This window comes from Lutimaribacter pacificus (assembly GCF_900142185.1).
Taxonomy (GTDB): domain Bacteria; phylum Pseudomonadota; class Alphaproteobacteria; order Rhodobacterales; family Rhodobacteraceae; genus Lutimaribacter; species Lutimaribacter pacificus.
On sequence record NZ_FQZZ01000001.1, the window covers coordinates 1,171,570 to 1,227,219 of the forward strand.

The following is a 55,650-nucleotide window of genomic DNA, read 5'->3' on the forward strand; positions in this document are numbered from 1 at the left end:
GAACCGCACCAGTGGCGCGGCTACCTGGCGCTGCCGCGCACCGACCTGTTCCTGCTGCTGATCACCATGGTGCTGACCGTGCTGGCCGACCTGGCGGTGGCGATCGCGGTCGGGGTGGTGCTGGGGCTGCTGCTGCGGGGCGCGCGGCGGGTCCGGTCGCGGCGCATCCGCGAACGCTGATCCCGCGGGCGATTTCGGGGTTGCGCGCGCGGCGCATGGCCTGTATACGCGCGCCACTCAATCCCGCAGGCGGGGTCGGGCCCTTGGGGGAGACATCCCCAAACGGTCCACCGGTTGGCGCATCCGCGCTATCACCCCCGCCAAGGCGCAAACCGGAAAGGAAAAACACATGGCTCTTCCCGAGTTCTCCATGCGTCAGCTGTTGGAAGCTGGCGTTCACTTCGGCCACCAGACGCAGCGTTGGAACCCCAAGATGGGCGAGTTCATCTATGGCGCGCGCAACGGCATCCACATCGTCGACCTGACGCAGACCGTCCCGATGCTGGACGCGGCGCTGAACGCGATCCGCGAAACCGTGGCCAAGGGCGGCCGCGTGCTGTTCGTCGGCACCAAGCGCCAGGCCGCGCAGCCGGTCGCCGATGCGGCCGAGAAATGCGCCCAGTATTACATGAACCACCGTTGGCTGGGCGGCACGCTGACCAACTGGCAGACCGTGTCGCAGTCGATCGGCCGCCTGAAGCAGATCGACGAGCAGATGGAAGCCGGCGCCGAGGGCCTGACCAAGAAAGAGCGCCTGAACATGGAGCGCGACCAGCAGAAGCTGCAGGCATCGCTGGGCGGTATCCGCGAAATGGGCGGCGTGCCGGACATGCTGTTCGTCATCGACGTCAAGAAAGAGGCCCTTGCCGTGGCCGAGGCCAACAAGCTGGGCATTCCCGTGGTGGCCGTGGTCGATACCAACTGCAGCCCGGCGGGCGTCGATTACATCATCCCCGGCAACGACGATGCGGCGCGCGCCATCTCGCTCTACTGCGACCTGGTTGCCCGCGCGGCGCTGGACGGGATGCAGGCACAGCTGGGCGCCGCCGGCGTCGACCTGGGCGAGCTTGAGGCCGCGCCGGTCGAAGAGGCCGTGGCCGAGGCCTGATTTTCGCAAGGGACGCGCCCCGGCGCGTCACGCAACCGACATGGAACGCGCGGCATAAGGCACGCGCGTTCCGAAACCTCAGACATATTGGGAGATCCAGAGATGGCGATCACGGCTGCACTGGTGAAAGAGCTGCGCGACAAGACGGGCGCAGGCATGATGGATGCCAAGAAGGCGCTGACCGAAACCGATGGCGACATGGAAGCCGCGGTTGACTGGCTGCGCACCAAGGGCCTGGCGAAGGCCGCCAAGAAATCGGGCCGCACCGCGGCCGAAGGGCTGGTCGCCGTCAAGGTCGAGGGCGGCACGGGCGTCGCCGTCGAGGTGAATGCCGAAACCGACTTCGTCGCCAAGAACGCCGAGTTCCAGGGCATGGTCGCCCGCATCGCGGACGCCGCCATGGGCGTGGGCGATGTCGAGGCGCTGAAGGCGGCCGATATCGGCGGCAAGACGGTTGCCGACACCATCACCGACAAGATCGCCACCATCGGCGAAAACATGTCGCTGCGCCGCATGGCCCGGATCGAAGGCGAAACCGTGGTGTCCTATATCCACAACGCCGCCGGTGACGGCATGGGCAAGATCGGCGTGCTGGTTGCGATGACCGGCGGTGACGAGGCGTTCGGCAAGCAGGTGGCGATGCATATCGCGGCGGTGAACCCGGCCTCGCTGTCGTCCGACGATCTCGATCCTTCCGTGGTCGAGAAAGAGCGCCAGGTGCAGATGGATATCGCCCGCGAATCCGGCAAGCCCGAGCAGGTCATCGAGAAGATGATCGAAGGCCGCATGAAGAAATTCCTGAGCGAGGTCACGCTGCTGGGCCAGAACTTCGTGGTGAATCCCGACCTGACGGTCGAGGCCGCCGCGAAAGAGGCCGGTGCGACGATCACCGGTTTCGTGCGCCTGGAAGTGGGCGAGGGGATCGAGGTGGAGAAAGAGGATTTCGCCGCCGAGGTTGCCAAGGCCGCGCAGGGCTGATTCGGCCCTACCCGCTGAAACGAGAAAACGGCGTCGCCCTTGCGGGCGGCGCCGTTTTCCATACCAAGACGGCCCGAAGGCCGCCACACTGGCACCATACAAGTAAACACCGGCGCTGTGACCGGAACCTTGGGACCAAACATTAACGAAAGACTTGCAACAATCAGCGGCGCCAGAACCTGTGGCCGCACCTTGAAAACCCCGACACGGTGCCATCCCCATCAGGGAATGGCACCGGCCGAAACACCGCCAGACCCCGAGACATTGGGGATGAGAGGGCCCGGCGTTACCGGACGACACACCGAACATAGGCGTGCCCCCCGGAGGTTCGGGCCGGAGAGCCTTGTAATCGCAAGGATCCGACCCGAGAGTTCCAATGGCATAAAAAGCCACCACTCACGGAACAGGGACAGAGTGCCGCCTTACGCCGCGTCAGTGAAGTAGGGGATTCCCTACCCATGCCGGGTTTCACAGTTTTTTCACGGGCAATCAGGGTTCCAGCACGAACATCTGGTTCTGGAACGCCGCTTTCAGAACGGCCTGCGCGGTGGTTTCCACGCTCAGCGCCTCACGCGCGAGGCGCAGGTGCTTTTCGATCGTGGCGGGCGTCAGCCCCAGCAACATGGCGATATCCTGCGTGGTCTTGCCGTCGCCGACCCATTCCAGGACCTCGCGCTGGCGCCGCGTCAGCCCGCGCGAGGCGCCGTGATAGGGCAGGGTCATGATCTTGAGATGCACGATGTTGTTCATCACCGTGATGTCGGTGCCGTGCTCGGCCCAGATGGCATCGACGTCGTCCTGCACCATGTCCGCGCGCGCGGTCAGCGCGATCGCCCCCTTGGAGCGCGGCGACAGCGAGCGGAAGCTGATCGAATACCCGGCATGGACCTTGTGCGACAGGTTGAAGATGACGACCTGCTTTTCCTCTTCGCTCAGCGTGTTGCTGGCGATTTTCTCGGCCATGATCCGCCAGCTGCAACTGCCTTCGTGGTCCAGCGCCCACCGGGTCATCGGCGCGTGCTTGTAAAGACCGCGACCGATGAAGCCGTCGGTATAGCTGTCGGGGTGGTTGGTGAGGATCACGAAATCGTCGGGATCGCCCAGCGAACTGCCCGAGCGATAGCGCGTGAACCCGTAAAGCAGCCGGTCGAATCCGTAACCGGCCATGCGCTGCGTGTGCATGTCCCACAGCTCTTCGATCGAGGCGGCTGTCGTCAGGGCATCGAGATACCGGCTGCTGATCATCCGTGTTCCGTAAGTCCGAGTGGTTCCTGGCGCAAAATGGCGCGAGGCAGAGGTTACAGCCTATACGGGCGCTTTGTCGAGAATACTGCGCCGGGGCTCAGGGTTGGATGGTATTGATTTAACATAATCCTCATTATGCGACTAATGGATCAACCCGTCACACACCGGCGATGATCGCGCCTATCGCATCCGGGTCCGCCCCGTTTTCGATTATCCGCCAGGCACTTGCCGCCAAATCGTCACCCAGAAGGCTTGCCGCCTTGGCGCGCAGGCGCCGGTCGCGCTCGGCCAGCGCAATCGGTGCGTCCAGATCGTGCGATGCCTCGCGGATCGTGCCGTTCAGCGCCACGCGCAGATGCGCCTCGGTTTCCGTCAGCCCGTCATCCGCGATCACGGTCACCTTGGCGCGCAGACCGCGCAGCGCGGGATCGGCGCAGACCTCGGCGCTGTAGCTGTCCAGCCGCGCGGTATCGTGGCCCAGGATCTGCATCGGCAGCACGGTGGCATAGCTGAACTTGGCGCCCAGCCCGGTCGTCGGTTCGGGCTGGTTGCACACGCTCATCCAGCGCGAATGGGTGTGCACTGTGATCGAGTCGATCGCCGCCGGGTCCAGCGGCAGCAGCGTGGATTGCGCCTCCAACGCGGCGTGCAGGCCGTGGCAGCAGGCGTGGAACTTGTGACTGATACCGTCGAAAACCCACTCTTTGCCAATGTCTTGCATGGCATTGCTGATGTCCTCCCCGGCATGGGTTGCGGCAAAGCCCTGTGCGCATTCCAGCGCATCGGGGTTCGCCACGAAGCCGCGGGCCACGAGTTGCGCTGCCTCAACCCCGTTCGATGCCGCCAGCCCGGCATTGAAGGGTTTGCCCATGGTGCCGAACTGGGATTTCAGCCCGCTGGCCCGCGTGGCGAGCAGGCCCAGAACCATGGCCGTATCCCCTGCCCCGAATCCCATCAGCCGCGCCGCCGCCAGCCCCGCGCCGAAGGCGCCGGCGGTGGCTGTCTGGTGGAACCCGGTCTGGTAATGGCTGCGCCCCAGCCATGTGCCGATACGGATCGACGCCTCGATTCCCAGCAGCGCGGCGTGGCGGAAGGCGTCGCCGCTGGCGCCCTGCGCCTGCGCCACCGCCAGCGCGGCGGGAAACACCGCGACCGACGGGTGGCCGATATGGGCAAAATGCGTGTCGTCGTAATCGAGCGCGTGGCTGGTCGTGCCGTTCGACAGCGCCGCCGCGCGTGCGGGCAGCCGCGTGCCGGTGCCGAACAGGCTGGCCTGCGGGGCGCCCGCCTCGTCCAGAACCATGTTGCGGGTGATGCGCGCCACCGGCTCTTCCGCGCCGGCGATGCCGACCGCCATCCAGTCGAGCAGCGACAGGCGCAGCATGTGCGCGGTGTCCGGCGGGATATCACCGGGATTGGTTTTCGTCACGAAATCAGCGATTTGAAGCGTTATGCTCATGTCATGCCCTTCCCATGCAGATCCCGTGCGCGGGCCTCGAACGCGCGCACGATGCGTTGCATCGCCTCGTGAAAGAACATGCCGGCCGCGCCTTGCAGGATTCGGTTCCGAAACTCGAAATCGACGAAGAACGATACATCAACTCCGCCCTCCACATCTTTGAATTCCCAATTGGATTTCATGTATTTGAAGGGGCCGTCCAGGTATTCGGTGTCGATCCGCTTCGACGCGGGCCAGAGCGTCACGCGGCTGCCGAACCGTTCGCGGAACACCTTGAACGAGATCACCAGGTCGGCCTCCATCACCTCGCTGCCATCGGGTTTTGGCGTCACGCTGCGCACCCGCGCGGCGGCGCACCAGGGCAGGAACTGGGGATAGGCCGCCACGTCGGCGACAAGGTCGTACATCTGCTGCGCGGTATAGGGCAGCCTGCGTGTCTCGGCGTGGGTGGGCATGTCGCCTCTTTTTGTCGTGACAGTGGGGCCTCATTTCGTATCCTGCGCGGGAAAAAGCAAGGGGGGCAGATGCCTACGCGTCCTTATGTCATCGACGAAATGATCTCGGCCAAGCAGATCGCGGCCCGGATCGAGGAACTGTCGCGCGAGATCGCGGAGGAGTTTGCCGACACCGACAAGCTGGTGGTGGTCGGGCTGCTGCGCGGGTCCTTCGTATTCATCGCCGACCTGGTGCGCGAGCTGGACCTGGCGGTCGAGGTCGATTTCCTTGAGGCGTCGAGCTATGGCAACACGATGGAATCCAGCCGCGAGGTCAAGATCCTCAAGGATCTGCGCGGCGCGATCGAGGGGCGCGACGTTCTGGTGGTCGAGGATATCGTCGATACCGGGCACACGCTGTTCCACGTCATCGGCCTGCTCAAGGCGCGCAAGCCGCGCAGGCTGCGCAGCATCGCCCTGCTCGACAAGCCGTCGCGCCGCGAGGCGCCGGTCAGGGCCGACTGGACCGGGTTCGAGATCCCGGACGAGTTCGTGGTGGGCTACGGCATCGACTTTGCCCAACGCAACCGCAACCTGCCCTTCATCGGCAAGGTCCGGTTCACCGACGAGGGTTAGAAGGTCGCCGCCAGCCGCGCGCCCTCGGCGCGTTGGTCGTCGGTCAGGTCGCCGGCCAGCGCAGCGCATTGCGTTTCGTACTGCGCCGCCAGGTCGGGCGGCGCGTTGCGGCTGCCCCACAGGCAATAGGCATGGGCCAGCGCCGGGTCGGTCCAGTAGCCGTCGGTCTGCTGCATGAACAGCGCAAGGTTCACCGCCGCGCTGGCATCGCCGAGGTTCACCGCCTCCTGGTAAAGCGCGAAGGCCGCCGCCGGATCGGCCGGCCCGCCCTGCCCCAGTTCGTACATCACGGCAAGCTGCGCCATCGCCGGCCCGTGGCCCAGCCGCGCGGTGCGGGCAAGCGTTGCGCGGGCGCGGGCCGCGTCCTGCGGCACGCCCCGGCCCGTCGCGTAGAGATCGGCCAGCACCATGCCCGCCTGCGGCGTGCCAAGCTCCAGTGCGGTGATCAGCAGCGCCGCCGCCGCAGCGGGGTTGGCGGGCCCGCCCACACCGTCCAGCATCATCTGCGCGCGCGTCAGGAATGCCCGCGGCTCGCCCTGCGCCATCGCCTGTTCCAGCCAGCCGAGCGCGGCTTGCGGGTCGGGCGGCATGTCGGGCCGCCCCTCGATCGCCATGATCGCCAGCGCCAGTTGCGCGGCGGCCGCGCCCTGCCCCGCCGCGCGGGTGAACCAGTCGCGGGCAAGCTGCGCGCTGGTGCCCTTGCCCCGGCCGGTGTCATAGGCGGTGCCCAGGATCACCTGCGCCTGCGGGTCGCCCGCCCGCGCGGCGGGTTCGATCACCGTCAGCGCGGCCTCGTGCCGGCCTTGCGCAAATGCCTCGGCGGCGCGGGCAACCGCGTCGTCCCGGGCCGTGGCGGGGGCTGCAAGGGACAGGAAAAGACAGCTCAGAAGCGTGCGCATTCTTGATCTCACCGATACTCGTGCCCGACACTACAACAATCGCCCGCCCCGGCAAGAAGGAGCCCCCGATGATCCGGCATATCCTGCGCATGACCATGTGGGCCCGCCGCCCGCCCAGCCGGGCGCGCGTGCGGCTGGTGCTGGGGGTTCTGTTGCTCTGTGCCGTGCTGGTCGCGGTCGAGCGGCTGTTCGGCTGGCCCGGGGCGCTGACGCTGGAACCGCTGGGCCGGGGCCCGCTGCGTTAACGCCCGGCCAGCGCCGCGCGATGCGCCCGCAGCTGCCGGACAAGGTGGCGCGAGACCAGCCTGATGCGCGGGCTGTCGGCCAGGTCGGCATGGCACGCCACCCAGAGCGGCACGTCCATCGCGGGAAACCGCCCGTAGCGCCGCCTCAGCCGGGGATCGGCATCGCCCAGCAGGCAGGGCAGGATGGCGTGGCCCATCCCCTCGGCCGCCATGTCGCGCAGGGTGACGAAACTGTTGGCCGCGGCAGCGGTTTCGCCCTGGCCCACATTGCCGGCCATCCAGTCCGCCGGGCCCGCGCGCGACAAAAGGCCCGAAAGCCCCAGCCACAGCTCGGGGGCGCCGGCGGCCGCGTAATGGCCGAACGTCATCCGGGCGGCGATGGTGCCGGACATCCCGTCGCTCAGATGCGGCGTGGGGCGCAGCGCGATATCGGCCTGCATCCGGGCGAAATCCTCGTGCGCGTTGGCGTTGCGGATCTCGATGCGCAGCCCCTCGGCCCGCGCCATGATGCGCGCGGCAATGGCGGGCAGGATCGTGGTGCACAGCGTATCGGTGGCCGAAATCCGCACGGTGCCCAGAACCGGCGTGCGCGCGCCCGCCATCAGCCGGGCCACGTTGTCCATCGCGCTGGCCGCGTCGCGCGCCGCATCTATCACCCGCGCCCGTTCCGGCAGCACCGCGTAACCCTGCGGCGTGCGGGTGAAGACGGGGCCGCCATGGGCGATCTCGAAGGCCTGGACATGGCGCAGCACGGTGGCGTGGTTGACGCCCAGCCGCCGTGCCGCCGCCGACAGCGACCCGGTTTCCGCCACCGCCAGCACATAGCGCAGATCGTCCCAGTCGGCATTGTGCAAGAATCGGCACCCCCTTTGCAGTATTGTCATATTCTTTTGAAAAATCTCACAGGTATACTAGTGTCAGATTACAACCTGACGGGGAGAACGACGATGAAGCAGAGTTTTACGATCCTTGCCGGCGCCGTGGTCGCGGTGGCCATGGCCGGAACGGTGATCGCGCAATCCGACGGCGACAAGGCGGCCGAGGCCGCGCAGGACGCGCGCGAGGCGCAGATGGATCTTTACGCCTTCAACCTGGGCCTTCTGGGCGACATGGCGAAGGGCGCGGTGCCCTATGACGCCGCCGCCGCGCAGGCCGCCGCCGAAAACCTGGCCGCGCTGAGCGCGCTGGACCAGTCGCGCCTGTGGCCCGAGGGGTCGGGCGAGATGAGCATCGAGACCCGCGCCAAGGTCGATATCTGGGACGACATGGACGATTTCACGGCCAAGGCCGACGACCTGATGAAGGCAGCGGCCGCGATGGCCGAGGTCGCGGGCACCGGGCTCGAGGCCGTGCAGGGCCAGATGGGGGCCCTTGGCGGCGCCTGCGGGGCCTGCCACAAGGCGTATCGGGCCCCCGAAAGCTGATCGCGGGCCGGGGCGATGCGGATACTGCGCTGGATCGTCGGGCTGGCCGTTCTTGCCGCGCTGGCGGGCTGGGGGCTGAGCGCCCCCCGCCCCCTGCCGGACGACGCGCTGGCCGGGCTTGACGGGGACGTCACCCGCGGCAAGGCGGTGTTCGACGCGGGCGGCTGCGCCTCGTGCCATTCGGCCGAAGGGGCCGAGGGCGCGGCGCGGCTGGTGCTGTCGGGCGGGCGGGCCTTCGCCTCGCCCTTCGGCACGTTCTACGCGCCCAACATCTCGTCCGATCCCGAACGGGGCATCGGCGGCTGGGGCGCGCAGGATCTGGCCAACGCCATGATGCGCGGGGTGTCGCCCGACGGGGCGCATTACTATCCGGCCTTCCCCTATACCTCGTATATCCGCGCCAACCTGCAGGACGTGGTGGACCTGCACGCCTATCTCGCCACCCTGCCCGCCGACGCCACGCCCAGCCTGGCGCATGACGTGGGCTTTCCGTTCAATATCCGCCGGTCGCTGGGGGTCTGGAAATGGCTCTACCTGCGGGACGACTGGATCGTTGCCGCCGAGCTGACCGGGGAAGAGGCGCGCGGCCGCTACCTGGCCGAGGCGCTGGGGCATTGCGGCGAATGCCACAGCCCGCGCGGCGCCCTGGGCGGGCTGGTCAAGGCGCGCTGGCTGGCGGGGGCGCCGAACCCCTCGGGGCGCGGCACGATCCCCAACATCACCCCCGGCGCGCTGGACTGGTCGGTGGCGGATATCGCCGCCTATCTCGAAACCGGGTTCACGCCGGACTATGACAGCGCCGGCGGCCACATGGCCGAGGTGGTGGCGAATTTCGCGCAGCTCACCGATGCCGACCGGCAGGCGGTGGCGGCCTATCTCAAGCGCGTGGCTCCGGTCGAATAGCGATCATGCCGCAAGGCCGCGCACCGCGCCGCGGCTGTCGGTCAGCGGGCGGCGGGTGACCAGCAGGCGCCGCGCCTCTCCGGCCTTGCCCTGCCGGATCAGCGCGTGCAGCAGCGTGTAATCCAGCAGGTCGCGCTGTGCGCGGCTGCCGCCCAGCCGCGCGTGATCGGCCATCACCGGCAGCAGCGCCGCCTCGGCCCCCGCCCAGTCCTGCGCGGCGATGGCCCGAAAGGCCGTGGCACAGGGCGCGACCTGATCCGCCGCCGGGCCCTTTGCACCCTCGATGATTTTCATCAGCGGCTCATCCTGCCCGGCCATGGCATGTGCCAGCGCCGCATGGATATCGGCAAACCCCAGCGCGGGCGCGGGAAAGGCGCGCGCGGCATACTCCGACAGCCGCGCCCAGCGGGCAGGCGAAACCGCCTGCCCCGCCATTTCCGCCCGCCAGTAGAGCGACGCAAGATCGGTCAGGATGTTCAGCGGCGGCCCCTGCGAGGTATCGGGCGCAAGATCGCGGTCGGCGATCTGCCACATCCGCGCGGTATCGCCCATCGCCAGCGACCACAGCGCGACATGCCACGAATTATGGCAATGCATCATGCCCGCCCGGTCGTAGCCCGCCAGCCAGTCCGACAGGTAATCCCGGCCCTCGGCCGTTTCACCCATTTCGTAGAACAGATGCGCCCGGATATGCGCGCCATGGCCCGAGCGCGGCCGTTGTGCCAGTGCCGCCCCGATCGCGCGTTCGGCCGGGGCCAGTTGCCCGGCTTCCATCTGCGCAAAGGCCAACTGCGCCAGGAACCAGCCGTCCTGCCCGTAGGCGGGGGCCAGCGTTTCGGCAAAGGCGAGGTGCTCGGCCTCGCGCCCCGGCTGCCCGGAAAAGCCGATCAGGGAAAACACGCCAAGGCAGGTCTGCGCCACCAGCGCGTCGCGTGGATGATCCCGCAGATGCGCGCGCACCGCCTCATACCCTTCGCGCGGGCGGCCGTTGACCAGATGGTCGAAAACGGCGATCTGCCCACGGGCCTGCCCGGTCAGGTCGCGGCCCTTTTCGACAGCCTGCGCCATCAGGGTGCGGGCCTCGTCCATCCGGGCGAAAACCTGCGCGTTGCGCGCCTTCAACATATGGGCCTGGGCGAAACCCGGATCGGCGGCGATGGCACGCTCCAGCGCCCCGTCCACCCCCGGCAGCGCGTCGAGATAGGCCAGCAGCGCCTCGGCATAGGCATCCCGCGCGGCGGGATCGGTCGTGTGCAGCGGGTTTCCGTAAGGGTCGGTCAACATAGGGGCGCTCCGGCAGGGGGATTGCCCCTACCCTATGCCACCGCCCGACCCTTGGCCTAGCCCTGCCCCAGCTTTTTCAGCCGGTTTTCCCGCAGCCGGGCGAAATCGTCGCCCGCATGGTAGGACGAGCGCGTAAGCGGCGTCGCCGACACCATCAGGAACCCCTTGCCATAGGCCGCCTTTTCGTAGGCCGCGAATTCCCCGGGCGTCACGAAGCGGGCGACCGCGTGGTGTTTCGGCGTCGGTTGCAGGTACTGGCCGATGGTCAGGAAATCCACATCGGCGGCGCGCATGTCCTCCATCACCTGGTGCACCGCCTGCCGGTCTTCGCCCAGCCCCACCATGATGCCCGACTTGGTGAACATCGACGGGTCCAGTTCCTTGACCCTTTGCAACAGGCGCAGCGAATGGAAGTAACGCGCGCCGGGCCGCACCTCGGGGTAGAGGCCGGGCACGGTTTCGAGGTTGTGGTTGAACACGTCCGGCCGCGCCGCGACCACCACTTCGAGCGCGCCGGGCTTTGCCCGCAGGAAATCGGGCGTCAGGATCTCGATCGTGGTGCCGGGGCTGCGGTGGCGGATGGCGCGGATCGTCTGGGCGAAATGCTCGGCCCCGCCATCGTCCAGGTCGTCGCGGTCCACGCTGGTGATGACCACGTGGTTCAGCCCCAGCTTCTGCACCGCGTCCGCCACCCGGCCCGGTTCGAACAGGTCGAGCGCGTCGGGGCGGCCCGTGGCGATGTTGCAGAAGGTGCAGCCGCGCGTGCAGATATCGCCCATGATCATCATGGTGGCGTGGCCCTGGCTCCAGCATTCGCCGGCATTGGGGCACCCCGCCTCTTCGCAGACGGTGACCAGCTTGTGCTCGCGCATGATCTGGTGGGTCTTGCGATACCCCTCCGACACCGGCGCCTTGACCCGAATCCAGTCGGGCTTGCGGGGCTGGGCGTTGTCGGGGCGATGTGCCTTTTCGGGGTGGCGTTGGTCGGGGATTTTCAGATCGCGCAAGGGACCGGTCCTGTGATTGACGTGCCTGGCCCGACTATAGGTGCTCTGCGCGGGCATGGCCAGTGACCGTGAAATGCGGCGGATGCGGCGTTTTTCCCCGCGAAATCGCCCGCGCGACATGCGAAAACCGGAATGTGGCAGGATGGGTGCGTATCCATTTCCGTCCGGGTCGGTGTGATAACCAGTGCCCTGCCCGTCGCTCTTTTCGTTGCGCTGTGCGCAGGCGTGTCTATGGTGCGCCCCGATCAGGCAGGCGGAGGCAGCGATGGACTGGCAGAGTCACCGACGCGATGCGCACAAACTTGGGCGCACACAGGAATTTCTCAAGCAGATCGTCTATGGCGGCAATGACGGAATCGTGACCACCTTTGCCATCGTTGCGGGCTTTGCCGGGGCGGCGGCCGAGGGCGTGGCGCAGATCGGCGGGCTGGCGGTGCTGGTTTTCGGGCTGGCGAATCTGTTCGCCGATGGCGTCAGCATGGGGCTGGGCGAATTCCTGTCGGCGCGCAGCCAGGCCGACCTCTACCGCGCGCGCCGGTCGAGCGAGCTGCGCGAGATCGCGCATGACCCCGAGCAGGAGCGGATGGAGCTGTTCGAGATCCTGCGCCAGCGCGGCCTGCCCCCGGGCGAGGCCGACACCACCACCCAGATCCTGGCCCGGCACCCGGAATTCATGGCCGACCTGATGATGACCTATGAATTCGGCATGTCCGACCCGGACGAGGACCGCCCGGCAATCAACGGGCTGTTCACCTTCGGCAGTTTCCTGATCTTCGGCTCCGTGCCGCTGGTGCCCTATTTCCTGTTCGACGCCACCGACCGGACCTTTGCGCTGTCGGTTCTGGCGACGTTTCTGGCGCTTATGTCGCTGGGGCTTTTGCGCTGGAACGCCACCGGCGAACGGCTGGCGCGCTGCGTGGGAGAAACCGTGCTGGTGGGCACGATCTGTGCGCTGGTCGCCTTTGCCGTGGGCTGGATCGTTGGCGGCTGACAGCCGCCTGCAACGGGTTAATATGTCCGCATGAGCACGCCGGTATCCTCGATCCGCAACCTCGGCCCCGCCTTCGAGGCGCAATGCGCCCGCGCGGGCATCCGATCCGCCGAAGAACTGCGCGCGCTGGGGGCGGACGAGGCCTATGGCCGGATTCTCGCCACCGGGATACGGCCGCATTTCATCTTCTACTACGTGCTGGTGATGGCGTTGCAGGGCCGGCCCTGGAACGATTGCAAGGGCGACGAGAAAACCGCCCTGCGTGCCCGGTTCGACGCGCTGAAGGCCAGCCGGCACGACAAGGGCCGCGCCCGGCTGGACGCGGCCCTGAATGAGATCGGGGTGATCGAAAAGCCGGTTCAGCCGACCAGTTCGAGACCCGAGAAGAAATAGGCGATCTCGACCTTGGCGGTATCCTCGCCGTCCGAGCCGTGGACCGAGTTTTCGCCGATCGACAGGGCGAACTCCTTGCGGATCGTGCCTTCGGCGGCTTCCTCGGGGTTGGTGGCGCCCATCACGTCGCGGTTTTTCGCGATCGCGTCCTCGCCTTCCAGCACCTGCACCACGATCGGGCCCGAGGCCATGAATTCGCACAGCTCGTCATAGAACGGGCGCTCCTTGTGCACCTCGTAGAAGACGCCGGCCTGCGCCTTGGTCAGGTGGATGCGTTTTTGCGCGATGATGCGCAGGCCCGCGGCCTCGAGCTTGGCGTTGATCGCGCCGGTCAGGTTGCGCTTGGTGGCGTCGGGCTTGATGATCGAGAAGGTGCGCTGAATGGCCATGTCGGTTATCCGTCCTGTTTTCGTGGTTCGGGCGGCCCCATGCCGCCGCCTGTCACAATCGAGGCGCGCTCTAGCATGGCTCAGGGGGCTTGAAAAGCCGTGATCGGGTCAGGCGATGCGGGCCTCGATCCGGTAGGCATATTGCGCCGAGAGCAGCGACAGCACCGAGACCGCCACCAGCAGCGACAACAGCGCCAGCGCGCCGCCCGTGCCCGCGACCACCACGCCCGCGATCGCGGTCAGCGCCGCGCCGCCCGCCAGCGTCAGCGCCCCCGACAGCCCCGAGGCGCTGCCCGCCAGGTGCGGCGCCACCATCATCACCGAGGCATTGACACCGGGGCTGGTCAGCCCGTTGCCCAGCCCGATGAACACCACGCAGCCGAACATCAGCAGCGGGTCGTCGACGCCGAGCGCGAACAGCACCACCCCGATCCCCGGCCCGATCACCGCCAGCCAGCGCCCGGCCAGCACGATCCGCGACAGCGGCACGCGGCCCGACAGGCGGCCGGTCAGGTAGTTGCCCAGCATGAACCCGGCCGGAACGCTGCCCATGCCCACGCCGACCCAGCCGGGGGTCAGGCCGAACTGCGTCTCGGCCACCTGCGGCGCACCGCCGAGAAAGGCGAAGAACCCGCCGATGGAAAACACCAGGCAACTGCAATGCGCCCAGAACAGCGGCACGCCCAGCAATTCGGGATAGCTGCGGAAATGCGCGCCGAACCCGCCCTTGCCCAGGTGCGTATTGGTTTCGGGCAGGTCCACCCAGACCAGCGCGAACATCGCCACCCCGATCAGGATGAAGGCGGCGAAATTCGCGCGCCAGCCGAACAGCTCGTCCAGCACCCCGCCCAGCACCGGCGCCAGCATCGGGGCCAGCGCCATCACCGCGCCGATCTGGCCCAGCAGCCGCGCGGCCTCGGCCCGGGGGGCGATATCGTTCACCACGGCGCGGCTGATCACCATGGCGCCCACCACCGCGCTCTGCAGCAGGCGAAAGCCCAGGAACACCCAGATATCCTGCGCGAAATAGCACCCGATCGAGGCGAGGATGAATATCGCCAGCCCTGCCAGCAGCACCGGGCGGCGGCCGTAGAGGTCCGACAGCGGCCCCATCACGATCTGCAGCACCGCCGAAACCGCCAGATACCCGCCGATGGACAGCGACACGAGGGCGTAATCGGCCTCGAACTCGTCGGCGATCCGGCTGAGCGAGGGCAGGAACAGGTTGAGCGTCAGCACGCTGATTCCGGTCAGCAGGACCAGTGTCAGCAGGCTGGGTTTTTTCGGTAATGTCATTTGGCGCGTATCCGTTTGTGCCCGCAATGGCTACGCGCTGCGTGCGGGCAGCGCAAGTCCGCACCCTCTGGCAGCGGCGCACGGGCTCTGTTAGAGGGCGGCCATGTTGAAGATTTCCGATATCTCCTACGCGGTCGAAGGCCGGCCGCTGTTCGAAGGCGCCAGCGCCGTCATCCCGAACGGTCACAAGGTCGGGCTTGTCGGGCGCAACGGCGCGGGCAAGACGACGCTGTTCCGCCTGATCCGTGGCGAGCTGGCGCTGGAGGGCGGCGATATCACCCTGCCCGCGGGCGCCCGCGTCGGCGGTGTCGCGCAGGAGGTGCCGGGCAACGAGGTCTCGCTGCTCGATACCGTGCTGGCCGCCGATACCGAACGCGCGGCGCTGCTGGCCGAGGCCGACACCGCGACCGACCCCGCCCGCATCGCCGAGGTGCAGACCCGGCTGGCCGATATCGACGCATGGTCGGCCGAAGGCCGGGCCAGCTCCATCCTGCGCGGGCTGGGTTTCGATGCCGAGGAACAGCTTATGCCCTGTTCCGCCTTTTCCGGTGGCTGGCGGATGCGCGTGGCGCTGGCCGGCGTGCTGTTCGCGCAGCCCGACCTGCTGCTGCTGGACGAACCGACCAACTATCTCGATCTGGAAGGGGCGCTGTGGCTGGAAAGCTATCTCCAGAGATATCCCCATACGGTCATCATCATCAGCCATGACCGGGGCCTGCTGAACCGCGCGGTGGGGGCGATCCTGCACCTGGAGGATCGCAAGCTGGCCTATTACACCGGCCCCTATGACCAGTTCGCCCGCCAGCGCGCCGAGCGCCGCGCCGTGCAGGCCGCCATGGCGAAAAAACAAGAGGCCCGCCGCGCCCATCTGCAAAGCTTCGTCGACCGTTTCCGCGCCAAGGCCAGCAAGGCACGGCAGGCGCAGGCGCGGCTGAAGATGATCGAGAAGATGGATTTCATCGCCGCCCCCGAAGAGGCGGCAAGGCGCGTCTTTACCTTCCCCGAGCCCGAGGAACTGTCGCCGCCCATCCTGGCGACCGAGGGCGTCAGCGTCGGCTATGACGGCAAACCGGTGCTGCGCAACCTGGCCCTGCGCATCGACCAGGACGACCGGATCGCCCTGCTGGGCAAGAACGGTCAGGGCAAATCGACGCTGGCCAAGCTGCTGTCGGACCGGCTGGCCCCGATGGAGGGCAAAATCACCCGCTCGTCGAAACTGCGCATCGGATTCTTCGCCCAACACCAGGTGGACGAGCTGCATCTTGACGAAACGCCGGTGCAACACCTGCGCCGCGCCCTGCCCGACCGCGCCCCGGCGCAACTGCGCGCACGGCTGGCGGGCTTCGGGCTGATGGCCGATCAGGCGGAAACGCAGGTGGGCCGGCTGTCGGGCGGGCAGAAGGCGCGGCTGTCGCTGCTGCTGGCGACGCTCGACGCGCCGCATCTGCTGATCCTCGACGAGCCGACGAACCACCTCGATATCGAAAGCCGCGAGGCGCTGGTCGAGGCGCTGAACACCTATACCGGGGCGGTGATCCTGATCAGCCACGACATGCACCTGCTCAGCCTCGTGGCCGACCGGCTGTGGCTGGTCCGGGACGGCGCGGTGACGCCCTATCAGGACGATCTGGAAAGCTATCGCAAGATGCTGCTGTCGGCCGATACCCCGGCGCGCGCGCAAAAGCCGAAAGAGGCGCCCAAGCCCAAACGCGCCGGCCGCGACGAAATCCTCACCCTGCGCGCCGAGCTGCGCAAATGCGAGGAGCGCGTGACCAGGATCGAGGAGATGCGCGAGAAACTTTCGGCCAAGCTGGCCGATCCCGCGCTTTACGACGATGCCAAGGCCGGTGAGCTTGCGGTCTGGAACCGCAAATACGCCGAGATCATGGATGGCCTCGCCCGCGCCGAAACCCTGTGGGAGGCCGCGCAGGAACGGCTGGACGCGGCCGGGGGATAGCGCCATGCCGATGCCCTTTGCCTATCGCCACGCGGATCGGGACTGGCACAGGTTCCTGCGCATCGCGCGCGAGGAAATGGCGCTCGACAGCGACAACATGGCCTATACCGCCCTGCAGGGCGTGTTCCAGGCGTTTCGCCGACGCCTGACCGTGCAGCAGGCGGTGGATTTCGCGCAGGTGCTGCCGGCGGTGCCGCGGGCAATCTTCGTGGCCGACTGGCAGATCGCCGACAGCCCCGTGCCGCCCGGCACCCGCGCCGACTGGACCGCCGAGGCGTGCGCCCTGCGCCCCAACCACAACCTGACGCCGGAAAACTGCGTCGAGGCCACGGCCATCGCCCTGCGCCGCAGCGTCCGGCAGGCCGGGATCGAGGCGGTGCTGACCCGCCTGCCCCCGTTCGCGCGCACGTTCTGGGACACCCCGTCGCGCGACCCGGCAAGCCTGCAGCCCGGCTTCGGCTGACCGGCCTCTGGTCAAACCGCCCCTGCCCCCGTAGACAAGGCGCATGGACACCGCGTTCTTCATCACAGCCTTCGTCACGCTTTTCGTGATCATCGACCCGATCGGGCTGACGCCGCTGTTCGTCGCGCTGACGCAGGGCATGACGGCGCAGGCGCGGCGGGCGATTGCTGTGCGGGCCTGCGTCACCGGCGCGTTCATCCTGCTGCTCTTCGCCGCCTTCGGCGAGGCGGTGCTGGGCTTCGTCGGCATTTCCATGCCCGCCTTTCGCATCGCCGGGGGCGTTCTGCTGTTCCTGACCGCGCTCGACATGCTGTTCGAACGCCGCACCAAGCGGCGCGAGGATCAGGCGGACGAAGACGACGGCCCCGACCCTTCGGTGTTTCCGCTGGCGATCCCGCTGATCGCCGGGCCGGGGGCCATCGCCTCGGTCATCCTGCTGGCGGGGCAGTCGCCGGGCTGGCAGGGGCTGGTGGCGACGCTTGCGGTGATGGTGGCGGTGCTGCTGATCGTGATGGCACTGTTCTTGTCGGCGGGGCTGCTGGAGCACGCGCTGGGCAAGACCGGGATCAACGTGGTCACGCGGCTGCTGGGTATGCTGCTGGCGGCGCTGTCGGTGCAGTTCGTGCTGGACGGGTTGCGGGCCTTCGGTTTCGCGGGTTAGGGGCTGAGCCCGCCCGGAACAGCCGCGCAGCGGCCCGGGCATCGCACGGCCGCCCCCCGGCCGGGCGATTGGCTGCCGAAAGTGCCACGATCAGAGGTGGAAGGTGGCCGCACGATAAATCGCCATGCCGATAGCGTCGGATCGCCCGCCCGCGGCCATGCGATGCCCTTCTGTTGCGATTCCCACAGCCCGGTTGCCGCCACCGGTCCCCGTGCCTATATCATTCGGGCGCGCGCCAAGGGGCCTGACATGAACGAAATCCAGACCGGAAATCTTCTCTATCTCGTCGTGCTCGGTGCGGCGATCACCTTTTGGTTCGTCATGCAGAACCGCAACAACCTCGGCCGCACGATGCAGCACGCGGTGGTCTGGGGGCTGCTGTTCCTGGGCATGATCGCGGGGGTGGGGCTGTGGAGCGATATCCGCGACACGGTGATGCCGCAGCAGACGGTGCTGGCCGCCGAGGGCCGGATCGAACTGCCCCGTGCGCCGGACGGACATTACTATGTCACGGCGGATGTGAACGGCCACCCGACCCGTTTCGTCGTCGATACCGGCGCCACCGGGATCGTTCTCAGCCGCGAGGCCGCGCAGGACGCGGGTATCGACATGGACGAGCTGATCTTCTCGGGCCGCGCTTACAGCGCGAACGGCCCCGTGGCCACCGCGCCGGTGCGCCTCGACAGCCTGGCCATCGGCGCGATCGAGGACGAGGGGCTGCGCGCCTATGTCAACGATGGCCAGATGGATATCTCGCTGCTCGGGATGAGCTACCTGCATCGCTATTCCCGGATCGAGATCACCGACGGCGCGCTGGTCCTGACGCGATAGGGCGGATCACCCGGCCTTTTCGGCCTTCTTCTCCCACCGGCCCGATTCCTCGGACCAGTATTGCGCGGCGCAGCCGGCATCGGTCAGCGCCTTCCACTGGCCGCGCGCGGCACCCACCGCCGCCTCGTCATGGCCGTCGAACAGGATGCAGACCCGCTCCAGCCGCTGCACCTCTTCCGGGGCAACCCCGGCGCCGTCCACCGCCATCAGGCAGGCGGGATCGTTCGGCGCGTCGGCACCGCAGGTCAGCAGCACCGGCTGCAACCCGTCATGCGGCCCGCCCGCCAGCCCGTGCGGCAGGAACTGCTCGTCGGACCCCAGCCACAACTTCTGGTCCAGCCAGTCCATCCGCCCCGGATCGGTGCCGCGCACCACCACGCGCCAGCCATTCGCCAGCGACCGCTCCAGCAGCATCGGCAGCGCCCGTTCCAGCGGGCCGCGCGTCAGGTGGTAAAAGAACGCGGCACCCAAGGCGCGCCTACCCTTCCAGCGTGTCGGCGATCAGGCGGTTCAGCGCCAGCACACCCCAGCCGGTCGCGCCCTTGGGCGCATAGGTGGTGTCGGATTTCACATGCGCCACGCCCGCGATATCCAGGTGAATCCACGGCGTGCCCTCCTTGACGAAGCGTTGCAGGAACTGCGCCGCCGTGATCGACCCGGCAGGCCGCCCGCCCACGTTCTGCATGTCGGCGACGGGGCTTTTCAGCATGTCGTCATAGGCCTTGCCCAGCGGCATCCGCCACGCGCCCTCGCCCTCGGCCTGCGCGGCCTTGAGGAACCCGCCCGCCAGATCGTCGTCGTTCGAGAACACGGCTGCGTTCTCATGCCCCAGCGCGATGATGCAGGCCCCGGTCAGGGTGGCAAGGTCGATCATGCCGCGCGGCTTGAACCGGTCCTGCGCGTACCACATCACGTCCGCCAGCACGAGCCGCCCCTCGGCATCGGTGTTGATCACCTCGATCGTGTCGCCCTTCATTGATTTCACGATATCGCCGGGGCGCGTGGCACTGCCCGAGGGCATGTTTTCCACCAGCCCGACAAGGCCCACCACGTTGGCCCCGGCCTTGCGCAGCGCCAGCGCGCGCATGACGCCGGCGACGACGCCCGCGCCGCCCATGTCCATTGTCATGTCTTCCATTCCGGCGGCGGGTTTCAGGCTGATGCCGCCGGTGTCGAACACCACGCCCTTGCCGACCAGCGCCAGCGGCGCCTCGCCTTTCTTGCCGCCGTCCCAGCGCATGACCACCAGCTTCGAGGGGCTGTCGCTGCCCTGCCCCACCGACAGCAGGCTGCCCATGCCCAGCTTTGCCATGTCCTTTTCTTCCAGCACCTCGACCTTCAGGCCCAGCTTTTCCATCTCGACAAGGCGCTTGGCGAATTCGGTCGTGGTCAGGATATTGGCGGGCTCGTTCACCAAGTCGCGGGTAAAGAACACGCCCTCGGCCACCGCCAGCAGCGGACCGGCTGCCGCCTTCGCCTCGTCCGGCTTGCCGACCATCAGCGTGGCCTCGGGCGTCTCGCCATCCTCTTTCGGGGCGCGGTGATCGGCGAAATCATAGGTCCTCAGCGCAAGGCCAAGCGCCACCTGCTCGACCCGCAGCGTGCCGCCCAGCAGCGCCAGCAGCGGCTTGCCGCCCTGCGCCTTTGCCAGTTCCACGCCCGCGCGCCGCGCCTCCTCGACCGAGGGGCGGCGCGGCAGGCACAGGATATCCAGCGCCTCGGCCTCTAGCCCCACGGGCATGACCAGCGTGGTCACGTCGCCCGGTTTCGCCCTGGCCCAGCGATCCGCCCCGGCCAGCCGCGCCACCGCGCCCTTGGTCAGCCGGTTCACGCGTCGCGCGCCGGGGTCCAGCTTGCCGTCCGGGGTAACGGTGATCGCCACGCGCCCCTTGTGCCCGGCAACGGCATCGAGATCGGTTTCGGCGAAACGGATGGTCTGCGGCGTGGTCATCTGGACTCCCCTCATTTCATGATCGCCCCGAGTCCTAGCGCGGCCCCGGCGGGTTGACCAGATAGCAGTTTGCCCCCGCCCGCGGTTCCTGTAACAAAAGGGCGGGTTCATCCGTGCCGTGGGGGTCTGGTGTCGAGATTCGACCGATATGTTCTGTCGCAGCTCGTGGTGCTGTTCGGGTTCTTCGCCCTCGTGCTGGTGTCGATCTACTGGATCAACCAGGCGGTGCGGCTGTTCGACCGGCTGATCGGCGACGGGCAATCGGCCTTCGTGTTCCTTGAATTCACGGTGCTGACGCTGGCCAACGTGATCCGCATGGTGCTGCCGGTGGCGGTGTTCGCGGCAACCGTCTACGTGACCAACCGGCTGAGCAACGAAAGCGAACTGGTGGTGATGCAGGCCACCGGCTTCAGCCCGTGGCGGCTGGCGCGGCCGGTGCTGATCTTCGGCGTCGGCACGGCGCTGATGTTGTCGGCGCTGACGCATTACCTCGTGCCCTCCAGCATGGCGCAGCTGCAATGGCGCGAGGCCGAGGTCGCGCGCAACGTCACCGCGCGGCTGCTGACCGAGGGCACGTTCCTGCACCCGACCGAGGGCGTCACCTTCTATATCCGCGAAATAGACCCGGACGGCACCCTGCGCGACGTGTTCCTGTCGGACCGCCGCACGCCCGACCGCGCGGTGACCTATACCGCCGCCCGCGCCTACCTGGTGAACGACGAGGGCGGTTCGCGTATGGTGATGCTGGACGGGCTGGCGCAGAATTTCATCCTGTCGGAAAACCGGCTCTCGACCACGCATTTCGTCGATTACAATTTCGACATCAGCGCCGCGATCGAAAAGACCGTCGCCCCGCGCCTGCGGGTGCGCGATGTGCCCACCGCGCGGTTCCTTGCCGATTTCGAGGGGGTGATCGCGGAAAACCGCTTCAAACGCGGACAGGCGGTCGAGGAGCTGCACAGCCGGGTCGCGCAATCGTTGCTCTGCGTGGTCGCGGCGCTGATCGGGTTCTCGTCGCTGCTGGTCGGCGGGTTTTCGCGCTTCGGCGTCTGGCGGCAGATCATGGGCGCGCTGGTGCTGCTGGTGATCGTGAAATTCATCGAGGGGCTGGTGACCGACCCGGTGCAGCGCGATCCCGCGCTCTGGCCGCTGATGTACCTGCCCATCCTCTTCGGCATCGGCGTGGCGGTGGCGACCCTGTGGTATGTCGGGCGCCCGCGCCGCCCATCCCGTCCCGTGGCGGAGGCCGGCGCATGATCCTGCACGCCTATTTCGCCCGCAAATTCGCGCTGATCTTTGCCGGGGTGTTCGGCGTGTTCCTGCTGCTTCTGCTCCTGGTGGACATGGTCGAGCAGCTGCGCCGCTTCGGCGGGTCGGTCAGCTTCGGCGAGGTGTTCCGCCTCACGCTGCTGAACGTGCCGCAGGGGCTGTATAACATCATGCCGCTGATCATGATCCTGGCCACGGTGGCGATGTTCCTTGGCCTTGCAAGGTCGAGCGAGCTGGTGGTGACGCGCGCGGCGGGCCGCTCGGCGCTGCGCGCGCTGGCCGCGCCGGTTGCCGTCACGATGCTGATCGGGGCGCTGGCGCTGGCGATGTTCAACCCGATCGTGGCGGCCACCTCCAAGCGGTTCGACGAGTTGCAGGAACGCTATCGCAGCGACGGGCAGGAGGTTCTGTCGATCTCGGCCGAGGGGCTGTGGCTGCGCCAGGGCAGCGCGACCGGCCAGACGGTGATCCGCGCGGCACGGGCCAATCCCGACGGCACCGTCCTTTACGACGTGACGCTTTTCGCGCACGCCCCCGATGGCGAGCCCGTCCAGCGGATCGAGGCGCGCGCCGCGCGGCTGGTTTCCGGCGCGTGGGAGCTGACGAATGCGAAGGTCTGGCCGCTGGAACAGGGGGTCAACCCCGAGGGCGCCTCGGTGCAGCACACGATGTTCCGCGTGCCCTCGACCCTGACGGTGGAACGCATCCGCGACAGTTTCGGCGACCCCTCGGTGATCTCGATCTGGGACATGCCCGCCTATATCGCGCAGCTTGAAGAGGCCGGGTTTTCCGCGCGCCGCCACGCGGTCTGGTTCCAGATGGAACTGGCGCGGCCGCTGTTCCTGGTGGCGATGCTTCTGGTGGGCGCGGCCTTTACCATGCGCCACGTGCGGTTCCGCAACACCGGGCTTGCGGTGCTGGCCGCCGTCGTGCTGGGATTTTCGCTTTACTACATCAGGAATTTCGCCCAGATTCTTGGCGAGAATGGACAGATCCCCGTACTTCTCGCGGCCTGGTCGCCGCCGGTCGCCTCGTTCCTGCTGGGGCTCGGCGTGCTGTTGATCATGGAGGACGGGTGATGCGGCTGCGCTGGATCGTCGCCCTTGCCGCGTGGCTGATCGCCGCCGGCCTGCCCGCCGCGGCGCAGACGGCGCGCGACGCGCCCGCCGTGCTGGTGGCCGACCGGGTCGAGATCACCGGCGACGACCGGCTGATCGCCGAAGGCAATGTCGAGGCGCTTTACGGCGAAAGCCGGCTCAAGGCCGAGCGTATCATCTACGACCAGAAAACCGACGAGCTGATCCTCGACGGCCCGGTGATGCTGATCGAGGGGCCGGACGCGGTGCTGCTGGCCGACAGCGGCGAACTGGATGCCGACATGCGCAACGGGCTGCTGCGCGGCGCACGGATGATCCTGTCGCGCCGGGTGCAGATCGCCTCGCCCCGGCTCGACCGCGTCGGCGGGCGATACACGCAGCTTTACCGCGCCGCGGCGACCTCGTGCCGGGTCTGCAATGCCGACACGCCGCCGATCTGGCAGATCCGGGCCCGCCGCGCCGTGCATGACCGCGAGGCCAGGCAGATCTATTTCGACAGCGCCCAGCTGCGGGTGCTGGATATCCCGATCTTCTGGCTGCCCCGCCTGCGCCTGCCCGACCCGACGCTGGACCGCGCGACCGGCTTCATGATCCCGTCGCTGAACCAGGATTCGCAACTGGGCACCGGGGTGCGCATTCCCTATTTCATCCGCATCGGCGATCACCGCGACCTGACGCTGACACCGTTCCTGTCCGACAACAGCCGCACGCTGGAGCTGCGCTACCGGCAGGCGTTCCACAACGGCGACCTGACGGTGAACGGCGCGATCTCGCGCGACGAGATGGTCGACGGCACCCGCGGCTATGTCTTCGCGCGGGGCGGCTTCGACCTGCCGCGCGACTTCCGGCTCAGCTTCGACCTCGAGGCGGCGACCGACCGGGCCTATCTGGAAGTCTACAATTACAGCTGGAAGGACCGGCTCGACAGCGCGATCTCGCTCAGCCGGACGCAGCGCGACGAATATGTCAACGCCCGCGTCGTCGCCTACCAGACGCTGCGCGCGCGCGAAAACAACTCGCAGATCCCGACGCTGGTGGGCGAGGTGGAATACGAACGGCGCCTGTTTCCCAGGCGGATCGGCGGCGAGATCCGCATGGCCTATGGTTTTTTCGGCTATCGCCGCTATTCCGATCTCGACATCCTGGGCCGCGACGGCGCCCGGGCCGAGGCCGACCTGTCCTGGCAGCGCAGCTGGACCCTGCCGCAGGGCATCCAGGCCCGGGTCGAAACCGGCATGGCGGTCGACATGTTCCGCATCCTTCAGGACAGCAGCTATGCCGGCACCGAAAGCCAGGTCACACCGCGCGCGGGCCTGACCCTGCGCTGGCCGCTGGTCAAGCAGGAGGCCGGCGGCGGCACCCAGGTGCTGGAACCCGTCGCCATGCTGGGCTGGGTCGGCGGCGCCAACCCGGACGTTCCGATCGACGAAAGCGCACTGGTCGAGTTCGACGAAGGCAACCTGCTGTCGCTGTCGCGCTTTCCTGCCGCCGACCGCCGCGAACGCGGGCTGAGCGCGGCCTACGGCGTCAGCTGGACACGCTACGACCCGCGCGGCTGGTCGGCGGGGCTGACGCTGGGCCATGTGCTGCGCGACGAGGCGCAGGACGATTTCGCCGGCACCTCCGGGCTGGACGGCACCAGTTCGAACCTGCTGCTGGCGGGGCAGTATCGCAGCGCGGGGGGTATTTCGCTGATCGGCCGGACATTGTTCGACACCGATCTGGACCTGACCCGGGCCGAGGCCCGCGCCGCATGGATCAGGCCGAATATCGGGCTGGGCGCCTCTTACATCTGGATGGACGAAGACCCCTCCGAGTGGCGCACCGGATCGGTCTCGGAATGGTCGCTCGACGGCAGCTACCGGATTTCCCGGCACTGGACGGGCACCGCCAATTGGCGTTACGAGGTAGGCGCGAACAGATCGACCGAGGCGGGGCTGGGTATGCGATACAGGAACGAATGCGTCGACGTGAACCTTTCCCTCTCGCGCCGCTTCACCTCTTCCTCTATCGTCGACCCGTCCACCGAGGTCGGCATCACCGTCGGGCTTCGGGGGTTCTCGGCCCAGGGGTTCAACAACAGTTACACGCGCACCTGCAGGAACTAGAACGACATGACAGCACAGATACGCCGGATCGCTTTTGCCCTGACCGCCGCCACCGCCATGTTCGGCGCGGCCGGCGCGGCACTGGCGCAGAACCTTTTTGCGCCGGCCATCACCGTGAACGATCAGGTCATCACCGGGTTCGAACTGGAACAGCGGACACAGATGCTGCGCCTGTTCCGCGCCCCGGGCAACCCCGCCGAACTGGCCCGCACCCAGCTGATCGAGGAGCGGCTGAAAGCCGAGGCCGCCGACGAGGCGGGGCTTGAGGTCACGCAGGAGGGGCTGGAGGCCGGGATGGAGGAATTCGCCGGGCGCACCAACCTGACCCCCGACGAGTTCGTGCAACGGCTGCAGGCGGGCGGCGTGTCGCCCGAAGCGTTCCGCGAGTTCGTGCGCAGCGGCGTGCTCTGGCGCGAACTGGTGCGCGCGCGCTTTGCCAACCGCGTGCAGATTTCCGAGGACGAGGTCGATCGCGCGCTCGGCGCGCTGTCGGGCGGCAGCTCGGTGCAGGTGCTGCTGTCGGAAATCATCATGCCCGCCCCCCCGCAGGAGATGGAGGCGGTGATGGCGCGCGCCGAACGGATCAGCCAGATCGACACCCTGCCCGCCTTTGCCGCCGAGGCGCGGCGCTATTCCGCCTCGGGCAGCCGCGGGCGCGGCGGGCGCATGGGCTGGATGCCGATCACCCAGTTGCCGCCGCAACTGCGCCCGATCATCCTGTCGCTCGCCCCCGGCGAGGTGACCGACCCGCTGCCGCTGGAAAACGCCGTGGCGCTGTTCCAGCTGCGCGCGATCGAGGAAACCGAGGTGCAGGCGCCCGACTATGCCGCCATCGAATACGCCGCCTATTACATCGACGGCGGCCGCAGCGAGGCGGCGCTGGCGCGCGCGGCCAGGATCGCGGCCGAGGTCGATACCTGCGATGACCTTTACGGCGTGGCGAAGGGCCAGCCGCCCGAGGTTCTGGAGCGTGACGCGAAAGCGCCCGGGGACATCCCCGCCGACGTTGCCGTGGAGCTGGCCAAGCTCGACCCCGGCGAGGTCTCCACCGCTCTGACGCGCGCCAATGGGCAGACGCTGGTCTTCCTGATGCTGTGCGGACGCACCCCGGCGCTGGCCGAGGATCAGGACCGCGAAAGCATCCGCCTGCAACTGCGCGCGCAGCGCCTGCAATCCTATGCCGAAGGATACCTGGCGCAGCTCAAGGCCGATGCGCGCATTATCGAGCAATGACCGCCCCGATCGCGCTGACCTGCGGTGAACCGGCAGGCATCGGCCCCGAAATCGCCGTCCGCGCGTGGGAAAAGATGCGCGACGGCCCGGCCTTCTTCTGGATCGGCGATCCGCGCCACCTGCCCGATGGCACGGTTTTCGACGAAATCGCCGACCCGGCCGGGGCGGCAGCGGTCATGCCCCATGCCCTGCCGGTTCTCCGGCATGACTTTGCCGGTCAGGCCACGCCCGGCCGGCCCGATCCCGCCAACGCGCAGGGCGTCATCGACGTGATCGCCCGCGCGGTCGATCTGGTGCAGGCCGGCGCGGCCAGCGCGGTCTGCACCGCACCGATCAACAAGAAGGCTCTGAAGGACGGCGCCGGGTTCCCCTATCCCGGCCATACCGAGTATCTGGCCGCGCTTGGCGGCGGGGCCGATGTGGTGATGATGCTGGCCTGCCCGCAATTGCGCGTGGTGCCCGCCACCATCCATATCCCGCTGCGCGAGGTGCCGCAGGCGCTGACGCCCGACGGGCTGGAAAAGACCATTCGCATCACCCACACCGCCCTGCGCCGCGATTTCGCCATCGCGGAACCGCGCATCGCCGTGGCGGGGCTGAACCCCCATGCCGGCGAAGGCGGCGCGATGGGCACCGAGGAAACCGACTGGATCGCGCCGCTGCTCGACCGGCTGCGGGCCGGGGGATTCGACATTACTGGCCCCCTGCCCGCCGACACGATGTTCCACGCCGCCGCGCGGGCGCGTTACGACGTGGCGGTGGCGATGTATCACGACCAGGCGCTGATCCCGATCAAGACGCTGGATTTCGCCGGTGGCGTGAACGTGACGCTGGGCCTGCCCTTCGTGCGCACATCGCCCGATCACGGCACCGCCTTCGACATCGCCGGGCAGGGCGTGGCCGATCCCTCGTCGCTGGTCGCCGCGCTGCGCATGGCCGCCGACATGGCGCGGGCCCGCGCCGCATGAGCGGGATCGACGCCCTGCCGCCCCTGCGCGAGGTGATCGCGCAGCACGGGTTGTCGGCGAAGAAATCGCTGGGCCAGAACTTCCTGCTGGACCTGAACCTGACCGCCAAGATAGCGCGGCAGGCGGGCGAGCTGACACAGGCCGACGTGCTGGAAATCGGCCCCGGCCCCGGCGGGCTGACCCGCGGGTTGCTGGCGCAGGGCGCGCGCCGCGTGCTGGCCATCGAAAAGGACGCCCGCTGCCTGCCCGCGCTGGCGCAGATCGCCGCCGCCTATCCCGGCCGGCTCGAGGTCATCAACGGCGACGCGCTGGAAATCGACCCGCTGGCGCATCTGACGCCACCGATCCGCATCGTCGCCAACCTCCCCTATAACGTGGGCACCGAACTGCTGGTGCGCTGGCTGACGCCGAAGGACTGGCCGCCGTTCTGGGAAAGCCTGACGCTGATGTTCCAGCGCGAGGTGGCCGAGCGGATCGTCGCCCAACCCGGCAGCAAGGCCTATGGCCGCCTGGCGATCCTTGCCCAGTGGCGGTGCGCGGCGCATATCGCCATGTCGCTGCCGCCCGGCGCCTTCACCCCGCCGCCCAAGGTCAGCTCCGCCGTGGTGCACCTGACCGCCCTGCCCGCGCCGCGATACCCCGCCGATCCACAGAAACTGGAACGCGTGGTCGCCCGCGCCTTCAACCAGCGCCGCAAGATGCTGCGCGCCGCGCTGAAAGGCTATGCCCCGGATATCGAGGACAAGCTGATCGCCGCCGGCATCCAGCCCACCGACCGGGCCGAAACCGTCGACCTGGAACGATTCTGCGCGCTGGCGCGGCTGGTCTGAAAACGGCAAGGCGCCGCCCGTTTTCAAGGGGCGGCGCCTGCGATCCGTGTCCGCTGTGGTTTACTCGGCAGCGTTGTCGGTGGCCTGAACGGGCTGCGCCTCGGTGGTGTCGCCCCCCTCCTGCGCCTGCTTCCTGGGCGCGCGCGGCTTGCGCGGGCGCTTGGGTTTTTCCGCCTTGCTTTCGGGCGTTTCCACAAGACCGCTGTCCTGATCGTCCTCGCCGCTATCCTTGGTGTCCAGCGTCTCGTCGCCCTCGGGCTGCGGCCCGCCCTCGGCGGATTCGCGTTCCTGCCGCTGGGCGCGTTCGCGGTCGCGTTCGGCCTGCCGTTCGCGGTTCTGGCGTTCCTGTTCCTCGCGGCGCGCGTCCTGTTCCTTCTGGGCGGCGCTCAGCATACGCAGGTAATGCTCGGCATGTTGTTGGAAATTCTCGGCCGCCACGCGGTCGTTGCCAAGCTGCGCGTCGCGCGCAAGCTGGTTGTATTTCTCGATGATTTGCTGCGGCGTGCCGCGCACTTTGCCCTCGGGCCCCGAGCTGTCGAACACACGGTTGACGATGTTTCCGACCGAGCGGTTGTTACGGTTGCCCTTGGACCGCGAGCGGGATTTAGATGATCTCATGCTTTAGATTTCCAGCCTTCGTCAGATGCGATTGCCACCCGATGTGCGCCCCGTGCGCCCGAATTTCGCGGTATGGCAGAGTTTTCTGGCTTGGTGTCAAGCGGGACCGCCCGAGGGCATCCACCGCGCTGACACCACAGGAGTAATCACTGTTTGGCGGGTCTGGCAAGAGGGCACGGCGGAAAAATGCTGAAAAAACCGCAGAATCGTCACCGAAACTGCTGTTTGCGCAACCATTTGCCCGTCACCACCCTGTCGCGCCCGTCCAGGTCGGGCCGCACGGCAACCCCTGTAAAACCGGCGGTTTCGAACAGCGCGGCCACCGCCGCGCCCTGCTGCCAGCCGGTTTCCACCATCAGCCAGCCGCCCCGGCGCAGATGCGCGGGGGCACCGGCGCACAGCGCGCGATAGGCCGACAGCCCGTCGCCCTCGTCGGTCAGGGCCATGCGCGGCTCATGTGCGAGTTCCGGGGCAAGCGCGGCCATCTCGTCGGCGGCGATATAGGGCGGGTTCGATACGATCAGATCGTACCGCCCAGCGACCGCCGCGAACCAGTCGCTTTGCACGAAATCCGTGCGACCGGCCACGCCAAGCGCCTGCGCGTTGCGCTGCGCCACCGTCAGCGCGCGGGCCGACAGGTCGCTGCCTGTTCCGGTCGCGCCGGGCCGTTCCGCCAGCAGCGTCAGCAGGATCGCGCCCGAGCCCGTGCCGATGTCCAGCACATGCCCGAACGGCACGCGCAGGGCGGCCTCGACCAGGGTTTCGGTTTCGGGGCGCGGGTCCAGCACGTCGGGCGTTACCGCGAAATCCCGCCCGTAAAAGGCCCGCCGCCCGGTCAGGTGCGACACCGGCTCGCGCGTGGCGCGCCGTGCGATCAGCTGCGCTAGCCGGGCGGCCTGCCCGGCCTCCAGCGCGTCGCCCTCGACCAGCAACAGCCGCGACGGTGCGATGCCCAGCACATGCGCGACCAGCACCCGCGCATCCCGCGCGGCACCGGCGATCCCTGCCGCTTCAAGCTGCCGGACCGCATCGCGCAACGCCCCGCCGATGGTGCGAGTGTCCCGCTCAGCCATCGCCCATCTCGGCCAGCAGCGCGGCCTGGTGATCGGCGATCAGCGCGTCGATCACCTCGTCCAGGTCGCCCTGCATCACCTGGTCGAGCTTGTACAGCGTCAGCCCGATCCGGTGATCGGTCATGCGCCCCTGCGGAAAGTTATAGGTGCGGATGCGTTCGCTGCGGTCGCCCGAGCCCACCTGCGCCTTGCGGTCGGCGGCGCGCGCATCGGCGGCGCGCTGGCGCTCCATGTCGAACAGGCGCGATTTCAGCACCTGCATGGCGATGGCCCGGTTCTGGTGCTGCGATTTTTCCGAGCTGGTGACGACGATGCCGGTCGGAACATGGGTGATCCGCACCGCCGAATCGGTCGTGTTCACGTGCTGGCCGCCCGCCCCGCTGGCGCGCATCGTGTCGATGCGGATATCGCCGGGGTCGATCTGGATATCCACGTCCTCGGCCTCGGGCAGCACGGCGACGGTGGCGGCCGAGGTATGGATGCGCCCGCCGCTTTCGGTCGCGGGCACGCGCTGCACACGATGCACCCCCGATTCGAATTTCAGCCGCGCGAACACGCCCTCGCCCTTGACCAGCGCCACCACCTCCTTGATGCCGCCCAGCTCGGTTTCCTGCAACTCGACGACCTGGAAGGCCCAGCCGCGCGATTCGGCATAGCGTTGATACATCCGCAGCAAATCGCCCGCGAACAGCGCCGCCTCGTCCCCGCCGGTGCCGGGGCGGATCTCGATCATCGCGGGGCGTGCGTCGGCGGCATCCTTGGGCAGCAGCGCCAGTTGCAGCGCGCGTTCCAGATCCGGCAGGCGCGCGCGCAGGTCGGGCAGTTCCTCTTCGGCCAGCGCGCGCATCTCCGGGTCGTCCAGCATCGTCTCGGCCTCGGCGATGTCGTCGCGCAGGCGGGTATAGGCGGCGATCTCCTCGACCACCGGGCGCAGTTCGGCATATTCGCGGCCCAGGGCGGCAATGTCGCCGCCCCCTTCGGCCATCAAGGCTTCGAGATACTGGAAACGCTCGGTGATCTGGCGCAGGCGGTCTTGTGCAATCATGGGCAATGCTCTTTCCCATCTGCGCGCTTTGGTCAAGGGCGCGGATGGCCGGCCCCGCTCAGCCCTGCCCCAGCCGCCGCAGCCAGTCCTCGACGCGGGCGCGGTTCACGCCCATGTCCGACTGGCCAAAGCGCAGCCGCGAATGGATCAGCAGGTCGCCCTCGCGCGCCTCGACCGTGGCGTAATCGGGAAACCCCCAGAGTTTCGAGCGGGCGATATAGGTGATCCTGCCGGTATCCGCCGATCCGGCCAGCACATCGGTGCGCGGGGTGGCGCGGATGATCGCATCCAGATCGGCCAGCCGGTCCGCCCGCCCCGGCACCACGCGGATCACGCCGCCGGGCATGTCGCGGTTTTCCGTCGTGGGCACCGGTACGTGCCAGCGCGCCGGGTCGCTGGGCGCCATCCGCACCCATCCGGCAAACCCCGCGACCAGCGCGACGAGGGCCAGTATCAGCCAGACCGTCCAGAACATGCGCATCTCCTATGTTTGCGCCCGCCGGGTCCAGCCCCAGAGGCAGATCAGCTCCATCGCCACATGCGCGCCCGCGATCGCCGTGGCGCCGGTGGTGTCGAAGGGCGGCGAAACCTCGACCACGTCGCCACCCAGCACGTCGATCCCGCGAATGCCGCGCAGGATCGCGGCGGCCTGCGCGCTGCTCAGCCCGCCCCAGACCGGCGTGCCCGTGCCCGGCGCGAAGGCCGGGTCGAGGCAGTCGATATCGAACGTCACATAGGTCGGATGATCGCCCAGAACCGCACGGATCTCGTCGCAAACCGCGCGGTTTCCGATCTCATGCACGCGCGGCGCGTCGATGATGTGAAACCCCATCGTGTCGGGGTTGTCGGTGCGTATCCCCACCTGGACCGAGCGCGCGGGATCGACGATCCCCAGCTTCACCGCCTTGTACATGAAGGTGCCGTGATCCACCCGGTCCATGTTGTCGTCGGCCCATGTGTCGGTATGGGCGTCGAATTGCAGCACCGAAAGCGGCCCGAACTTTGCCGCGTAAGCCTTTAGAATCGCAAGTGTTATCGAATGATCCCCGCCCAGCGTCACCGATGCCGCCCCGGCGTTCAGGATACCGGCGATATGGGCCTGCAGAGCCGCCGGAAAGGCCGGCACGTCCGCGTAATCAAAGGCAAGATCACCATAATCGGCGATAGCAAACTCGCTCATCGGGTCATAGCCCCAGCCATAAGGCGCATCGGGCGATTGCAGCGCGCTCGCCTCGCGGATCGCACGCGGCCCCAGCCGCGTGCCGGGCCGGTTCGTCACCGCCTGGTCGAAGGGCACGCCGGTAACCGCCAGATCGACGCCTGCCAGGTCCTTGGTATAGCGCCGCCGCAGAAAGGACGTGGCCCCGCCAAAGGTGTTCTCATAGCTCGGGCCGCGTAAATTCTGCCGCGTAAATGCCTGATCCACCTGGTTTTTCGCGTCTTCCAGCGACATTGCCTACCCCTGCACCGGCTGCGCGCGTTCGACCAGCCGCGCAAAGAACGAGGCGCCCACCGGCGCCACCGCGTCGTTGAAGTTATACCCCGCCTGATGCAGCCCCGCGCCCGCGCCCTGCCCAAGGAACAGGAACGCTCCGGGGCGGGCCTGCAGCATATAGGAAAAATCCTCGGCCCCCATTTCGCGGGTCACGTCATCCTCGACATTGCCGTCGCCCGATACCTCGCGCGCGATTTCGGCGGCAAAGGCGGTCTTGCCGGCATGGTTCACCGTGGCCGGGTACCAGACCTGGTAATCCAGCTCGGCATCCACGTCATAGGCGGCGGCCGTGCCCTCGACGATCTGCGTCATGCGCCGCTGCACCATCTTCTGCACCTCCGGGTCGAAGGTGCGCACGGTGCCGCCCAGATAGGCGGTTTCCGGCACGATATTCTCGGCCGACCCGGCATGGATCTGCGTGACCGAGATCACAAGGTCGTCCAGCGCGTAATGGTTGCGGCTGCTGATCGTCTGGATGCCCTGTGCGATGGCCAGCGCCGCCACCACCGGATCGCGGGTTTCATGCGGCATCGCGCCATGGCCGCCAAGGCCCCGGATATGGATGTTGAACGTATCCACCGCCGCCAGCAGCGGCCCCGGCGCGGTCGAGAAATGCCCCTCGGGCAGGCCCGGCGCGTTGTGGATGCCATAGACCTGCGCGATATCGAAACGGTCCATGATGCCTTCGTCCACCATCACGCCGCCGCCGCCGCCATCCTCTTCGGCGGGCTGAAAGATCAGCGCCACGCGGCCGGTGAAATTGCGTGTCTCGGCCAGGTATTTCGCCGCGCCCAGCAGCATGGTGGTGTGCCCGTCATGGCCACAGGCATGCATCCGCCCCGGCACGGTCGAGGCATAGGGCAGCCCGGTTTCCTCGGCAATCGGCAGCGCATCCATGTCGGCCCGCAACCCGATCGTGGGCCCCTCGCCCCGGCCCTCGACGATCGCCACCACGCCGGATTGCGCGATGCCGGTGTGAATGTCGGTGATCCCGAATTCCTTCAGCCGCTCCACGACGAAGCCGGCCGTTTCGTGACAGTCGAACCCCAGTTCGGGATGGGCGTGCAGGTGCTGACGCCATTGCGCCATATCCTCGGCATAGGCGGCGATGCGGTTGATGACGGGCATGGGTGGACTCCGGTGGCAGGGTTTCGCACTGTCGCAGCAAACCGCAATAACGAAAGCACCGCAATGCCCGATGACGCGCTGATCCACGAACCGCATGGCGGAATGCCGCGCCTGCTGGAAATCATGCGCCGGTTGCGCGACCCGCAAACCGGCTGCCCGTGGGATATCGAACAGACATTCGCCAGCATCGCGCCCTACACCATCGAAGAGGCCTATGAGGTGGCCGATGCCATAAACCGGCAGGCCTGGGACGAGCTCAAGGGCGAGCTGGGCGACCTGCTGTTCCAGTCGGTCTTTCACGCGCAGATGGCGGCCGAGGCGGGGCTGTTCACCTTCGACGAGGTGGCCGACACCATGTCGGACAAGATGGTCGCACGCCACCCGCACGTGTTCGGCGCGGAAAGCCGCGACAAATCCGCCGAACAGCAGACACGCGACTGGGAGGCGATCAAGGCCGCCGAGCGCGCGGCCAAGGCGCAGACCGGCGTGCTGGACGGCGTGGCCCCCGGCCTGCCCGCCCTGCTGCGCGCCCACAAGCTGCAGAAACGCGCGGCGCGCGTGGGCTTTGACTGGCCGCACACCGCGCATGTGCTGGACAAGATCGTGGAAGAGGCCCGCGAACTGGAAGAGGCCCGCGACGAGCTGGGCCCCGACCAGATCGAAGAGGAAATGGGCGATCTGCTGTTCGTGATGGCCAACCTCGCCCGCCACCTGGGCGTGGAGCCCGAGGCCGCGCTGCGCCGCGCCAACGCGAAATTCACCCGCCGTTTCGCCCGGATCGAGGCGCTGCTGGCCGAGGACGGCAAGACGCCCGAACAGTCCGACCTGGCCGAGATGGACGCGCTGTGGGATCGCGCCAAGGCCGAGGACAAGGCGCGACATAGTAGCTGAGCGGAAAAATCGGGTATTGTTCCGACAAAATTACTCGGATAAATGGGGCAGTCGAAACAGCGAACCATGACAGGAGCCCCCATGTCCGCACCGTTCCGCACATTCGCCGCCGGCGCACTGATCGCCGCGATCGCAGCGCCCGCGCTGGCCCAGGAGGTCAACCTTTATTCCTATCGCCAGCCCGAACTGCTCAAGCCGCTGACCGATGCCTTTACCGAGGAAACCGGCATCCGCGTCAACGTCGCCCATCTCGACAAGGGGATGGTCGAACGGCTGCAGGCCGAGGGCGACCGCTCGCCCGCCGACCTGGTGTTTACCGTCGACATCTCGCGCCTGGCCGCGGTGGTCGAGGCCGGGCTGACGCAGCCGGTGGAAAGCGCCGCCCTCAGCGCCAACGTGCCCGCCGCCTATCACGATCCCGAAGGCCACTGGTGGGGCCTGACCACCCGCGCCCGCGTGGTCTATGCCAGCAAGGAGCGCGTGGCCGGGGGCGAGGTCACCACCTATGAGGATCTGGCCGATCCCAAATGGCAGGGCCGGATCTGCACCCGCTCGGGCACGCATCCCTATAACGTGGCGCTGGTATCGGCGATGATCCACCACCATGGCGAGGATTACACGAAAGAGTGGCTCGAAGGCGTCAAGGCGAACCTCGCCCGCAAGCCGCAGGGCAACGACCGCGCGCAGGTCAAGGCGATCTGGGCCGGCGAATGCGATATCAGCCTGGGCAATACCTATTACATGGGCGCGATGCTGAAGGATGACGAGCAGAAGGCCTGGGCCGACTCGGTCAACATCGTCTTTCCCGTCTTCGAAGAGGGCGGCGCGCATGTGAACATCTCGGGCGTGGCGATGACCAAGGCCGCGCCGAACCGCGACAACGCGCTGAAGATGATGGAATTCCTGACCTCGCCCAAGGCGCAGCAGATCTATGCCGAGGCGAACTACGAATACCCCATCGCCCCGGGCACCGAGGCCGACGCGCTGGTGCAGAGCTGGGGCAGCTTCACCGCCGACGACACCAACCTGATGGACCTGGCCAAGCTGCGCCCCGCCGCGCTGAGGCTGGTCGAAACGGTGGATTTCGACGGCTGACCGCCACGTATCCGCAAGAAGAAAGCCCCGCAAGTCCCTGACCTGCGGGGTTTTTCATGCCCTTGTGTTTCCTCTCTCGGGAAATATCCCAAGGGAGCGCGAGGGGGCAGCGCCCCCTCGTTCCCGCCATTGCCGTATCAGGCCGCCGCCGCCCGTTCCTGCGACCGGGCCGGGAACGGCACCAGCCGCCCGGCCTCTTCGTCCCAGAGCTTGAGCCGGAACGAGGCCAGCGCCTCGGCCCAGCCGATGCGGCGCATGGGCGCGATGGCATCCAGCGCGAAATGGCATTTGCGCAGCCGGTAGCTGGGGATGCGCGGGTTGAAATGGTGGATGTCGTGATAGGCGATATTGCCGGTGCCGATATCCCACCAATGCCCGAGATTCAGGCAGGACGAGCCTTGCAGCGCGGCGATCTGCGGGTTCAGCTCGGGGCGGCGGTCCCAGTGGGTGTCCTCGAAATTGTGCTGCAGGTAGACGAGGAACACCCCGATCACCCCCGCCAGCACGGCCGAGGACAACAGCACCGCCAGTCCGGCCCAGCCGCCAAGCGCCCAGACCAGCGCGAACCAGCCCAGCACCAGCGCGTTATGCGCCATCACGCCCGCAACGCCCACGGCCTGCGTGTTGCGGGGCCAGCGGTAGCGGATGAAATAGGTGTAAAGCCCGCCCAGCCCCAGCAGCAGCACCGGGTTGCGGTAGATGCGATAGACCAGCCGCTCGGCCCGGCCCGCGCGCTGCCATTCGGCCAGCGTCATGGTATAGACCTCGCCATCCTCGCGGAAATCCAGGTTGCCGACATGGGCGTGGTGCAGGTTGTGATTGTGGCGCATCACCGCATAGGGCGTCAGCGTGAACACCGACAGCCCCTCGCCCGCCCGGTCGTTCCAGCGCCGCCGCGAGAACAGCGAGGCATGGCCGCAATCGTGCTGCAGCACGTAAAGCCGGACCGAGGCAAAGCCCAGCACCACCACGAAGGGCAGCGCCGCCAGCCAGTGGAGCCGCGTCGCAGCCCATGTCCCCAGGATCAGCGCCGCGAAATAGACGGCGAACGTCCCGAAATAGCTGAGCGCGGCAAGGCGGTCGTCCTTGTCGGTATAGCCATGGGTGAAGGCGCGGATGCGTTTGATGTCCATTTTCGTCCCTCGGTTGCGTCGGCAAGCCGGTCGGCCCGGCCCCGGCGCAGGGTAAAACACTCGTGTCACAGGATATTGACCGCAGGGCGCTGCGATCAACCCCCCGCGTGCCGGGAGCCGCCCCACCGGCGGGGACATGATTGTTTCAGCGGCGTGGGGGATGGAATTGAGGCAGGGGAGGCACCCCGCCCGGACCAGCCGCGCAGCGGCCCGGGCATCGCTCTCTGTCGCGGTCGATCGAAAGGGGTGCGCCCGACCGGGGCTACCCCTTCTTCTTCAGGTGTTTTTTCAGCGCCCCGGCGTTCTTTTCCCGCCGTCCCTTATAGGGGTTCCGCTCGCCCTGCCCCCGCATGTAGAGCCGGATCGGCGTGCCGGGCATGTCGAACGCCTCGCGCAACCCGTTGACCAGGTAGCGGGTGTAGCTGTCGGGCATCCTGTCGGGATGGCTGCACATCACCACGAATCCCGGCGGCCGCGTCTTGGCCTGCGTCATGTAGCGCAGCTTGATCCGGCGGCCCTGCGGCGCGGGGGGCGGGTGCGCCTCGACCATGCCGGTCAGCCAGCGGTTCAGCTGCGCGGTCGGCACGCGGGTGTTCCAGATCGTGTAGGCGCGTTCCACCGCCTCGCGCAGCCGGTCGAGGCCCCGGCCCGTCTTCGCCGAGACGGTGACCAGCGGTGCGCCGCGCAGTTGCGGCAGCAGCCGGGCGAAGGCCTCTTTCAACTCGCGCAGCTTTTGCTGTTTCTCGTCCTCGACATCCCACTTGTTCACCGCCACCACCACGGCGCGCCCTTCGCGTTCGGCAAGGTCGGCGATGCGCAAATCCTGCTGTTCGAAGGGGATCGCCGCGTCCAGCAGCACGATCACCACCTCGGCGAACTTGACCGCGCGCAGCCCGTCGGCGACCGACAGCTTTTCCACCTTGTCCTGCACGCGCGCCTTCTTGCGCATCCCGGCGGTGTCCCAGATCCGCACCGGCAGCCCGTCCCAGTCGACCTGGAGCGAGATCGCATCGCGGGTGATCCCCGCCTCGGGGCCGGTCAGCAGGCGATCTTCGCCCAGCAACTTGTTGATCAGGGTCGATTTTCCCGCGTTGGGGCGGCCCACCACGGCGATCTGCATGGGCTTTTCCGGCGTCGGCCAGCGCAAATCGGCGATGCCTTCATCGGCCTCTTCCTCGCTCAGCGTGACGTCGGTTTCGGGGGCGGTTTCCTCGGCCTGTTCCTCGAACTCGGCGGCCAGCGGCATCAGCTCGGCCAGCAGGTCGCCCAGCCCCTCGCCATGTTCGGCCGACAGGCGCAGCGGCTCGCCCAGGCCAAGGCTGTAGGCCTCGATCACGCCGGCGTCGGCGGCGCGGCCCTCGGCCTTGTTGGCGGCCAGGATCACGTGTTTGGCGCGCTTTCGCAGGATCTCGGCAAAGATCTGGTCGGTGGGGGTGATGCCGGTGCGCGCGTCGATCATGAACAGGCAGACATCGGCCATGTCCACCGCGCGCTCGGTCAGCCGCCGCATCCGGCCCTGCAGGCTGTCGTCGGTCGCATCCTCAAGCCCGGCGGTGTCGATCACGGTAAAGCGCAGATCGCCCAGCCGCGCCGCGCCTTCGCGCAGGTCGCGCGTGACGCCCGGCTGGTCGTCGACCAGCGCCAGCCGCTTGCCCACGAGGCGGTTGAACAGCGTGGACTTGCCCACGTTCGGGCGCCCCACGATGGCGAGTGTGAAACTCATGATCTTGTCGCTCCAGCGGTGTCAGGCCGCCGCGATACAGGAATTGGCGGTCAACGGAAAGCGTGGAGTTGCCCGCGCGTGCCCACGACGTACAGCGTGCGGTTCACCACCACGGGCGCGGTGGTGGCGCCGCCGGGCACCTCGGTTTCATAGACCAGCTCGCCCGAGGCCGGGTCGAAGAACCGCAGCGCCCCGTCGTTCGAGGCCACGACGACGCGCCCGCCGGCCACCACGGGGCCATAATGGGCATAGACCGCGACCTGCCGCTTGGGCCGGTTGCGGGTAAAGCGCGGCAGATCCTTTTTCCACACCAGCGCGCCGTCCTCGGCGTTCAGGCGGACAAGCTCGTTCCGGTCGTTCACCAGGAAGACCGAATTGCCGGCGACCCAGACCGCGCCCATCGCGCCCTCGTCGGCGGTCCAGATGCGTTCGCCGTTGCCGGCGTTCAGCCGCACGGTGCGGCCCGAATGGGTGCCGACATAGATGCTGTCGCCCACGATCACCGGATCGCCGGTGATATCGGTCACCTTGGCCGAGGCGCGGAACCGGCGCTGCCCCGAGATCGTGGCGTTCCACATCCGCAGCCCGCCCTGCCGGAACGCCGCCTGCAGGTCGCCCGCGCCGAAGGAAAAGACGACGAACTGGTCGGTCAGCGCCGGGGCGGCCCCGCCCAGCACGTTCGCCACGTCGGGTGCCGCGCCCAGTTGCCAGCGGATGCGGCCATTGTCCTTTTCGATGCCCCAGGCGGTATCGTCGCCCGACACCAGGTAGACAAGGTCGCCCGCCACAGTCGGCGTGCCCGACCCGGTGGCGTTCAGCTTCTGCTGCCAGATCACCGCGCCGGTTTCGGCATCCAGCGCGCTGAGCAGGCCGAAGCCGGACGAGACGTAAAGCCGCCCGCCCTCATAGGCCAGCCCGCCGCCGGTGGCCTGCCCCTCGCTTTCGCGCGCGGGCAGCAGATCCTGCGCCCAGAGCCGGCTGCCATCGGTGCCATGCGCCATCACCTGCGCCCCCGAATCGAGGGTGAAGATACGCCCGCCCGCGACCACGGGGGTGGCGGTGATGCGGGCCTTGCGGGTGTCGCCCGCGCCGATACCGGCGCTCCAGACGCGCACGGGCGCGGCGCCGAGCGCCGGGTGATCGGTGCGGAAGGCGGGTGTGCCATGGCCCTGCGCCCAGTCGGAATTGACCTGCTGGGCGGGCAGCGACACCGCGACATCCACCGGCGCCGCGGCCCCGGCCCCGGGATCGCCGGCGCGCAGATCCTCGCGCGGGCCGGGCAGGATCACGTCTTTTTCGGCGCAGGCCGACAGGAGCAGCGCCCCCGCGATCCCGATCATCCACCCGGTCTTTGCTGTTGCCATCGTTCCGTCCTGGTGCTGCGGTTACTGTTCCACCGGCGTGTCCGCCACGCCAGAGGCGATTTGCGGCACCTCGCCCCCCAGCGCCACAATCAACTGGGAAGCGCGCCGGCGCAAGCCCGCGGTCGCCTCGGCATCCTGCATGATGCGCCCCAGCCGGTCGAGCGCGGCGTCGCGCGCGCCGGTGCCGATGTCGATCAGGGCGATCTGTTCCTCGGCCAGAAGCCGCAGGATACCGCCCTGCCCGGACAGCGCCTCGAACTGGCGGCGGCGCTCCTCGGGCGGCATGTCGGTCTGCAGGGTCAGGGCGCGAAAGCCCGCGATCCGGCGATAGATTTCCGGCACGTCGCCATTGGCCGCGACCTGTTGCAGCGCGGCCACCGCGCCGGCGTTGTCGCCACCCGCGGACAGCTCGCCCGCGCGGGCCAGCGCGACCAGCATCTCCTGCCCCGGCCCTTCGGCGGGCACATCGCTCAGCGCGGCGGCGCGCGACAGCGCGTTGTCGCCCTCGAGCGCGGCGATCATGGCATCGCCCAACGCCTCGGCCGCGGCACGGTCCTGCGCCTTGCGCCATTCGTTCCAGGCCGCGCCGCCGACGATCAGCAGCACCGCCAGGACACCGATCCAGCCATAGCGGCGGAACATCGCAAACAGCTTGTCCCGCCGGACTTCCTCGGTCACTTCCTCGATAAAACTGTCGGTCTCGCTCACGCCCGTGCCTCGCCTTGCTTTCCCCCCTCTTATCCGCTCGCCATCGCCCTGCCAAGGCCCAGTGGATTTTCGCGGGCCTGCGACATCGGCTTTCTTGCAGAAGAGAACGGGAGGCCCTATTTTGAACCGATCGGTTCAGTCCGCGTCACCGCGCCACGACGCGCAAAGATTGCAAATGTGACGCGGGGCTGTATGAAAACGGCACGACGCAAGATGCAGGCAAAGGAGCCCTGATGCGCCCGATTCCCATTCTGACCGCCATCGTGGTCACCGCGGTGCTTTACCTGCTGGTGATGGAGAGGGACGCGCTGTTCGCCTTCGCCACCGGCGGCGAGGTCACAGACAGCACGCAGGCCGCCGCGCCCGCCGACGCGGCCGAGGCGATGGCCGGGGAAAAGCCGGTCAGGGTGGTGGCCATCCGCTCCACCGCGCAGGTGATCGACAGCGCGGTGATCCTGCGCGGCGAAACCCGCGCCGCGCGGCAGGTCGAGATGCGGGCCGAAACCTCGGGCCAGGTGGTATCCGAGCCGCTGCGCAAGGGCGCCTTCGTCGACCGGGGCCAGACCCTGTGCCGTATTGATCCGGGCACGCGCGAGGCCGCGCTGGCCGAGGCCGAGGCCCGGCTGGCCGAGGCCCGCGCCCGCGCCCCCGAGGCCCGCGCCCGGCTGACCCAGGCCGAGGCGCAGCTGCGCGAGGCGCAACTGAACCAGACCGCTGCCGCGCGGCTGTCGCAGGACGGCTTTGCCTCGGAAACGCGGGTCGCCGCGACCGAGGCGGCGGTCAGCGCCGCCGAGGCGGCGGTGGAATCCGCGCGCACCGGGCTGGAAACCGTGAAATCCGGCGTGCAATCGGCCGAGGCCGCGCTGGCCGCCGCACGAAAAGAGATCGAGCGGCTGACGATCAGCGCGCCCTTCGCCGGGCTGCTGGAAAGCGACACGGCGGAACTGGGCAGCCTGATGCAGCCCGGATCGCTGTGCGGCACGGTGATCCAGCTCGATCCGATCAAGGTGACGGGCTATATCCCGGAAACCGAGATCGGCCGGGTCGAGGTCGGCGCGCTGGCCGGGGCACGGCTGAGCGACGGGCATGAATTGCGCGGGCGGGTCACCTTCCTGTCGCGTTCGGCCGATCCGGTGACGCGCACCTTCCTTGTGGAAATCGACATGCCCAACGGCGATCTGGAAATCCGCGACGGCCAGACCGCCGAGATCGTGATCCAGGCCGATGGCGCCAACGCGCATCTTCTGCCGCAATCGGCGCTGGCGCTGAACGATGACGGTGCGCTTGGCGTGCGGGTCGTGGGCGCGGAAAACCGGGTCGAGTTCGCGCCCCTGACCCTGATCCGCGACACCGCCGAGGGGGTCTGGGTCACCGGCCTGCCCGACGCGGCGCAGGTGATCGTGGTCGGGCAGGAATACGTGCGCGCGGGCGTGCTGGTCGATCCCACCTTCCGGGAGCCGGGCGAATGAGCGGGATCGTCGACTGGGCCGCCTCGCGCGCGCGGATGGTGCTGGCGTTCATCGCGCTCAGCCTGCTGGCGGGGGGCTTTGCCTATACCGGCCTGCCGAAAGAGGGCGAGCCCGATCTCGACATCCCCGCGCTTTTCGTGTCGGTCCCCTTCCCCGGCATTTCGGCCGAGGATGCCGAAAGCCTGCTGATCAAGACGATGGAAACCGAGCTGTCGGATCTCGACGGGCTCAAGGAAATGACCGCGACCGCCGCCGAGGGCTATGCCGGGATCGCGCTGGAATTCGAATTCGGCTGGGACAAGTCGCGCGTCATGGCCGATGTGCGCGAGGCGATGAACACCGCCGAGGGCCAGTTTCCCGACGGGTTCGAGAAATACACCATCAACGAGATCAATTTCAGCGAATTTCCCATCGTCATCGTGAACCTGACGGGGGCGGTGCCCGAACGCACCATGGCGCGGGTCGCCAAGGACCTGCAGGACCGGGTCGAGGCGCTGGACGCCGTGCTGGAGGCGGGGATCGCCGGCAACCGCGACGAGATGGTCGAGGTGGTAATCGACCCGCTGCGGCTGGAGGCCTACAACGTCACCGCGGGCGAGCTGATCAACGTGGTGCAGAACAACAACCTGCTGGTGCCCGCCGGCGAGGTCGAGACCGCGCAGGGCACCTTCAGCGTCAAGATCCCCAGCAGTTTCGACGAGCCGCGCGACATCTATTCGCTGCCGGTCAAGACCAATGGCGACCGCGTGGTGACGCTGGGCGACCTGGCCGATATCCGCCTGACCTTCGAGGATCGCACCGGCACCGCGCGGTTCAACGGCGAACCCACGGTCGCGCTGCAGGTGGTCAAGCGCAAGGGGTTCAACCTGATCGACACCGCCAGCGAGGTGCAGCGCGTGGTCGACGAGGCCTATGCCAGTTTCCCCGAGGATCTGCGCGCCACGGTGAACGTGGGCACGTCCAACGACCAGAGCCGCATCGTCGCCTCGATGGTGGCGCAGCTCGAAGGGTCGGTGCTGACCGCCATCGCGCTGGTGATGATCGTGGTGCTGGCCAGCCTCGGCAGCCGCGCGGCGCTGCTGGTGGGCTTTGCGATCCCGACCTCGTTCCTGTTGTGCTTCGTGCTGCTGGCGGTGATGGGGGTGACGATTTCCAACATCGTGATGTTCGGCCTGATCCTTGCGGTGGGGATGCTGGTGGACGGCGCGATCGTGGTGGTGGAATACGCCGACAAGCGGATATCCGAGGGCACCGGCCCGATGCACGCCTATGTCGAGGCGGCCAAGCGGATGTTCTGGCCGATCATCAGCTCGACCGCGACGACGCTCTGTGCCTTCATGCCGATGCTGTTCTGGCCGGGCGTGCCGGGCGAGTTCATGGGGATGCTGCCGGTCACGCTGATCTTCGTGCTGATGGCCTCGCTGGTGGTGGCGCTGATCTACCTGCCGGTGATGGGCGGGGTGACGGGCCGGATCAGCCGCAGCTTTACCCGCGCCTCGGACTGGCTGCGCGCCCACAGCCCATGGGCGCTGCGCGCGGCGCTGGTGCCGGTGGCGCTTTACGCGATGTTCCTGGGTGCGATGCAGGTCATCAACCCCGATTACCTGTTCTCGGCCTTCGGCGGGGCCAGCCCGCTGTCGGGGCCGCTGGCCGCCCTGCCCGGCATCGTCCTGTTCGCCCTTGCGGCCTTCGCGGCCTCGATCACGCTCAGCGCGGCGCAGGTGACATGGCGGCGGCGACAGGTGCAGGCGGGCCGGCGCCGCTCGCCTTTCGGCTGGCTGATCTCGATGATCGCGGCCAACCCGGTGATGCCGCTGGTGACCATCGTCGCGGTGATCGCCTTCGTCGTCAGCGTCTTCATGTATTTCGCGCAGAACAACCGCGGGGTCGAGTTCTTTACCGAGTCCGAGCCCGAGCAGGCCATCGTCTATGTCCGCGCGCGCGGCAATCTCAGCCTTGCGGAAAAGGATGCACTGGTGGCGCAGGCCGAACAGGTGGTGCTGACCCATCCCGGCATCCTGAACGCCTTTGCCTTTGCCGGGGATGGCGGGCTGAACAACAACACAGGCGGCGCGCAGCCGCCGCTGGACACGATCGGGCAGGTCCAGTTCGAAACCATCCCGTGGGAGGACCGTCCCGCCTATGCCGCCAGCCACGCGGGCGAGGTGACGCTGGAACAGCTCGACGGCGACGTGATGATCGACGACCTGACCGCCAAACTGGAACAGATCCCCGGCATAAGGATCGAGATCCTGGCGCAGGCGCGCGGCCCGGCCTCGGCCAAGCCGGTGCACCTGCGCATCAAGGGCGACGACTGGGATGCGCTGACGCAGGCCACCGCCATGACCCGCGCCAGGTTCGAGGAAACCGAGGGGCTGACCCTGATCGAGGATACCCTGCCCCTGCCCGGCATCGACTGGCAGATCGACGTCGACGTGGAAAAGGCCGGCCGGTTCGGTGCCGACGTGGCCACCGTGGGCGCGATGGTGCAGCTTGTCACGCGGGGCATCCTGCTCGATACGATGCGCGTCGACAGCTCCGACGAAGAGATAGATATCCGCGTGCGCCTGCCGCAGGACGACCGCGTGCTGTCCACCCTCGATACCCTGAAGGTGCGCACGCAGGACGGGCTGGTGCCGCTGGCCAATTTCATCACCCGCCAGCCGGTGCCCAAACTGGCCGAGATCAAGCGCGTGGACGGCAAACGCTATTTCGACATCAAGGCCGGGGTAGCGGCCGGGCTGACCAAGACCGTCACCGCCGCCGATGGCAGCGAGACGCAGGTGCCGATCACCGCGAACGAGCGGATCGCAACGCTGACCGAATGGCTCGACTCGGGCGCCCTGCCCCCCGGTATCGACTATGAATGGACCGGCGACCAGGAGATGCAGGAGGAAAGCCAGGCCTTCCTGCAATCGGCCTTCGGCGCCGCGCTGGGGCTGATGTTCATCATCCTGCTGGCGCAGTTCAACAGCTTCTACAACGCGGTGCTGGTGCTGGTCGCGGTGGTGCTGTCGACCACCGGCGTGCTGATCGGGATGCTGGTGATGAACCAGCCGTTCTCGATCATCATGACCGGCACGGGTATCGTGGCGCTGGCCGGGATCGTGGTGAACAACAACATCGTGCTGATCGACACCTATCAGGATTACAGCCGCTACATGCCCCGGATCGAGGCGATCATCCGCACCGCCGAGGATCGCATCCGCCCGGTGTTCCTGACCACGGTGACGACGATGGCGGGGCTGGCGCCGATGATGCTGGGGCTCAGCCTCGATTTCATCAATGGCGGCTATGCGCTCGACAGCCCCACGGCGCTGTGGTGGAAACAGCTGGCCACGGCGGTGGTGTTCGGGCTGGGCATCGCCACTGTGCTGACGCTGGTCTTCACGCCGTCGCTGCTGGCGCTGCGGGTCTGGTTCTCGACCTATGTCCGCGCGCTTGGCCGGGTGTTCGCGATGCTCACCAAGGGCAGGTCCAGCCGCGCCGCGCAGGACTGGGCGCTGCGCCGCGCCGCGCGCCGGATCAGGGCGCCCGAGATCGTCTGGGACGAGGACGCGGCACCCACCGCCGCCACGCCCCCGGCGTCATCGCCGCTCAAGGCCGCCGAGTGAGGCGCTGGCGGGGGGTGTTTCGCGGTTGAGCGGTCACCCCCTGCCCGGAACAGCCGCGCAGCGGCCCGGGCATCGCACGGCCGCCCCCCCCCGGCCGGGCGATTGGCTGCCGCAAGTGCCACGTTTCAGGGTAGGAAGTGGCTGTGCGATAAAGTGGCAGCCACAGAGGCAGGATCGCCCGACCGCGGCCATGCGATGCCCTCTGTTGCGCTCAAGCTGAGATATCGGCCCCCGCCTAACCCTCCGCCACCACCCTACGCCGCGTCCTCCTGCTCGGCGGCCTGGCGCTGCCACAGGCTCCAGTACCGGCCCCGGGCGGCCAGCAGGTCGGCATGGGTGCCCTGCTCGGCGATGCGCCCGTCCTCCAGCACGATGATGCGGTCGGCATCGGCAATGGTCGACAGCCGGTGCGCGATGGTCAGCACCGTGCGCCCCTCGCCCGCGCGGCGCAGCGCGCCCTGGATCTCGCGCTCGGTCTCGGTGTCCAGCGCGCTGGTCGCCTCGTCCAGCAACAAGATCGGCGGGTTTTTCAGCAGCGTGCGCGCGATCCCGACGCGCTGTTTCTCGCCGCCCGACAGTTTCAGTCCGCGCTCGCCCACCGCCGTGTCGTAGCCCTGCGGCAGCCCCATGATGAAATCGTGGATCTGCGCCGATTTCGCGGCGGCGATGACCTCCCCCTCGGTCGCACCGTCGCGGCCATAGGCGATGTTGTAGCGGATCGTGTCGTTGAACAGCACGGTGTCCTGCGGCACCACGCCGATCGCGTCGTGCAGACTGTCCTGGGTGACGTCGCGCACGTCCTGCCCGTCGATCCGCAGCGCCCCGCCGCCCACGTCGTAGAACCGGAACAGCAGCCGCCCGATGGTCGACTTGCCCGACCCCGAGGGCCCCACGATCGCCACCGTCTGCCCCGGCGCCACGTCCAGCGACACGCCCTTGAGGATCGGGCGTTCGGGATCGTAGCCAAATTCGACCGCATCCAGCGTCACGCGCCCGCCACCGACCTTCAGCGCGGATGCACCGGGCTTGTCGGCAATCTCGGAGGGTTGTTCCAGAAGATCGAACATCTCGCCCATGTCCACAAGGCTCTGGCGGATTTCCCGGTATACGGTGCCGAGAAAGTTCAGCGGCATGGTGATCTGGATCATGTAGGCGTTGACCATCACGAAATCGCCCACCGTCAGCGCGCCGTTCTGCACGCCCATGGCCGCCATCACCATCACGATCACCAGCCCGCCGGTGATCAGGAAGCTTTGCCCGAAATTCAGGAAGGACAGCGAATACGAGGTCAGCAGCGCCGCGCGCTCATACCCCTCCATCGCCTTGTCGTATCGCGCGGCCTCGCGCGACTCGGCGCCGAAATACTTGACGGTTTCGAAATTCAGCAGGCTGTCGATCGCCTTCTGGTTGGCGTCGGTGTCCTGGTCGTTCATCTCGCGCCGCAGCTTCACCCGCCATTCGGTGACGGCGAAGGTGAACCAGACATAGACCGCGATGGTCAGCGCCACGACCGCCAGGTACCAGACGTCGAACAGGAAGAACAGGATACCCGCGATCAGCACCAGTTCCAGCACCAGCGGGCCGATGCTGAACAGCAGAAAGCGCAGCAGGAAATCGACGCCCTTGACCCCGCGTTCGATGATCCGGCTCAGCCCGCCGGTCTTGCGCGTGATGTGATAGCGCATGGACAGGCGGTGGATATGGGTAAAGGTTTCCAGCGCAAGCTGGCGCAGCGCGCGCTGGCCCACGGCAGCGAACAGCGCATCGCGCAATTGCTGGAACCCGTTGGTCATCAGCCGCGCCATGCCATAGGCCACGGTCAGCCCCACCGCCCCCAGCGCCAGCATCGGCACGCCCTCGCCCGCCAGCGCATCCACCGCGTCCCGGTAAAGCATCGGCGTATAGACCGCGATCAGCTTGGACGCCAGAAGCGCCAGCAGCGCCAGCACCACGCGGCGCTTTACCCACGGCTTGTCGTCGGGCCAGAGATAGGGCGCAACCTTGCGGATCGTCCGCCAGCCCGATCGCTGCTCGGCCCGCTTCAGTTCTTCCTCGCTCGCGGTATGGCGTTTGCGCATGAATGCCCCGGTGTCTGCTTTTGCCCCGGTGATATGGGGCTTTTGCCGGAAAGGCCAGACGGGGCGGCGCGTCACTCGTCGGGCAGGTCGAACACCTGCCCGGGATAGATCAGGTCGGGGTCGCGGATGCGGTCGCGGTTGGCCTCGAACACCTTGACGAAGGCCATGCCCTCGCCATAGCGGTCGCGCGCGATGGCCCAGAGCGTGTTGCCCGGCTGCACGGTGATCACGGCGACCGGGGTGCCGGTGTCGCGCGTCGCCTCGGCCAGGACCGCGCTGTCCTCGCGCTTGAACGGCGTTTCGACGCGGCTGATCACCGCGCCGTCCGCGCCCACCTGGTCGACCCGCAGGGTATAGACCCCGGCATCGACCTGCGGCAGCTCGCTGCGCCAGCTTCCGTCGGGGGCCACGCGCGAGGTGGTGACCGGCGCGTTGTCCAGGTAGACGCGCACGAAGCCCTCGCCGGGGCTGCGCCCGGTCAGTTCCACCGCGCCGCTATCGGAATAGGTGATGGCGTCGATGGCGACCGAGGACATGACCTCGGGCGTGGCCGCCCCGGCCGCCGCGCCCGGTTGCAGCACCCGCACGCCCCCGGCGTCCGACAGCAGCACGGCGGGGCTGTCCCCGGCGGTATCGGCGGTATCCTCCGGTGTCGCGCTGGCGGGTGGTGCCGTGGCGGTAACGGTCTCGGCGGGTTCGGGCGCGGGTTGTGCGCCGGTGTCGTCCGGTTGCGCCGTTGCCTCGTCCACGGGGTCCGCAGCCTGCGGCGCTGCCGCAACCCCGGTTTCGGCAGGCGGGGTTGCGCTGGGGGCGATGATGACCTCCTGCTCGGATTGCAGCGCCGCGCCATCATGGGTCATGCGCAGGCGCATCAGCCGGGGATTGGCCGAGGGCGGCAGGTCGAGCAGCGCGGCGAAACTGCCATCCGATCCGGCGGTGGCCTCGCCGATCACCTCGTCATCCAGCAGCAGCTCGACCCGGCCGCCGGGCTGGGCGTTGCCCGCCACCTGCGCAAACCCGTCGGATTCGACCCGCACAACCGCAAAGCTGGGCGGTTGCGGGGCGGTCGCCTCGGGCATCTCGGGGGTTTCGGGCGCGGTGGGCGTCGCCTGTGTTTCGGGCGCCGGGGCGGCCTCGGGCGCAGGGGTCCCCGCGGCGGGGGGCTCGGCCACGTCCTGCGGCGCGGGCGGTGCGTCGAGCCGCCCCCACAGCGCCACGCCGATCGCCACCGCGGCAAGCGCAACGATACCCCCGGCCACCACTGCCCCCGGTCCCGAGAGGTTTGCCAATTTGCTCATTTTCCGCCTTTGCGACTTTCCCCAGGCCCGCGTGCGAACGCGGTTGAGGGACTGTAGCAACAGAGCTATCACGGGTCAAAACCACATTACGCCCGGAGCACGCCTATGACGATCCAACCTTCCGTCTGTGTCTATTGCGGATCACGCGCCGGGGCCAACCCCGCCTATGCCGGGGATGCCGAGGCATTGGGATACGCGCTGGCCGACAATGGCTGGCGGCTGGTCTACGGCGCGGGCGACGTGGGGCTGATGGGGCTGGTGGCGCGCGCCGCGCAATATGCCGGCGGGCAGACATTCGGCGTGATCCCCGTGCACCTGATGCAGGCCGAGGTCGGCAAGCGCGACCTGAGCCAGTTCATCGTGACCGAGAACATGCACGAGCGTAAGAAGGTCATGTTCATGAACTCCAACGCCATCGTGGTGCTGCCCGGCGGCGCCGGATCGCTGGACGAATTCTTCGAGGTGCTGACATGGCGGCAGCTCGGCCTTCATGCCAAGCCGATCTTCCTGCTGGATACCGACGGGTTCTGGCAGCCGCTGGTCGGGCTGATCGACCACGTGATCGACCAGGGCTTCGCCGAACCCTCGCTGCGCGATTTCGTCCGCGTGGTTCAGGACGTGCCGACGCTGACCGCCGCCCTGCGCGCGGCCCTGTCCTGACGCCAGGTCGCCAGCGTATAGATCGCCAGCGCGGCCCAGATCAGAGCGAAGGCGATGGCGTGCCAGCGGCCGAACGCCTCGCCGAAGATCAACACGGCCACCAGGAATTGCAGCGTCGGGTTCAGGTATTGCACCAGCCCCACCGTGCCCAGCCGCACCCGTTTCGTGGCGTAGGAAAACAGGATCAGCGGCGCGCCGGTGATCACGCCCGAAATCATCAGCAGGGCGCTGTCCCACATGTCGCGGCCATAGGCCCCGCCGCCCGGCGTGGCATGGGTGACGGCAAGGATGGCGATGGCGACGGGCGCCAGCAGCAGCACCTCGGCGGTGACCGACACGACCGGCCCGGCATCCAGCCGCTTTTTCACCACGCCATAAAGGCCGAAACTGCCCGACAGGATCAGCGCGATCCATGGCGCCACGCCCAGCCCCCGGCTCAGCAGCGCCACCGCCAGCACCGCCAGCGCCACCGCGGTGCCCTGCGCCCGGTCCAGCCTTTCGCCGAACACCAGCCGTCCCAGCGCCACCGCCACCAGCGGGAACAGGTAATAGCCCAGGCTGGCCTCGGTCACGCGGCCGATCTGGATCGACAGGATGAACACGAACCAGTTGGTCGAGATCATCAGCGCGGCAAAGCCCACGATCGCCCGCGACCGCCACGTTCCCAGCGCCGCGCGCAGTTGCGACAACCGCCCCTGCCCGGCCAGCACCAGCGTAAAGAACAGCACCGACCACAGCGTGCGATGGGCCAGTATCTCGATCGGGGGGATATGTTCCAGCAGCTTGTAATAAAGCGGCGACAGCCCCCAGACCGTGCAGGCCGCCACCATTGCCGCTATGCCGCGCGCCGCCTCGCTTTTCATGCCCGCCCCCCGAACCGCCGATGCCCTGCCATAGCAAGCCCGCGCGACACAGGCCAGCGCGGGTTAATGCGCGCGCCGCCCGCTGACCGAGGTCAGGCCCAGCTCATGCCCCAGCAGGCACATGTCGCGCGTGCGCTGCGGCAGCCGGCCGGCCTGTTCGAACAGCGATATCAGGTCCAGCAGGTTCCGCCCCTCGCAGATCCGGTCGCCGCGATAGCGCACCATCAGATAGGCGCTGACGGCGACGGGGCGGTGGCGCAGCGCGTCCATCGCCTCGACCCGGAAGGTCAGCGCGACGCGGTCATCCTGTTCGATGCCGGTCACGTCGCTGATACGGATATCGGTAAACTGCCGCAGGATCATCCGGTGAAAGGCCGCGAATTCGTCCGGCCCCATCAGATCCATATCCTCAAGCCCGCGAATCTCGGCATCCGCCGTGAACATCCGGCGCACGGCGCCGTCATCCGCATGTTCCCAGATACCGCGAACCAGCGTTTCGGTACGCTCAACCAAAGACATTGTCCCCTCCCCAACAGAAGACAGCCCACACTATGACATAACGCGAACAAACACACTCGTTACCCGAACCTCGCGTCACGTAAAGAACCAGCGCGCCGGGGAAAGGACAATAGACCGGGCATTGCAAAAATGAAAAACCCGCCCTGCCGGACGGGTTTTCCGATACATCTGTTGCGCGAAACTCACGCCATGCGCGAGGCGACGTTTTCCCAGTTCACCAGCTTGTCCAGGAAGTTGGTCAGGTAGGCCGGGCGCTTGTTGCGGAAATCGATGTAGTAGGAATGCTCCCACACGTCGCAGCCCAGCAGCGCGGTCTGGCCAAAGCACAGCGGGTTCACGCCGTTCTCGGTCTTGGTGACCTTCAGGCTGCCGTCGGCCTCCTGCACCAGCCACGCCCAGCCCGAACCGAACTGGCCTGCACCGGCGGCGGCGAAATCTTCCTTGAACTTGTCGACCGAGCCGAAATTCTCGGTCAGGGCCTTTTCCAGCGCGCCGGGCATCTTCTTTTCGCCCGGGCCCATCATTTCCCAGAACTGGGCGTGGTTCCAGTGCTGGCTGGCATTGTTGAAGATACCGTTCTGCGCCACGGCGCCCGACTGGTAGGTACCCTTGACGATCTCTTCGACAGGCTTGCCCTCCCACTCGGTGCCGGCGATCAGCTTGTTGCCGTTGTCGACATAGGCCTTGTGGTGCAGGTCATGGTGATATTCCAGCGTTTCCTTGGACATGCCCAGATCGGCCAGGGCGTCATGGGCATAGGGAAGATCGGGAAGTTCGAAAGACATGGGCATATACCCCCTCGTTGCGGTTTCCGTTGGGGGATAAGTGGGCCGCGCGGGCGGTCTCGTCAACCCCGCATGATACCGGCAGGCGGCATGATCCTGCCACCCGGCCCGTATCAGGACCGGGGGACAAGGGTTTGATCAGGCGTCGAAAAACCCGACTTCGCTGCCGGGTGCGGCGGCCACCGACAAAAGATCGAACACGTAGGACGCGACCGAGCGGAAACAGATCACCCGCGCCTCGCCCGCGCTGTCCAGCCAGATCGCGGCGGGCACCTGCGCCAGCCGGGTGCGCCGCATCTCGCCCGTGCCGAAGCGGTCGGGATGCAGGTCGGCGGGCGCCAGCTTGGCCAGCACCTCGCGCAGGCGCGCGGGCTCACCGGTCACACGGAACAGCGCCCGCGCGTCCGACACGTTCTCGGCCAGGTGATGCGTGCCCGCCAGTGCCGTGCGCAGCGTCGCCACCCCCTCATGCGCCTGCGCATGGGGCAGCAGGATCAGCCATTCGTCCGGCGACATCCACGCGATCGCGCGGTCGCCGGCCGCGGCGATCCCCCGGATGCCGGGCATATCCACCCCCGCGACGTCGCGCGCGGCCTTTTGCAGCGCGGCCGCGCCCGCATCGCCGCGCAGGGTGATCATGCCCTGCGGTCCGGCCTCTTCGATCTTCACGATCCCGACAAAGGACTGGCCGTTCAATGCGCTGACTGCCTCAGACATTCTGCTTCTCCCCGTCCTTGTCGTAGAATACCGGGTCCACGATCGTTGCCCTGTAGGTCTTGCCGTCGGTGCCGGGGAAGTCGATCACCGTGCCCATCCGGTCGGGCCCGTTCAGCACCAGGCCCATCGCGATGCCGCGCCCCAGCGTCGGCGAATGGTAGGTCGAGGTTACGCGCCCCTGCACGTTGCGCTGGCCGTTGGCATTGTCGCCATCCGCCACCGCATAGGCGCCATCGGGCAGCACGCTGCCATCCACCGTTTCCAGCCCCACCAGCTTCCACCTTGCGGGGTCGGTCATGTGGCTGCGCTGCTGCGCGCGCTTGCCTATGAAATCGTCCTTCTTCTTCGAAATCGCCCAGTCGAGGCCCAGATCCTGCGGGATCACCGTGCCATCGGTTTCGTCGCCGATCATGATAAAGCCCTTTTCGGCCCGCATCACGTGCAGCGCCTCGGTGCCATAGGGCATGACGTTGAATTCCATCCCCGCCTCCAGCAGCTTGTCCCACAGCGCGCGGGCCTGTCCCGCATCCACCGCGATTTCATAGGACAGCTCGCCCGAGAACGAGATGCGGTAGACCCGGCAAGAAATGCCCGCCAGTTCGCCATCCGCCCAGGCCATGAAGGGCAGCGCATCCTTCGACACGTCCATGCCGCCCAGCTTTTCCAGCACCTTGCGCGCATCGGGGCCGACCACGGCGATCTGGCCGTATTGCTCGGTCACGTTGGCGACGTAAACCTGCCAGTCCCACCATTCGGTCTGCAGCCATTCCTCCATATGGGCATGGATGCGCTCGGCCCCGCCGGTGGTGGTGTGGCACAGGAAACTGTCGTCGCCGATCCGCGCCACCACGCCATCGTCCATCAGAAAACCGTTTTCGCTGCACATCAGCCCGTAGCGGCAGCGCCCGGGTTTGAGCGTGCTCATCATGTTGGTATAGAGCATGTCGAGGAATTTCCCCGCATCCGGCCCGGTGACCACCAGCTTGCCCAGCGTCGAGGCATCCAGCAGCCCGAGCGAGCCGCGCGTCTGGGTAATCTCGCGCGCCACCGCCTGCGCGTGGGTTTCCCCGGCGCGCGGATAGCAATAGGGCCGCCGCCAATGGCCGACCGGCTCGAAATGCGCGCCCTGCGCCTCGTGCCAGTCCTGCAGCGGCGTGCGGCGGAGCGGCTGGAACACCTTGCCGCGCGCCTCGCCGCCGATGGCCCCCATCGAGATCGGCGTATAGGGCGGGCGGAAGGTGGTCGTCCCGGTCTGCGGAATCGGCTGGCCCAATGCATCGGACAGGATCGCCAGGCCGTTGATATTGCTCAGCTTGCCCTGATCGGTGGCCATGCCCAGCGTGGTGTATCGCTTGGCGTGTTCGACCGATTCGAACCCCTCGCGCGCGGCAAGCTGGATATCGCTGACCTTCACGTCGTTCTGGAAATCCAGCCACGCCTTCATCCGCAGTTTGACATGCGCGCCCTGCGGCATCAGCCACACCGGCTCGATCGCGGCCTCTTCGGGCGTTTCGCCCTTGGGGGCATCGGTTTTCTTCGGTTTTGCCCCCACGGCCTTTGCCGCCGCCATGCCCGCCGCATCCGCATCGGTCAGCACATCGCCCAGCCCCAGGTATCCGTTCGCGCTGCCCGCCGGGATGACAAAGGGCTCGCCCGCCGCCCCGGTGGGCGGCGCGTCGGCGTTGGGGCGGAACATCGCCTGCGCCTCGTCCCAGACCAGTTTGCCGCCGCAATGCGACCACAGGTGCACCACGGGCGACCAGCCGCCCGACATGGCGACCGCGTCGCATTTGATTTCTTCCAGCACCGCGCCCTCGCCGGCCTGTGCGCAGATCGCCACGCCCTCGACCCGCTTGCCGCCCTTCACCCTGGCCACGCCCTTGCCGGTTTCCACCCGGATGCCAAGCGCGCGCGCCTGCTCGGCCAGTGCCCCGCCGCCGCCCGCGCGGGCGTCGATGATGGCGGGCACCTCCAATCCAAGCTCTTTCAGCGTGATCGCCGTGCGATAGGCGTCGTCATTGTTGGTCACGACAATTGTGCGGTCGCCGATGGAAACGCCGTAATTCACCGCGTAATCGCGCACCGCACCGGCCAGCATCACGCCGGGGATGTCGTTGCCCGCGAAGGACAGCGGCCGCTCGATCGCGCCGGTGGCGGTGATCACCTGCCTGCAGCGCAGCCGCCACAGCCGGTGGCGCGGGCCGGGCGTGCCGGGCGCGTGGTCGCTGACGCGCTCATAGGCCAGCACATAGCCGTGATCGTAGACGCCCGCACCCATGCAGCGGGTGCGCAGGGTGACGTTCTTCATGCCCCGCATCTCGGCCAGCGCGGCCGCGACGAACGCATCCGCAGGCTTGCCGTCGACCGTGCCGCCATCGACAGGTGCGCGCCCGCCCCAATGGGCGGTCTGCTCGATCAGCAGCACCTGCGCGCCCGCGCGGCCGGCGGTCAGCGCCGCCTGCAGCCCGGCCACGCCGCCGCCGATCACCAGAACATCGACGAAAGCATGGAAATGCTCATAGGTATCCTCGTCGCGCAGATGCGCCTCGGGCGCGCGGCCAAGGCCCGCCGATTGCCGGATGAAGGGCTCGTAGACATGCTTCCAGAAGGCGCGCGGATACATGAAGGTCTTGTAATAGAACCCGGCGGGCAGAAAGCGGCTGAACCAGCTGTTCACCGCGCCCACGTCGAATTCCAGGCTGGGCCAGTGGTTCTGGCTGGTGGCGCTCAGCCCCTCGAACAGCTCGGTCGTGGTGGCGCGCTGGTTCGGCTCCAGCCGGTTGCCGGTCCCGAGGTTCACCAGCGCGTTGGGCTCTTCGGCCCCCGACGCCACCATGCCGCGCGGGCGGTGATACTTGAACGACCGGCCCACCATCATCTGCCCCGCACCCAGCAGCGCCGAGGCGAGCGTATCGCCCTCAAGCCCCGTCAGGTGCTGCCCGTTGAAGGTGAAATTGACCCTTTTGGCACGGTTCAGCAGCCGGCCACCCTTTGCAAGACGCGTGCTCATGCGAATTCTCTCCACGTCCAGCCCGGCCGCCTGGCCGAGATCCTGTCCCTGATGTCCCTGGGCGGTTCGGTGGTCTGCGCCGGATAGGTGCCGAACACCTCGAGCGTGCTGGTGTCGCGCGCCGCGTGGAACCACTTGCCGCAGCCGTTGACGTGCCGCCAGCGTTCGAAATGCACGCCCCTCGGGTTTTCGCGCATGAACAGGTAGCCCTCGAATTCGTCGTCGGACGCGCCCGGACCGAACCGTTTCAGATGCGCCTCGCCGCCGGGGGCAAGCTCGGTTTCATCGGCAAGGACGCCGCAACA

53 protein-coding genes (2 of these 53 cut by a window edge) are annotated in these 55,650 nt (G+C 67.8%); 24 read left to right on the forward strand and 29 right to left on the reverse strand.

Annotated elements, in window-relative coordinates; all coding sequences use genetic code 11:
* From F3H87_RS05740 to tsf, 3 genes are all read left to right on the forward strand, one after another.
* On the forward strand, positions 1-180 hold the final stretch of the coding sequence (locus F3H87_RS05740) for a SulP family inorganic anion transporter (protein WP_149786012.1). The gene continues 1,074 nt to the left of window position 1, outside the view; the window shows 180 of its 1,254 coding nt (coding positions 1,075-1,254); the start codon falls outside the window, past its left edge; its stop codon occupies positions 178-180.
* 169 nt (positions 181-349) lie between these two features.
* A complete protein-coding gene (gene rpsB / locus F3H87_RS05745; protein ID WP_149786011.1) occupies positions 350-1,108 on the forward strand; it encodes a 30S ribosomal protein S2 in 759 nt (252 codons plus the stop codon).
* 102 nt (positions 1,109-1,210) lie between these two features.
* Positions 1,211-2,086 (forward strand): translation elongation factor Ts, encoded by an 876-nt coding sequence (gene tsf, locus F3H87_RS05750; RefSeq protein WP_149786010.1) that lies wholly within the window; start codon positions 1,211-1,213, stop codon positions 2,084-2,086.
* Between the two features lie 489 nt (positions 2,087-2,575).
* On the opposite strand, the gene F3H87_RS05755 is transcribed toward tsf, so the two are convergent.
* The 3 genes from F3H87_RS05755 to F3H87_RS05765 all read right to left on the reverse strand — a co-directional run bounded on the left by F3H87_RS05755 (position 2,576) and on the right by F3H87_RS05765 (position 5,245).
* A complete protein-coding gene (locus F3H87_RS05755; RefSeq protein WP_149786009.1) occupies positions 2,576-3,331 on the reverse strand; it encodes a LuxR family transcriptional regulator in 756 nt (251 codons plus the stop codon).
* A gap of 157 nt (positions 3,332-3,488) precedes the next feature.
* On the reverse strand, positions 3,489-4,790 hold the full coding sequence (locus F3H87_RS05760; protein ID WP_149786008.1) for an MmgE/PrpD family protein: 1,302 nt from the start codon (positions 4,788-4,790) through the stop codon (positions 3,489-3,491).
* A complete protein-coding gene (locus F3H87_RS05765) occupies positions 4,787-5,245 on the reverse strand; it encodes a type II toxin-antitoxin system RatA family toxin (protein WP_149786007.1) in 459 nt (152 codons plus the stop codon). The genes F3H87_RS05760 and F3H87_RS05765 overlap by 4 nt, the downstream gene beginning before the upstream one ends.
* Positions 5,246-5,314: 69 nt before the next feature.
* Here F3H87_RS05765 and hpt point away from each other — a divergent pair, with 69 nt between their 5' ends.
* Positions 5,315-5,860 carry a hypoxanthine phosphoribosyltransferase gene (hpt, locus tag F3H87_RS05770; RefSeq protein ID WP_149786006.1) on the forward strand — a complete coding sequence of 182 codons (546 nt, stop codon included), beginning with the start codon at positions 5,315-5,317 and terminating at the stop codon, positions 5,858-5,860.
* Here hpt and F3H87_RS05775 read toward each other — a convergent pair.
* The gene (locus tag F3H87_RS05775) at positions 5,857-6,759 is read right to left on the reverse strand and encodes a tetratricopeptide repeat protein (RefSeq protein WP_149786005.1); all 903 of its coding nucleotides are present in this window, start codon (positions 6,757-6,759) and stop codon (positions 5,857-5,859) included. The two genes, hpt and F3H87_RS05775, sit on opposite strands and share 4 nt — an antisense overlap.
* A gap of 68 nt (positions 6,760-6,827) precedes the next feature.
* Between F3H87_RS05775 and F3H87_RS21770 the strand changes: the two genes are divergently transcribed.
* A complete protein-coding gene (locus tag F3H87_RS21770; RefSeq protein WP_188129117.1) occupies positions 6,828-7,004 on the forward strand; it encodes a hypothetical protein in 177 nt (58 codons plus the stop codon).
* Here F3H87_RS21770 and F3H87_RS05780 read toward each other — a convergent pair.
* Positions 7,001-7,858: a LysR family transcriptional regulator gene (locus F3H87_RS05780; protein WP_188129116.1), complete on the reverse strand. Its 858-nt coding sequence runs from the start codon at positions 7,856-7,858 to the stop codon at positions 7,001-7,003. The genes F3H87_RS21770 and F3H87_RS05780 overlap by 4 nt on opposite strands.
* A gap of 93 nt (positions 7,859-7,951) precedes the next feature.
* Here F3H87_RS05780 and F3H87_RS05785 point away from each other — a divergent pair, with 93 nt between their 5' ends.
* Both F3H87_RS05785 and F3H87_RS05790 read left to right on the forward strand, forming a co-directional pair.
* Positions 7,952-8,428: a c-type cytochrome gene (locus F3H87_RS05785; RefSeq protein ID WP_149786003.1), complete on the forward strand. Its 477-nt coding sequence runs from the start codon at positions 7,952-7,954 to the stop codon at positions 8,426-8,428.
* Positions 8,429-8,443: 15 nt separating this feature from the next.
* Complete coding sequence (locus tag F3H87_RS05790; protein ID WP_149786002.1) at positions 8,444-9,331, forward strand: cytochrome c; 888 nt, start codon at positions 8,444-8,446, stop codon at positions 9,329-9,331.
* Between the two features lie 3 nt (positions 9,332-9,334).
* Here the strand turns inward: F3H87_RS05790 and F3H87_RS05795 are convergent, their stop codons facing one another.
* Positions 9,335-10,615, reverse strand: a complete 1,281-nt coding sequence (locus F3H87_RS05795) for a tetratricopeptide repeat protein (RefSeq protein ID WP_149786001.1) — start codon at positions 10,613-10,615, stop codon at positions 9,335-9,337.
* 56 nt (positions 10,616-10,671) lie between these two features.
* Entirely contained in the window at positions 10,672-11,622 is a 951-nt protein-coding gene (lipA, locus tag F3H87_RS05800; protein WP_149786000.1) for a lipoyl synthase, read from the reverse strand.
* A 265-nt stretch (positions 11,623-11,887) separates the two neighbouring features.
* On the opposite strand from lipA, the gene F3H87_RS05805 reads away from it, so the two are divergent.
* Complete coding sequence (locus tag F3H87_RS05805) at positions 11,888-12,613, forward strand: VIT1/CCC1 transporter family protein (protein ID WP_149785999.1); 726 nt, start codon at positions 11,888-11,890, stop codon at positions 12,611-12,613.
* A 30-nt stretch (positions 12,614-12,643) separates the two neighbouring features.
* Positions 12,644-13,006 carry a TfoX/Sxy family protein gene (locus F3H87_RS05810; RefSeq protein WP_149785998.1) on the forward strand — a complete coding sequence of 121 codons (363 nt, stop codon included), beginning with the start codon at positions 12,644-12,646 and terminating at the stop codon, positions 13,004-13,006.
* Here F3H87_RS05810 and ndk read toward each other — a convergent pair.
* Together ndk and F3H87_RS05820 are read right to left on the reverse strand one after the other, a co-directional pair.
* Positions 12,973-13,395, reverse strand: coding sequence for a nucleoside-diphosphate kinase (gene ndk, locus F3H87_RS05815; protein WP_149785997.1), 423 nt, complete (start codon positions 13,393-13,395; stop codon positions 12,973-12,975). The two genes, F3H87_RS05810 and ndk, sit on opposite strands and share 34 nt — an antisense overlap.
* 108 nt (positions 13,396-13,503) lie before the next feature.
* Positions 13,504-14,691 carry a multidrug effflux MFS transporter gene (locus tag F3H87_RS05820; RefSeq protein WP_149785996.1) on the reverse strand — a complete coding sequence of 396 codons (1,188 nt, stop codon included), beginning with the start codon at positions 14,689-14,691 and terminating at the stop codon, positions 13,504-13,506.
* Between the two features lie 103 nt (positions 14,692-14,794).
* Here F3H87_RS05820 and F3H87_RS05825 point away from each other — a divergent pair, with 103 nt between their 5' ends.
* From F3H87_RS05825 to F3H87_RS05840, 4 genes are all read left to right on the forward strand, one after another.
* Positions 14,795-16,648 (forward strand): ABC-F family ATP-binding cassette domain-containing protein, encoded by a 1,854-nt coding sequence (locus F3H87_RS05825; RefSeq protein WP_149785995.1) that lies wholly within the window; start codon positions 14,795-14,797, stop codon positions 16,646-16,648.
* Positions 16,649-16,652: 4 nt separating this feature from the next.
* Positions 16,653-17,111 carry a DUF2267 domain-containing protein gene (locus F3H87_RS05830; RefSeq protein ID WP_149785994.1) on the forward strand — a complete coding sequence of 153 codons (459 nt, stop codon included), beginning with the start codon at positions 16,653-16,655 and terminating at the stop codon, positions 17,109-17,111.
* 43 nt (positions 17,112-17,154) lie between these two features.
* Complete coding sequence (locus F3H87_RS05835; protein WP_149785993.1) at positions 17,155-17,772, forward strand: MarC family protein; 618 nt, start codon at positions 17,155-17,157, stop codon at positions 17,770-17,772.
* 249 nt (positions 17,773-18,021) lie between these two features.
* A complete protein-coding gene (locus F3H87_RS05840; protein WP_149785992.1) occupies positions 18,022-18,603 on the forward strand; it encodes a retropepsin-like aspartic protease family protein in 582 nt (193 codons plus the stop codon).
* Positions 18,604-18,609: 6 nt separating this feature from the next.
* Here F3H87_RS05840 and F3H87_RS05845 read toward each other — a convergent pair whose 3' ends face one another.
* Both F3H87_RS05845 and F3H87_RS05850 read right to left on the reverse strand, forming a co-directional pair.
* Entirely contained in the window at positions 18,610-19,074 is a 465-nt protein-coding gene (locus tag F3H87_RS05845; RefSeq protein ID WP_149785991.1) for a DNA polymerase III subunit chi, read from the reverse strand.
* 7 nt (positions 19,075-19,081) lie between these two features.
* Complete coding sequence (locus tag F3H87_RS05850; RefSeq protein ID WP_149785990.1) at positions 19,082-20,554, reverse strand: leucyl aminopeptidase; 1,473 nt, start codon at positions 20,552-20,554, stop codon at positions 19,082-19,084.
* 129 nt (positions 20,555-20,683) lie between these two features.
* On the opposite strand from F3H87_RS05850, the gene lptF reads away from it, so the two are divergent.
* Genes lptF through rsmA form a run of 6 tightly spaced genes read left to right on the forward strand, consistent with a single transcriptional unit; the run spans position 20,684 to position 28,059 of the window.
* Entirely contained in the window at positions 20,684-21,811 is a 1,128-nt protein-coding gene (lptF, locus tag F3H87_RS05855) for an LPS export ABC transporter permease LptF (RefSeq protein WP_149785989.1), read from the forward strand.
* Positions 21,808-22,902, forward strand: a complete 1,095-nt coding sequence (gene lptG / locus F3H87_RS05860) for an LPS export ABC transporter permease LptG (RefSeq protein WP_149785988.1) — start codon at positions 21,808-21,810, stop codon at positions 22,900-22,902. The genes lptF and lptG overlap by 4 nt, the downstream gene beginning before the upstream one ends.
* Positions 22,902-25,028 carry an LPS-assembly protein LptD gene (locus F3H87_RS05865; RefSeq protein WP_149785987.1) on the forward strand — a complete coding sequence of 709 codons (2,127 nt, stop codon included), beginning with the start codon at positions 22,902-22,904 and terminating at the stop codon, positions 25,026-25,028. Before lptG ends, F3H87_RS05865 begins: the two co-directional genes overlap by 1 nt.
* A gap of 6 nt (positions 25,029-25,034) precedes the next feature.
* Positions 25,035-26,261 carry a peptidylprolyl isomerase gene (locus tag F3H87_RS05870; RefSeq protein ID WP_149785986.1) on the forward strand — a complete coding sequence of 409 codons (1,227 nt, stop codon included), beginning with the start codon at positions 25,035-25,037 and terminating at the stop codon, positions 26,259-26,261.
* Positions 26,258-27,229: a 4-hydroxythreonine-4-phosphate dehydrogenase PdxA gene (gene pdxA, locus F3H87_RS05875; RefSeq protein WP_149785985.1), complete on the forward strand. Its 972-nt coding sequence runs from the start codon at positions 26,258-26,260 to the stop codon at positions 27,227-27,229. Before F3H87_RS05870 ends, pdxA begins: the two co-directional genes overlap by 4 nt.
* Positions 27,226-28,059: a 16S rRNA (adenine(1518)-N(6)/adenine(1519)-N(6))-dimethyltransferase RsmA gene (rsmA, locus tag F3H87_RS05880; protein ID WP_149785984.1), complete on the forward strand. Its 834-nt coding sequence runs from the start codon at positions 27,226-27,228 to the stop codon at positions 28,057-28,059. Before pdxA ends, rsmA begins: the two co-directional genes overlap by 4 nt.
* Positions 28,060-28,119: 60 nt before the next feature.
* Here rsmA and F3H87_RS05885 read toward each other — a convergent pair whose 3' ends face one another.
* The 6 genes from F3H87_RS05885 to F3H87_RS05910 form a co-directional block, all read right to left on the reverse strand.
* On the reverse strand, positions 28,120-28,677 hold the full coding sequence (locus F3H87_RS05885; RefSeq protein WP_149785983.1) for a DUF4167 domain-containing protein: 558 nt from the start codon (positions 28,675-28,677) through the stop codon (positions 28,120-28,122).
* 209 nt (positions 28,678-28,886) lie between these two features.
* Positions 28,887-29,750 (reverse strand): peptide chain release factor N(5)-glutamine methyltransferase, encoded by an 864-nt coding sequence (gene prmC / locus F3H87_RS05890; RefSeq protein WP_149785982.1) that lies wholly within the window; start codon positions 29,748-29,750, stop codon positions 28,887-28,889.
* A complete protein-coding gene (gene prfA / locus F3H87_RS05895) occupies positions 29,743-30,795 on the reverse strand; it encodes a peptide chain release factor 1 (protein ID WP_149785981.1) in 1,053 nt (350 codons plus the stop codon). Before prfA ends, prmC begins: the two co-directional genes overlap by 8 nt.
* A gap of 58 nt (positions 30,796-30,853) precedes the next feature.
* A complete protein-coding gene (locus F3H87_RS05900; RefSeq protein WP_223227968.1) occupies positions 30,854-31,270 on the reverse strand; it encodes a DUF1499 domain-containing protein in 417 nt (138 codons plus the stop codon).
* A gap of 9 nt (positions 31,271-31,279) precedes the next feature.
* A complete protein-coding gene (speB, locus tag F3H87_RS05905; protein WP_149785979.1) occupies positions 31,280-32,248 on the reverse strand; it encodes an agmatinase in 969 nt (322 codons plus the stop codon).
* Positions 32,249-32,251: 3 nt separating this feature from the next.
* The gene (locus F3H87_RS05910) at positions 32,252-33,418 is read right to left on the reverse strand and encodes a M20 aminoacylase family protein (protein ID WP_149785978.1); all 1,167 of its coding nucleotides are present in this window, start codon (positions 33,416-33,418) and stop codon (positions 32,252-32,254) included.
* 63 nt (positions 33,419-33,481) lie between these two features.
* On the opposite strand from F3H87_RS05910, the gene mazG reads away from it, so the two are divergent.
* Positions 33,482-34,309: a nucleoside triphosphate pyrophosphohydrolase gene (gene mazG, locus F3H87_RS05915; protein WP_149785977.1), complete on the forward strand. Its 828-nt coding sequence runs from the start codon at positions 33,482-33,484 to the stop codon at positions 34,307-34,309.
* 81 nt (positions 34,310-34,390) lie between these two features.
* Positions 34,391-35,404 (forward strand): Fe(3+) ABC transporter substrate-binding protein, encoded by a 1,014-nt coding sequence (locus F3H87_RS05920; protein WP_149785976.1) that lies wholly within the window; start codon positions 34,391-34,393, stop codon positions 35,402-35,404.
* A gap of 137 nt (positions 35,405-35,541) precedes the next feature.
* Here the strand turns inward: F3H87_RS05920 and F3H87_RS05925 are convergent, their stop codons facing one another.
* From F3H87_RS05925 to F3H87_RS05940, 4 genes are all read right to left on the reverse strand, one after another.
* Complete coding sequence (locus tag F3H87_RS05925) at positions 35,542-36,537, reverse strand: fatty acid desaturase (RefSeq protein ID WP_149785975.1); 996 nt, start codon at positions 36,535-36,537, stop codon at positions 35,542-35,544.
* A gap of 262 nt (positions 36,538-36,799) precedes the next feature.
* Positions 36,800-38,260, reverse strand: a complete 1,461-nt coding sequence (der, locus tag F3H87_RS05930) for a ribosome biogenesis GTPase Der (RefSeq protein ID WP_149785974.1) — start codon at positions 38,258-38,260, stop codon at positions 36,800-36,802.
* A gap of 50 nt (positions 38,261-38,310) precedes the next feature.
* Positions 38,311-39,624, reverse strand: coding sequence for a PQQ-like beta-propeller repeat protein (locus F3H87_RS05935; protein WP_223227969.1), 1,314 nt, complete (start codon positions 39,622-39,624; stop codon positions 38,311-38,313).
* A 21-nt stretch (positions 39,625-39,645) separates the two neighbouring features.
* Entirely contained in the window at positions 39,646-40,332 is a 687-nt protein-coding gene (locus tag F3H87_RS05940) for a tetratricopeptide repeat protein (RefSeq protein WP_149785973.1), read from the reverse strand.
* A 233-nt stretch (positions 40,333-40,565) separates the two neighbouring features.
* Between F3H87_RS05940 and F3H87_RS05945 the strand changes: the two genes are divergently transcribed.
* Both F3H87_RS05945 and F3H87_RS05950 read left to right on the forward strand, forming a co-directional pair.
* Positions 40,566-41,801 (forward strand): efflux RND transporter periplasmic adaptor subunit, encoded by a 1,236-nt coding sequence (locus F3H87_RS05945; RefSeq protein ID WP_149785972.1) that lies wholly within the window; start codon positions 40,566-40,568, stop codon positions 41,799-41,801.
* Positions 41,798-45,415, forward strand: a complete 3,618-nt coding sequence (locus tag F3H87_RS05950; RefSeq protein ID WP_149785971.1) for an efflux RND transporter permease subunit — start codon at positions 41,798-41,800, stop codon at positions 45,413-45,415. The genes F3H87_RS05945 and F3H87_RS05950 overlap by 4 nt, the downstream gene beginning before the upstream one ends.
* A gap of 254 nt (positions 45,416-45,669) precedes the next feature.
* On the opposite strand, the gene F3H87_RS05955 is transcribed toward F3H87_RS05950, so the two are convergent.
* Both F3H87_RS05955 and F3H87_RS05960 read right to left on the reverse strand, forming a co-directional pair.
* Positions 45,670-47,493, reverse strand: a complete 1,824-nt coding sequence (locus tag F3H87_RS05955; protein ID WP_149785970.1) for an ABCB family ABC transporter ATP-binding protein/permease — start codon at positions 47,491-47,493, stop codon at positions 45,670-45,672.
* Positions 47,494-47,564: 71 nt separating this feature from the next.
* Positions 47,565-48,791 carry a LysM peptidoglycan-binding domain-containing protein gene (locus tag F3H87_RS05960; RefSeq protein ID WP_149785969.1) on the reverse strand — a complete coding sequence of 409 codons (1,227 nt, stop codon included), beginning with the start codon at positions 48,789-48,791 and terminating at the stop codon, positions 47,565-47,567.
* A gap of 105 nt (positions 48,792-48,896) precedes the next feature.
* Between F3H87_RS05960 and F3H87_RS05965 the strand changes: the two genes are divergently transcribed.
* Positions 48,897-49,451, forward strand: coding sequence for an LOG family protein (locus F3H87_RS05965; protein WP_149785968.1), 555 nt, complete (start codon positions 48,897-48,899; stop codon positions 49,449-49,451).
* On the opposite strand, the gene rarD is transcribed toward F3H87_RS05965, so the two are convergent.
* The 6 genes from rarD to F3H87_RS05995 all read right to left on the reverse strand — a co-directional run.
* Positions 49,403-50,314 carry an EamA family transporter RarD gene (gene rarD, locus F3H87_RS05970; protein WP_223227970.1) on the reverse strand — a complete coding sequence of 304 codons (912 nt, stop codon included), beginning with the start codon at positions 50,312-50,314 and terminating at the stop codon, positions 49,403-49,405. The two genes, F3H87_RS05965 and rarD, sit on opposite strands and share 49 nt — an antisense overlap.
* Positions 50,315-50,377: 63 nt before the next feature.
* Positions 50,378-50,833, reverse strand: coding sequence for an ester cyclase (locus tag F3H87_RS05975; RefSeq protein ID WP_149785967.1), 456 nt, complete (start codon positions 50,831-50,833; stop codon positions 50,378-50,380).
* A gap of 182 nt (positions 50,834-51,015) precedes the next feature.
* A complete protein-coding gene (locus F3H87_RS05980; RefSeq protein ID WP_149785966.1) occupies positions 51,016-51,618 on the reverse strand; it encodes a superoxide dismutase in 603 nt (200 codons plus the stop codon).
* 138 nt (positions 51,619-51,756) lie between these two features.
* On the reverse strand, positions 51,757-52,335 hold the full coding sequence (locus tag F3H87_RS05985; RefSeq protein ID WP_149785965.1) for a sarcosine oxidase subunit gamma: 579 nt from the start codon (positions 52,333-52,335) through the stop codon (positions 51,757-51,759).
* A complete protein-coding gene (locus F3H87_RS05990; protein ID WP_149785964.1) occupies positions 52,328-55,345 on the reverse strand; it encodes a sarcosine oxidase subunit alpha family protein in 3,018 nt (1,005 codons plus the stop codon). The genes F3H87_RS05985 and F3H87_RS05990 overlap by 8 nt, the downstream gene beginning before the upstream one ends.
* Positions 55,342-55,650, reverse strand: partial view of a sarcosine oxidase subunit delta gene (locus F3H87_RS05995; RefSeq protein ID WP_149785963.1) — the 3' portion only. 21 nt of this gene lie beyond the right edge of the window; the window shows 309 of its 330 coding nt (coding positions 22-330); its start codon lies beyond the right edge, outside the window; its stop codon occupies positions 55,342-55,344. Before F3H87_RS05995 ends, F3H87_RS05990 begins: the two co-directional genes overlap by 4 nt.

What these genes read in the sequence shown, in the direction of transcription:
- rpsB (WP_149786011.1), top strand. Translation starts at nt 350, where the DNA reads ATGGCTCTTCCCGAGTTCTCCATGCGTCAGCTGTTGGAAGCTGGCGTT.
- tsf (WP_149786010.1), top strand. Translation starts at nt 1,211, where the DNA reads ATGGCGATCACGGCTGCACTGGTGAAAGAGCTGCGCGACAAGACGGGC.
- F3H87_RS05755 (WP_149786009.1), bottom strand. Translation starts at nt 3,331, where the DNA reads ATGATCAGCAGCCGGTATCTCGATGCCCTGACGACAGCCGCCTCGATC.
- F3H87_RS05760 (WP_149786008.1), bottom strand. Translation starts at nt 4,790, where the DNA reads ATGAGCATAACGCTTCAAATCGCTGATTTCGTGACGAAAACCAATCCC.
- F3H87_RS05765 (WP_149786007.1), bottom strand. Translation starts at nt 5,245, where the DNA reads ATGCCCACCCACGCCGAGACACGCAGGCTGCCCTATACCGCGCAGCAG.
- hpt (WP_149786006.1), top strand. Translation starts at nt 5,315, where the DNA reads ATGCCTACGCGTCCTTATGTCATCGACGAAATGATCTCGGCCAAGCAG.
- F3H87_RS05775 (WP_149786005.1), bottom strand. Translation starts at nt 6,759, where the DNA reads ATGCGCACGCTTCTGAGCTGTCTTTTCCTGTCCCTTGCAGCCCCCGCC.
- F3H87_RS21770 (WP_188129117.1), top strand. Translation starts at nt 6,828, where the DNA reads ATGATCCGGCATATCCTGCGCATGACCATGTGGGCCCGCCGCCCGCCC.
- F3H87_RS05785 (WP_149786003.1), top strand. Translation starts at nt 7,952, where the DNA reads ATGAAGCAGAGTTTTACGATCCTTGCCGGCGCCGTGGTCGCGGTGGCC.
- F3H87_RS05790 (WP_149786002.1), top strand. Translation starts at nt 8,444, where the DNA reads ATGCGGATACTGCGCTGGATCGTCGGGCTGGCCGTTCTTGCCGCGCTG.
- F3H87_RS05795 (WP_149786001.1), bottom strand. Translation starts at nt 10,615, where the DNA reads ATGTTGACCGACCCTTACGGAAACCCGCTGCACACGACCGATCCCGCC.
- F3H87_RS05805 (WP_149785999.1), top strand. Translation starts at nt 11,888, where the DNA reads ATGGACTGGCAGAGTCACCGACGCGATGCGCACAAACTTGGGCGCACA.
- F3H87_RS05810 (WP_149785998.1), top strand. Translation starts at nt 12,644, where the DNA reads ATGAGCACGCCGGTATCCTCGATCCGCAACCTCGGCCCCGCCTTCGAG.
- ndk (WP_149785997.1), bottom strand. Translation starts at nt 13,395, where the DNA reads ATGGCCATTCAGCGCACCTTCTCGATCATCAAGCCCGACGCCACCAAG.
- F3H87_RS05820 (WP_149785996.1), bottom strand. Translation starts at nt 14,691, where the DNA reads ATGACATTACCGAAAAAACCCAGCCTGCTGACACTGGTCCTGCTGACC.
- F3H87_RS05825 (WP_149785995.1), top strand. Translation starts at nt 14,795, where the DNA reads ATGTTGAAGATTTCCGATATCTCCTACGCGGTCGAAGGCCGGCCGCTG.
- F3H87_RS05830 (WP_149785994.1), top strand. Translation starts at nt 16,653, where the DNA reads ATGCCGATGCCCTTTGCCTATCGCCACGCGGATCGGGACTGGCACAGG.
- F3H87_RS05835 (WP_149785993.1), top strand. Translation starts at nt 17,155, where the DNA reads ATGGACACCGCGTTCTTCATCACAGCCTTCGTCACGCTTTTCGTGATC.
- F3H87_RS05840 (WP_149785992.1), top strand. Translation starts at nt 18,022, where the DNA reads ATGAACGAAATCCAGACCGGAAATCTTCTCTATCTCGTCGTGCTCGGT.
- F3H87_RS05850 (WP_149785990.1), bottom strand. Translation starts at nt 20,554, where the DNA reads ATGACCACGCCGCAGACCATCCGTTTCGCCGAAACCGATCTCGATGCC.
- lptG (WP_149785988.1), top strand. Translation starts at nt 21,808, where the DNA reads ATGATCCTGCACGCCTATTTCGCCCGCAAATTCGCGCTGATCTTTGCC.
- F3H87_RS05865 (WP_149785987.1), top strand. Translation starts at nt 22,902, where the DNA reads ATGCGGCTGCGCTGGATCGTCGCCCTTGCCGCGTGGCTGATCGCCGCC.
- F3H87_RS05870 (WP_149785986.1), top strand. Translation starts at nt 25,035, where the DNA reads ATGACAGCACAGATACGCCGGATCGCTTTTGCCCTGACCGCCGCCACC.
- pdxA (WP_149785985.1), top strand. Translation starts at nt 26,258, where the DNA reads ATGACCGCCCCGATCGCGCTGACCTGCGGTGAACCGGCAGGCATCGGC.
- rsmA (WP_149785984.1), top strand. Translation starts at nt 27,226, where the DNA reads ATGAGCGGGATCGACGCCCTGCCGCCCCTGCGCGAGGTGATCGCGCAG.
- F3H87_RS05885 (WP_149785983.1), bottom strand. Translation starts at nt 28,677, where the DNA reads ATGAGATCATCTAAATCCCGCTCGCGGTCCAAGGGCAACCGTAACAAC.
- prmC (WP_149785982.1), bottom strand. Translation starts at nt 29,750, where the DNA reads ATGGCTGAGCGGGACACTCGCACCATCGGCGGGGCGTTGCGCGATGCG.
- prfA (WP_149785981.1), bottom strand. Translation starts at nt 30,795, where the DNA reads ATGATTGCACAAGACCGCCTGCGCCAGATCACCGAGCGTTTCCAGTAT.
- F3H87_RS05900 (WP_223227968.1), bottom strand. Translation starts at nt 31,270, where the DNA reads ATGTTCTGGACGGTCTGGCTGATACTGGCCCTCGTCGCGCTGGTCGCG.
- speB (WP_149785979.1), bottom strand. Translation starts at nt 32,248, where the DNA reads ATGTCGCTGGAAGACGCGAAAAACCAGGTGGATCAGGCATTTACGCGG.
- F3H87_RS05910 (WP_149785978.1), bottom strand. Translation starts at nt 33,418, where the DNA reads ATGCCCGTCATCAACCGCATCGCCGCCTATGCCGAGGATATGGCGCAA.
- mazG (WP_149785977.1), top strand. Translation starts at nt 33,482, where the DNA reads ATGCCCGATGACGCGCTGATCCACGAACCGCATGGCGGAATGCCGCGC.
- F3H87_RS05920 (WP_149785976.1), top strand. Translation starts at nt 34,391, where the DNA reads ATGTCCGCACCGTTCCGCACATTCGCCGCCGGCGCACTGATCGCCGCG.
- F3H87_RS05925 (WP_149785975.1), bottom strand. Translation starts at nt 36,537, where the DNA reads ATGGACATCAAACGCATCCGCGCCTTCACCCATGGCTATACCGACAAG.
- der (WP_149785974.1), bottom strand. Translation starts at nt 38,260, where the DNA reads ATGAGTTTCACACTCGCCATCGTGGGGCGCCCGAACGTGGGCAAGTCC.
- F3H87_RS05935 (WP_223227969.1), bottom strand. Translation starts at nt 39,624, where the DNA reads ATGGCAACAGCAAAGACCGGGTGGATGATCGGGATCGCGGGGGCGCTG.
- F3H87_RS05945 (WP_149785972.1), top strand. Translation starts at nt 40,566, where the DNA reads ATGCGCCCGATTCCCATTCTGACCGCCATCGTGGTCACCGCGGTGCTT.
- F3H87_RS05950 (WP_149785971.1), top strand. Translation starts at nt 41,798, where the DNA reads ATGAGCGGGATCGTCGACTGGGCCGCCTCGCGCGCGCGGATGGTGCTG.
- F3H87_RS05955 (WP_149785970.1), bottom strand. Translation starts at nt 47,493, where the DNA reads ATGCGCAAACGCCATACCGCGAGCGAGGAAGAACTGAAGCGGGCCGAG.
- F3H87_RS05960 (WP_149785969.1), bottom strand. Translation starts at nt 48,791, where the DNA reads ATGAGCAAATTGGCAAACCTCTCGGGACCGGGGGCAGTGGTGGCCGGG.
- F3H87_RS05965 (WP_149785968.1), top strand. Translation starts at nt 48,897, where the DNA reads ATGACGATCCAACCTTCCGTCTGTGTCTATTGCGGATCACGCGCCGGG.
- rarD (WP_223227970.1), bottom strand. Translation starts at nt 50,314, where the DNA reads ATGAAAAGCGAGGCGGCGCGCGGCATAGCGGCAATGGTGGCGGCCTGC.
- F3H87_RS05975 (WP_149785967.1), bottom strand. Translation starts at nt 50,833, where the DNA reads ATGTCTTTGGTTGAGCGTACCGAAACGCTGGTTCGCGGTATCTGGGAA.
- F3H87_RS05980 (WP_149785966.1), bottom strand. Translation starts at nt 51,618, where the DNA reads ATGTCTTTCGAACTTCCCGATCTTCCCTATGCCCATGACGCCCTGGCC.
- F3H87_RS05985 (WP_149785965.1), bottom strand. Translation starts at nt 52,335, where the DNA reads ATGTCTGAGGCAGTCAGCGCATTGAACGGCCAGTCCTTTGTCGGGATC.
- F3H87_RS05990 (WP_149785964.1), bottom strand. Translation starts at nt 55,345, where the DNA reads ATGAGCACGCGTCTTGCAAAGGGTGGCCGGCTGCTGAACCGTGCCAAA.